The following is a 57,671-nucleotide window of genomic DNA, read 5'->3' as shown; positions in this document are numbered from 1 at the left end:
TGCTGGAAAAGCATGCAGCCAAATGAGATTCTTCAGAAGGGCATTGTGGCCGTTTTCGGCAGGCAAAAGCCGCGAACTGGGCGGGTTCGATTAAAAGTTTACATAATATAACTTATCAGACGTTGAGAAAATAAGCTAAGTGAACCTCATATAGCGACATGAGCACGCAGATATAACAAAGATGGCACCCCAGACAGAAAATGAAAAAAACCAAGCGTTTGAGGATTTCAATGGCGTTGATGGTATCCGTAAGATTTATAAGGTTTCCGAACTAACGGCAGAAATTAAAGCACTGCTGGAAGAAACGTATCCTTTTATTTGGATTATTGGTGAAATTTCAAATTTCCGGCTACCATTATCCGGCCATTATTATTTTACGCTCAAAGATTCGGATGCGCAGATCAATGCTGTCATGTTTCGCGGCCAGCAAAAACAGCTTAAATTTGAGCCTGAAGACGGCATGCGAATTACCGGCATGGGACGTCTGAGTCTGTATGAACCTCGCGGCTCTTATCAGATTATCTTGGAATACATGGAGCCGTCGGGTGTTGGTGCCCTGCAAATCGCCTATGAAAAGCTAAAACGCCAACTGGCTCAAGAAGGCTTGTTTGATGATCAATTTAAGCAGCCCATACCGCTATTACCGCAAAAAATCGGGCTGATCACTTCACCAACGGGCGCGGCGGTTCACGATATATTGCATGTTATTGATCGACGTTTTCCGAATGTGGCCATTCAGATCCTACCGGTCAAGGTTCAAGGTGACGGTGCTGTGGATGAAATTGTGGCCGCCCTGGATCTGCTGGACGATCAAGCCGGATTTGATGTGGCCATTTTGGCGCGTGGCGGTGGATCTTTGGAGGATTTACAGGCATTTAACAGCGAGCCGGTCGCCAGAGCGGTCTTTGGCTGCCGCGTGCCGATTATATCTGCAGTCGGCCATGAAACTGACTACACCATTGCCGATTTTGTGGCTGATTTAAGAGCGCCAACGCCTTCTGCGGCAGCTGAGCTGGTTGTTCCGGTAAAAAATGAGTTGCACCAACTCGTCAAGGGCGTCTCTCTTGATTTGCAGTATCGCATACGCAATATTATCGAACGTCTGAAACTATCCCTGGTTGATGTGTCAAAGCACTTGACCGATCCCCGCAAAAGATCCCAGGATTGGCGTTTGCGCTTAGATGATCTCACATCGCGCCTAAACCGATGTATGCAATTTTTATTGGATCGCCATACAGAACAACTTCAATGGCGCCATGAGCGTCTGTTGTTTTACAGTCCTGATACCCTTCTTAAAAACTTTAAAGTTATTATTGATCAATATTATTCTAAAATATTGGAATTATATAATAAAAAAATACAAAAAAGGATGGCCCAACTGCGAGAATCAAGCGCCCGGTTGAATGCATTAAGCCCCATCGCGATTCTAGCGCGCGGCTACAGCATTACGCGCACGGTTCCTGACTCTAAGATTGTACTTGACACGGAAACCGTAACACTCAATCAGGATCTCGAGGTGATCGTCTCAAAAGGCGCCCTCATTTGTAAGGTAAAGGAAAAATTAAAAAATGGCCCCCAAAACTTTTGAACAATCAATGAAACAGCTTGAGAAAATAGTCCAGGAGCTTGAAGACGGCGATCTGCCCCTGGAAAAAGCCATTAAGAAATTTGAAGAGGGCATTAAGCTGACCCGTTTTTGTTCCACCAAATTAGATGAAACCGAAAAGAAAGTTTCTGTTCTGTTGAAAAACGCTGAAGGTCAATTGGTGGCAAAACCATTTCAATCAGAGGACGAATCGCCCGATGAATAGCGATTATTGAAGATGTTTGACCTGCAAGCATACCTGAAGCACAAAAGCCAGTTGATTAATCAGGCGCTGGAAGCTGTCTTAAAATCGACAGACACCCCGGATCGCCTCCTGGAGGCCATGACGTATGCACTGATGGCCGAGGGAAAACGCATTCGACCGATATTGTGCCTGGCAGCAGCCGAAACGGTTGATGGGGATCCGCAAGATGTCATGCCGGCAGCCTGTGCGCTTGAGATGATCCACACCTATTCACTGATTCATGATGATTTGCCTGCAATGGACGATGACGATATGCGTCGGGGACAACCCACTTGTCACAAGGCTTTTGACGAAGCCACTGCTATCCTGGCTGGAGACGCCCTGCTGACCTTGGCTTTTCAAATGCTGTCATCCATTGCGATCAGCGACCCGCAGCAGGCCAACAAATGGTTGCGTGTGATTCGCTTTATTTCACACGCGGCGGGTTATTGCGGTATGATTCAAGGACAGATGCTGGACATGGCATCAGAAAAAAAACGCTTCAGCCTGGATGAACTGAAATCCATGCACCGCCTAAAGACCGGTGCCCTTATTGAAGCATCTGTCTGTTGCGGATCAGAGCTGGTTGGTGTAAATGATATTCAGATTAATTTGCTTAAGAAATATGCGCAAAATATTGGCCTTGCCTTTCAGGTAACAGATGATATTTTAAATGTCGAGGGCGATCCTGAGATTATGGGTAAGGCTGTTGGCACCGATGAGCAGCGACGTAAGACCACCTACCCTGCCCTCTTGGGTCTTGCGGAATCCAAAGACTTTGCTGCTCGATTGATCGACGATGCATTGGGCGCGTTGGAAAGCTTTGATCAAAAAGCCGATCCACTGCGCGCCATTGCGCGTTATATTCACGAAAGAAATCGTTAACTGCACAAAAATTGGAGAAAAATCTATTGAGTTTCTTAGAACAGATCAATACACCGGCAGACTTAAAAAAGCTGTCCCGCGATGAGTTGCCGGTATTGGCAGAAGAAATTCGCATGGCCATTGTTGAAGTGGTATCCAAAACCGGTGGTCACCTGGCACCCTCTCTGGGAGCGGTTGAATTGGCCATTGCGATTCATTATGTTTTTGATACTCCCCGGGAAAAAGTTATCTGGGACGTGGGCCACCAAGCCTATGCCCACAAACTGCTCACCGGCCGCAGGGAGCAATTTAATACCCTGCGGCAGTTCAATGGCATATCCGGTTTTACCCGCAGCAGTGAAAGTCCTTACGATGCCTTTAGCACAGGTCACAGTAGCACCTCGATATCTGCCAGTCTTGGCATTGCCTGCGCCAAAGATCTTAAGGAGGAAGATGCCAAAATCATTGCTGTCATCGGCGACGGTTCGATGACAGCTGGCATTGCTTATGAAGGACTCAATCAGGCCGGAGACACACTGAAAGATAAAAACCTGCTAGTCATTCTCAATGACAATGAAATGTCGATCTCACCCAATGTCGGCGCCTTGTCTTCTTTTTTAAGTCGCAAATTCTCCGGTAAAAAAGTACGAGAGCTGCGCAAAGAGCTAGGAGATTTTTTAAAATCATTGCCTAAATTTGGTGACGACATTTACAAGGTTGCCAAAAAAACCGAAGATAGCCTGAAAGCCTTCGTGACACCGGGGATGTTGTTTGAAGCTTTTAATTTCGAATATTTCGGCCCGATCAACGGACACAAATTAAATCATTTAATCGATATTTTGCAAAATGTTAAAGCCCTCAAAGAACCGGTGCTTTTGCATGTTTCCACCCAAAAAGGCAAAGGATATCCACCTGCTGAAAAAAATCCGGTTTACTTTCACGGATGCACCCGCTTTGATGTTGATACCGGCAACTGTTTGGATGCCGCCAGCCCACATCCGTCCTATACAAAGATATTTGGCGATACCATGCTTCAACTGGCTGAATCCGATTCAACGATCAATGCCGTTACAGCTGCGATGCCCGAGGGTACCGGTCTGGCTGAGTTTTCAAAACAATTCCCGGAACGCTTTTTTGATGTTGGTATCGCCGAACAGCACGGTGTCACCTTTGCTGCCGGCTTGGCCACAGAGGGATTAAAACCGGTAGTGGCCATTTACTCAACTTTTTTACAGCGGGCCTATGATCAAATTGTGCACGATGTCTGTCTGGAATCGTTGCCGGTTGTTTTTGCCATTGATCGCGGTGGTATCGTGGGGGAAGATGGCCCCACACATCATGGTCTGTTTGATTTTTGTTATCTTCGAAATTTGCCCAATATGTTGGTTATGGCGCCAAAAGACGAAAATGAGCTGCGGCGAATGTTGTTGACCGCGTTTGAATATAATGGACCGGCTGCGGTGCGATATCCACGAGGTAGCGGTATCGGCACCATCCTTGAAAATCCCATTCGACCGCTGGACATTGGAAAAGGTGAGGTCCTCAAACAAGGCGATGATATTTTGATCCTGGCAATTGGCCGCTCCGTTTGCGAGGCATTGGATGCTGAGGCTGAATTAGCCCAGCAGGGGATATCAGCAACAATCGTCAATTGTCGATTTGTTAAACCTTTGGACATCGATCTGATCAGTGCCTGGGCAAAAAAGATTCCGCGCATTATTACCGTTGAGGAAAATATTCGCCAGGGCGGATTCGGCAGTGCGGTATTGGAGGCGTTGAATGATACCGGGGTCAGCGGCTTTCGGCTTGAGCGCATCGGTATAGAGGATACCTTTGTCGAACACGGCCCCCAATCGGTGCTGCGATCAAAATACGGTGTTGATGCCAAGGCCATTGTCAAGAGTGCCAAAAACTTACTGCCCGCTAATGCCGATCAGGACGCAAAATGGCCGAATCGCCAGGCCGTTTAACTTTTGGTCTGAAAATTCAGTGATTGGATATTGCACTTCAAAAGTCGTATATCTGTAACGATCTACTGCAAATTCCCATCAGGATCTCGTGTCTGCAAAAAAACACCGACTGGATGTCATCCTTGTTGAAAAAGGCCATTTGAGAAGTCGTCAACGTGCCCGGGCCATGATCATGGCGGGCAAGGTTTTTGTCAATGGTCAACGCGTGGACAAACCCGGTTTTCAAGTGTCAGTCAATGATGCAATTGAATGTAAAGCGGATGATTCGCCGTATGTCAGTCGGGGGGGACTTAAACTTGAAGCTGCATTGCAACACTTTGCGCTGGATGTGACAGATACGATCTGCATAGATGTGGGCGCATCCACCGGTGGTTTTACCGATTGTCTTTTGCAACATGGCGCCAAACGCGTGTACGCAGTCGATGTGGGTTATGGGCAGCTGGCCTGGAAAATTCGCAACGATCCGCGTGTGATTGCCATCGAACGAACCAATGTGCGTCATCTGACTGAGGATGCCATTCCAGAGCAGGCCGGTTTGATTACCATCGATGTTTCTTTTATATCGCTCAAAATTGTGGTACCGGCCGTCAGCCCTTTTATGCGATCAAATGCAATGATTCTGGCCTTGATCAAACCACAGTTTGAAGTTGGCAAAGGCCAAGTCGGCAAGGGCGGTGTGGTGCGGGATCCACAACAACATCTCCAGGTCATCGAGGCGTTGACTGATTTTTTCAAATCCCAACAATTGCGGCCGCGGGCGGCGTATCCTTCCCCCCTACTCGGACCTAAAGGCAATCGTGAATTTTTCATGTTGCTAAAACCGGATATTAATGAATAAAAATATGATAAGGTCGAACCATGAGTCTGAACTTGACCGTTGCCAAGTTATACCCCAAATGCGATCGGATGTCTGATTTGACCTTTCAAATTATTTTGAGCTTGATTTTTTCGAATATAAAAGATACTGAATCACGTTTAAAAATTTATTTGTCATAAACCAACCGAAAGAGGTATCGTAATGAGCGAAAAGGTGGAGCGTATTAGGAACATCGCACTGATAGGTCATGGGGGTGCCGGTAAAACATCGCTTGCAGAGGCATTGCTGTTTGATGCCGGTGTGACAAAACGATTGGGTAGCGTTGATGATGGAAATAGCGCCATGGATTTTGAGCCTGAAGAGCTCAAGCGCAGATCAAGTATCAGCAGCGGCTTTCATCAATTTAGTTGGAAAAATCATACCGTAAATCTAATTGATACCCCTGGCGACCAGAATTTTTTCTCCGACACCAAAAGCTGCATGCAGGCGGCGGATGGTGTGATCGTCGTCATTGATGCGGTTGACGGGGTCAAGGTTCAAACCGAACTGGCCTGGGAATTTGCCAATGAATTTAATTTGCCGTGTGTTATTTTCATCAATCGATTGGACCGCGAGCGGGCTGATTTTAACCGAACTTTTGAAGATGCCAAAGAATGCTTCCAACCCAAACCGATTATTCTTCAACTGCCCATTGGTGCGGAAGCGGAATTTAAAGGTGTGGTTGACCTGATTCGCAACCAAGCTTTTGTTTATGGCGGCGACGGTAAGGGTAAAAAAGAAGATATACCGGCGGATATGCAAGACTTGGTCGAAAGTGAGAGAGAGGCGCTAATCGAAAATATTGCCGAAGCCGATGATGCCTTGATCGAAAAATATCTTGAGGGCGAAGATCTATCCGATGATGAACTCAATACGGCTCTGCGATATGGTACGCTGTCGCAGACATTCGTGCCGGTGATCTGCGGGTCTGCAACCAAAAATATCGGTATCGATCTCTTAATGGATTTCATGGTGACGAGCATGCCATCACCGGTGGACCGTGGTGCGTTAAAGGGAGTTGACCCGGACAGTGGCGGTGAAATTGAAAGAGCACCTGATGAAAATGCGCCATTTTCAGCCTATGTCGTTAAGACGCTTGCAGATCCCTACGCCGGTCGATTGACCATTTTCCGAGTGATTTCCGGCACGCTGGGCGGAGATGGCACTTTTTACAATCCAAATAAAGACAGCAAGGAACGGTTCACACAGCTCCTTTCCATTACCGGCAAAGAGCAAAAGCCGGCTAGCGAAGCGTGTCCCGGCGCCATAGCGGCAGTAGCCAAATTAAAAGAGACCGCCACCGGCGATACGCTTTGTGATGCCAGTGATAAGATTCAGTATGCCTGTTCAGAGCCGCTTCCCAGCCTGATCTCTTTTGCCATGACGGCAAAATCTAAAGGCGAGGAAGATAAAATTTTCATTTCATTGACCAAACTTTTAGAAGAAGATCCCTCTCTCAAACTGGAACGGGTGGCGGAAACCAAAGAGATATTGCTTTCCGGTTTGGGGCAAATCCATATCGAAACCGTGCTCGAAAAACTAAAGCGGAAATTTAGCGTTGAAGCGCTACTGAATACGCCCAAGGTGCCCTACCGGGAAACCATAAAAGGCAAAGCCCGTGTGCAAGGCAAACATAAAAAACAGACCGGCGGGCATGGTCAGTATGGTGACTGTTGGATTCAAATTGAAGCCTTACCCCGTGGTGAAGGTTTTGAATTTGTCGATGCGATTGTAGGAGGCGTAATACCGAAAACGTATATTCCGGCTGTGGAAAAGGGCGTTGTCGAGGCCAGTCAGAAAGGGGTCCTGGCAGGTTTTCCAACGGTGGATTTTAAGATCACCCTGGACGACGGATCTTACCACCAAGTGGATTCTTCCGAGATGGCATTTAAGATTGCCGGTTCATTGGCCTTTAAAAAAGCGGTGGAGAGCGCCAATCCAACACTACTCGAACCCATCATGAAAGTGCAGGTGATCACCCCTGAAGATTTTATGGGCGATATCATGGGCGATCTCAACGGACGCCGCGGCAAAGTCCTGGGTATGGACAACGCCGGGAAAAATCAGGTGATCAATGCACAGGTACCCATGGCGGAATTCTTAAGCTATGCTTCAGACTTACGCTCGATGACCGGTGGACGGGGCATGTTTACAATGGAATTTTCGCACTATGATGAAGTTCCCGCTCAGATTGCTGAAAAAATAATTGAAGAGGCCAAACGGGCTAAAGAGTAGGATCATCCTGTTTGTGTTCAGGTGTTCCGCCGCAGGCGGAACACCTGAAACCTACTTTGGTATTGTGAACACCGGCATACACCGCCCGGCCGGCGCATACCCCTCCCAATAGGCATCCCATTTTTTTTCAAAGATAATTCGATTTTTTGATTTGATACGCTGACCTGACGAGCAGGTAGGTAGGTGAAAGCGACGGGATCGTTTGTTGCCAAAATAAGTGGCTTTTTGCTCTCGCCAGTTTTGCCAGACACCTCTTTTGGCCGACATCGCTGATCGCTGCGCAGCGAGCAAAGTGTCTTGATACTTTACATTCGGCCGGATATACAGCAGATAAGCGTATCCCTGTGAAAGCATTTCGGCGTTGACAAAAGTGCCGTCCTTCAGAAAAACATAAGCGAGCTGTCTTTTAAAACGATCGTTGGGTTCGACGCCGCGTTCGAGACGCACTTTTTTTTGCTTTACCAACCGCGAATTGAAGCGTTTGGCTTCTTCACCGTAAGGCTCAGCGAGATGATCGGCACGCGCCAATTCAGGCGCATTAATACCGATGTAGCGCACCTTCGTTCCGTCAGCCAAAACAATCGTATCACCGTCAACAACCCATTTTACCCGCAGGTCACCGTCGGCGGTACACGCCGTTTCCATCAACAATACAAGCAGGCATATCAATGTCAGCCGCATACAGGGTCTCATCATTTTGATCGCTGGCCTCTGGCTTACATAAAAGGTTTCAGGTGTCGGGTTTCAGGTGTCAGTAATCAGATGACAGTCAACAAGGGTGTTTTAAGGCCCTTGGGTTTAAATCAAACCCCGCAAGATGTCGTATTCCGATGTGACATCAATGCCCTGGCACCTGACACCTGAAACCCTGTTATGCTATAACACGGATAACTGGCCCAACACTTACCCACCGGCTTTGAGATTGCACAGGCGCACGGCACTGTTGTCCAGCATATTCGGCAGACCGCCGACATCACCGGGTATAAAACCCAATGCCTTTTGCCAGACCTCATCATCCTCCATGCACAGATAGACGGCAACATCCGGCGCGTAGTCGCGAATGCATGTGATTATTTCGCGATACAGATCAATTCGCAAGGGTTTGAAGTAGCGCATTTTTCCATCAGTACCTTTGACGAACTCGGCATACACGATTTTTGAATCCGGAAAGCGTTGTTGAATGACCGGCTTTACCGACGGGACAAATCTGAGGCTTCCTAGGCTGATCCACACAATGTTTTCAGCAGATATCTGAGAAAAGATCCGTTCGATGACCTGGGTATACGCTGTTTCACAGCCGTCGTATAGAATCAGGGGGTCAAAATGAAATGCCAAAGGATATCCCCATTTTTCACATCTGGCAGCTGCTTTCAGTCTGGCGGCAAGCGATGTGGTGCCGCGCTCTTCGGAACGAATAATTTTAGGGGTATTTAAAGACCAGGCGGCAATGGTTTTACGCTGATGGTCAAGATCCTGTAATTGTTCGATCGCAGTGGTTTTGGTTTTAAGTTCAAGAACTGCATGCTCTTGTTTGGCAAAACGTTCAATCAGCAATTTTGTGACGTCGGTCCACAGTGACCAGATTAAACTATCGGTAAATTCACCGGTACCGATGCGCAGCAGCCTTTTTTGAGCCAAAATTTTATCCAATTCGGCCAGCAGATCTTCATGATTAACAAAATACTCCAAGATCGGCGGGTGAAAATACGTCTGCAAAATACAATAAGAACAATCCATATGACAGAAAGTGCCAATATGCAAAATTTGGTAATCACAGCAGATGTAATCACGCGTTCCGGGACACGGTTTAAAAAAGGCGCCTTGATTGCGGCTCAAATAGAGGATTTCTTTTCCGCTTTGTATTGGGTCCGGCGCAGATGCAACCGCCGCATGCACCTGTCGTGCGTTTTGAACGATTTCAACAGGCGCCTTCAAGCGGGCTTGGATAGAGCGTGTCAGAGGATGGTCGCTCACTTGCTGGTCAATAAATAGTTTTGATATTCGCATGCGGTTTAGCGCTTTAGAATTTTACCCAGCGCGGGTTGCTCGAGTATTTTATCAATTCTTCTTTGAAGATCGCTGAGATCTTGTTGATTTTTAAAACGCAGGGTCATGGTATATTCGGTGCCTTCAAAATCTCTTGGCGGCAACAACTGGATGTGCTTGCCAAGTTTAAGTTGACTCATCTGTTTTTGAAAATTTGCCTGGGCTTCAGTGATGGTCGGATATCTTCTCTTTCGCAAATAAGATCGGATGCCCTGACGTTGAACGGCGGGGTCCAAGTCCGTGTTTTGAAGTAAATCCTGTAATGGCTTCTCAGCGATCAGCTGCTGAATGGGAATATCTTCAAGGCTGGCAATTTCGCTCATTAGCAACAGCAATTCTCTTTGTCTGTTCAATCCGATTTTGAGCTGTTGAAAAAGTTCGACCAGGTCGCCTGAAACCGCCGAATCCAATTTGCCCAGTTCCAGAGCCATCGACAGGTTGATGGTATCGTTCAGGATACCGCTCTGGATCGGGAGCGGCAGGCGGCAAACTTGCTGAATTTTTGATGACGCAACAGAACTGGTAGGCAAGCCCAGAGATGATAAGGCTTTTTTTAATTGCTGTTGATTCGGGCATACATCAATCAGCAGATTTATTGCCCTGGACGTTTCGACCAGATTTAAAGGGCGCTGGAGGGCATTGTCGGCAATGGCCAGTTGGGCGACGATAAACCGATCGGCGCTGGCGTTGAGAATACTGGCGGTCATCGATTGCCATCCGAGTTGCCGGCATGCTGCGATTCGGCGGAAACCGCAAACAATGGCGTAACCGGACGGTGTTTCAATTAACCAAGGCGGATGCAGTAACCCAAGCTTCCCAATCGTGGCCAGCAGGTCGTTGAAACCTATGCGAGTTGTGATGCGATAGGTTTCATCCTCTGTATTAATCTTGCTGAGTGAAATCGAAGCGATTTGCTTCACCAGATCCGGCAAAATAGCTTCAGGTCTGTGTGGATCCTCAGAGGCTTTAGAGCCCATGACTGCTGCCGGTCAACTGCTGTAAGGCATCTAAATATTTTTGCCGCGTTTGCGCCACAACCGTTTCGGGCAGAGAGGGACCGGGCGCTTTTTTATCCCAGTCTAATGTATTCAGATAGTCCCGCACATATTGTTTATCATAGCTTTTTTGAGCTCCTCCCGGGCTGTAGCTCTCTTTTGGCCAGAATCGCGATGAATCCGGTGTTAATATTTCATCGATCAGAATGATCTCATCATCGATCTGTCCAAATTCAAATTTTGTGTCCGCAATAATGATACCGCGCTCATCGGCCAAGTCAGCGCCTTTTTGATAAATAGCCAGACTCAGGTCCCTGATTTTTTCAGCCTGGGTTTGACCGATAATACGGGCGGCTTCGTTAAAATCGATATTGATGTCATGTTCGCCAAGCTCGGCTTTGGTCGATGGCGTAAAAATGGGCTCTGGCAATTGTTGGGATTCCTTCAATCCCTCCGGCAATTGAATGCCGCAAACAGCGCCGGTGTTACCGTACTCTTTCCAGCCGGATCCTGAAATATAACCGCGCACGATACATTCAATGGGCAGTGGCTGAGCCTTTTTGACCAGCATGCTGCGACCCTTTAAAACATCTGCATACGGCTGGCAGACCGACGGATACTGATCGACGTCTTTGGCAATTACATGGTTTTCAACTAGCGGTTGCATAATATCAAACCAGAAAAATGAAATCTGTGTCAAAATAGTGCCCTTGTCGGGAACCGGATCTGGCATGACCACATCAAATGCCGATATGCGGTCTGTGGCCACCATTAGCAGATACTCATCCAAATCGTAAACGTCCCGGACCTTGCCGCGTTTGAGTAAATTTAATTCTGGAAATTCGGTTTGACTGACAGGTTTCATCATAGTTTTCACTCCTCTGTCCCAAAATGTTTAATAAGGTATGTTGCGCCCAGAACCTAAATTTTTTAGCACGTTGCTATAAACCCATTCTGTCTGGGGCATCCAAGCGGCTTCAGGAGCGCCGCCAGAAAGCATCATTCTTTAAAATAGAATCAAGTCGAGACGCATCAGAATCATCGCCTCTGATAAGGTTTTAGCGATCGATGGAACAAACACGCCGCTTGTCTGATTTTTGCGTAAAAGGGTACACACAACCGCAGCGTTGAAGTATTTATATGGGGTATTCTGGGATGAAGGTCAAGGGGCTGGGAGCAATTTCGTTAATTTTTTTAAGGTCCCCCTATGACTTTTTGACTTTAAAAGCGGTAATAAATTGTTTGAGGACGGCACGCGTCTTGTCATTAATCTGCAGAAATTCTATCCCGACTTCATATTTATTGTCATCATTGGTACGGCTATGCACCGGGCGACCGGAGATCTCAATCAGTTCCTCCTCCAATCCAAGCGTCAGCTTGATGGTATGCTTTTCATCTATCGGGTAGTGGGTTTCCAGCAACATACCGGATTCCGACACATTAAGTGTCCGTCCCATTCCCTGCTTGACAATTTGATTGTTTTCATCCAGGCAGAAATAAGAAAGATTCAAGGAGTCGATTCGAGCGTGTTTTCTTTTTTCTTGTGTGGCCATAATTCTCACTTGTGGGTTATATGTTTTCAGTTAATGGATATTGTATGTTACGAATTCTCCTTTTGAAAGTCGCAGGTGACCAGTGTGCTAACCGATACAGAAGTTGCGAGATGTTCAATAATATTTTTCAGTGTTGACGATAATCCTTGATGTTCAGATTCCAGTTTCTTTGAATCAACGGCCCCTAATTTCAGGTTGTCCGATGAAAATACAGCTGCAGAATAGGGCTCATGGCCCATGTCCAAAAACGGTATGCGTCCGAAAAAATCTCCCTTCTTCAGCTTTGCAAGCGGCACATATCCATTATCAATTTGGCGCGCAATAACCACTTCCCCGTCTTTAATGCTAAATAAACGGTCTTCATCCTGGCCCTGTTTAATCAGCTGTTTTTTGCCCTTGATATAGCTTTCAGGGTTGTGCTCATTATTTTTTATATTGACAGCCATTTCAACCACCTGTTTCAGACGGGAATCTACGCTGTTTAGTATGTTCTTAAAATCAGTCGATACATTGGCCAGTTCGTTGGCCAGCAATTGTGAATCTAACATACCCAACTGCACGTTGCCCACTGCTTTGACGGTTGCCGTGCGCACCCTGCCGCCGGAAATCAGGGCAGCTACGCTCCCTAAAAAAGCACCATCTCCGATTCTCAATATGTCAATCGAACCGTTTTTCGCCGTTTTGCTGATTTCTGCCATTCCCTCTAAAATGACCCATATCCAGTCACCATGGTTTCCCTCCTGGACAATCTCATCTCCATCATAAAATCCCTCTTCATCCACGACATAGGAATAATCAACCAGGGGCCCTTTGATGAGGGGAACTTTGCCGGAAACAGTCGTTTTTGTATCCTCGGTTTGGGCAGTAGTCGTCGGGCCGATTTTTTCGATTTTGCCCTCATCCAGCAAGCGCAGCCCATCCAGGATAATTTCCATCCGGCTTTTTGTGATGGTCTTTTGACAGTTGGGTTCCTCTTGAACAAATTCAAATTCACCCTCAGTCCAGCCGAACAACGAAAAGATCGCATCCAAACCTAACAAAGACCCGTTGGCAGCATCTATCGGATTTCCCTTGTCCAGATATACCAGTCCGGCCTCCGATTTAAAACTGCTTTTAATACGCAGCACACCGGAGCTGCCGTTGCTGCCGAGCAGGTTTAGCAATTCACCTAAATTTAAAAAATCCAGGCTTCCTGATAACGACACAGAATTATTCATATTCAAGTGGTCTAGTTCGTAATGCGGGACAACAGACGCGGATCTTCTGTTATCTGTTGAATTGTATCATAAAAACGCCTTGTGTAGAAAAATAAAACATATATCTGGGGTTAAAAATATTAAAACACGAATAAATTTCGTGTTTTATTAATAGGTTACATAACAGATCAATTTTTTGCGGCCATTGAGAATGCGATGATCAATATGCGGCTAACTCAGTTCGCTTTGCACGGATTGCATGACTAGTTTCATGCAGGCATGCAATGTTTTACCGACACCATCCCCCTTTAGGGCACTGCCCGGAAAAGCGGGCACTTTCAATTGACGATTGAGATCATGCTGCATTTTCTTCAAATCCATAATCGAAATATTTTCACCAGTAAGATCTCTTTTGTTAAACTGCATAACCAGCGGCACTTTAAAAATGCTAACACCATAATCTTGGAGGTTGGCTTGCAGATCTTTCAGCGATAACATATTTTTTTCACGCCTGACTTCAAGGGAATCGGCTACAAAAATAACCCCGTCAGCGCCCCTTAGGACCAGCTTGCGTGTAGAACTGTATCGCACCTGTCCCGGAACGGTATAAAGCTGGACACGCAGGTCGCAACCTCTTACTTTTCCCAAGTTTAGTGGTAAAAAATCAAAAAACAAGGTGCGATCACCATCGGTGTTGATGGAAACCATTTCCCCCATGACTTGTTTTTTGAAGCTCTTGTGGATATATTCCAGATTGGTGGTTTTACCGCATCGTCCTGGTCCATAGTAGACGATTTTGCATTCAATTTGTCTCTTTTTTAGATTAACAACAGCCATAAACGCTTTCTTAAAAATATCGATTTTCTCTGATGCTACTATCGGAGCAGAATCGCATTTTCTTTAGAAATAAACTATTTAGCCAAATCCAAATCCCAGTTGGAATTCGGTTGGCACCGGAATCATATGCTTCTCCTATCAATGGCTATTTTGTCAACCCAAAAAAGCCCAAAACTGCTTTAAGTAGTAATAATTTATCCTATTTTTGTGCTTTCTGTCAACAATTGTGAAGTGATAAATCTATTGACAACCAACAGATTTATGTTGCAACATCTTTTTCTTTAACAAATTCGGCAAAAAGCACGTCTTAACATTTTTAGCCAATACCAACTGCAGTCGGATGGAAGGAGGTCCAAATGGATAAAAAAGTAACCGTTATCGGGGCTGGACACGTCGGTGCCACAGCCGCCCAGCGACTGGCGGAGAAAGAGCTCTGCGATGTGGTTCTAATTGATATTGTCGAAGGCGTTCCCCAGGGAAAATCACTGGATTTGACTGAAGCAGCTCCTATTGAGAAACATGATGCCCATTTGACCGGCGCCAATTCGTATGAAGATTCCGCTGATTCAGATATTGTTATCATTACAGCCGGCATTCCCCGAAAACCGGGAATGAGTCGTGATGACCTGATCAGCACCAATGCCGGGATCGTCAAAACCGTTACTGAACAGGTTACCGCCGCGTCGCCGAATACCATCCTCATTATTGTCAGCAATCCATTGGATGCCATGTGCCACGTAGCCCATCAGACGAGTGGTTTTCCCAAAGAGCGCGTTATCGGAATGGCAGGGGTTTTGGATTCTGCCCGTTTTCGTGCATTTATTGCCATGGAGCTTAATGTCTCGGTTGAGAATACCCATGCGTTTGTTTTAGGCGGTCACGGTGATACAATGGTGCCTTTACCGCGATACTCCACTGTTGCCGGAATTCCAATTACCGAGTTAATGGCGCAAGACCGCATTGATGCGCTAGTGGACCGCACGCGCAACGGAGGCGCTGAAATTGTTGGCTTGTTAAAAACCGGCAGTGCCTACTATGCACCGGCTTCTGCCGCGGTTGAAATGGCCGAATCCATTCTAAAAGACAAAAAGAAAATTTTGCCATGCGCCGTTTATCTTGAGGGCCAATATGGCATCAAAGACCTGTTTATCGGGGTCCCCGTTAAACTGGGATCCAAAGGCGCAGAAGAGGTCATTGAGATCACCTTAACCGATTCGGAAAAAGCCGCTTTGCAACATTCAGCAGATGCGGTCCAGGAGCTGAAGGATATCCTCAGCAAGCTGGATTACTAGCACGCACAAGGTTTCAGGTTTCGGGTGTCAGGTGTCAGTCCTTCTAATCTTCCCTGAAACCTGACACCTGAACCGCCAACGGCGGAACTATAGAGCCTGACACCTATCCAGATTTGAGCTTGAAGTATTGCTGGATCGCTTCAGCGGTTGAAGAAGGGATTCCGGGAAGCGCATTGAGTTGATCGATGCCGGCTTCCCGGATTTTTTTTATACTTTTGAAGTGCTTCAGCAAAATGGCTTTTCTCTTTTTGCCGACACCTGGAATGGAATCGAGTTCTGAATGTAAAGCAGCTTTAGTCCTGCTTCTGCGGTGAAAGGAAATAGCAAAGCGATGCGCCTCGTCTCTGATACGCTGTAAGAAAAGAAGTAAATCTGTATCTTTGCCAATGGCGATGGGGTTGGTGCGACCCGGTTTAAATATCTTATCCTGTGTTTGACCTTTTTTTTCATCTTTTTTAGCGATCGCAATTACCTCGAACTGGTCTTCGAGATTCAGCTCCTTAATAACTGCCAGTGCAACGCTCAACTGCCCCCTGCCCCCGTCCACCATCAGCAGATCCGGACGCATCTCAGATGGGCGCTGTGAATTCAATTTTCCTAGTCGCCGCCCTAAAACTTCAACCATGTAGGCATAGTCATCCTGCATGGGAACCGCTTTAATCTTAAATTTGCGGTAGGCGGATTTTTGAGGTTTGCCTTTTTCAAAAACCACCATGCTGGCAACCGGCTGGCGTCCGGAAATATTGGAATTGTCAAAACACTCGATACGTAAGGGCAGACGGGACAACTTAAGCTTTGTTTGCAGGCGCTGCAGCAGTTCCATTTCACTTCTGCGGGCAGCTAACAAGCCTTTGAGCTCATTTTCGGCATTGCGCATGGCCATCGCCAGCAGTTTGGCTTTCTCCCCTCTTTTGGGATTTAGGATTTTTACTTTCTTGTTCTTTTCGGATTTAAACCATGCTTCAATTAGCCGGGCATCCTGCATTTCCAGTGAGACCAGGATTTCTGCCGGCAGCAAACGGGTTTTATCATAATATTGCCGGATAAACATGCCCATGGCTTCGGCATCAGTTGAGATGGTTTCTTCAAAGCTGAAATGGCGTGTCCCTTTTAGAAATCCGCCGACAACATTGAACACCATCACCAGTGTATGACCGTCTGATCGCACAATCGCAAAAACATCTCTATCTTCAAAATCGGTGGTGACCGCAATTTGCTTTTCAATCGTGCGCTGCAGTGAAAATATTTTGTCCCTGAGGCGTGCCGCTTTTTCAAACTCCTGGACGCGGGCAGCGGTGTCCATTTGCTTTTTGATTCTGGCGATCAAATCTTTGGTGCGACCATTAAGAAACATAATGGCCTCATTGACCTGTTCCCGGTAGACGCGGGGGTCGACATCCAGACAGCATGGCGCCAGACAACCTTCCATTTGACAATGCAGGCAGGGTCGTGTCCGGGTTTTAAAATCCTTGGCACGGCATTTTCGCAGCTTAAAGGTTTTGTTGATGGTTTTAAGGGTCTCGCGAACAGCATGGGCGGAAGCAAACGGTCCAAAATAGCTGGCATCATCCTGCCCGATTTTACGCACAATGGTGAAACTGGGATAGTCTTCCTTTAAATCCAGTCGCAAAGAGGGATAGCGTTTGTCGTCCTTGAGCACCACGTTGTATCGAGGCCGGTGGCGCTTGATCAAATTGGATTCCAAAATTAAGGCCTCTTTCTCATTGCCGGTAAGGATGGTCTCAATATCAGCAACTTTTTTGACCAGCACCCCGGTTTTCATATCAATAGGGCCTTTGTTCTTAAAATAGGCTGCCAGGCGCTTTCTCAGGTCACGTGCTTTGCCGATGTAGATAATGGCTCCTTGGTTATCTTTCAGCAAATACACACCGGGTTCATGAGCGGTGCGGGCAAGTTTGTCCATCAGCTCAGGTGGTGATTCATATGGTGATGTTTGATTTTTCATTTTCCAAAACTGAAGCTAAAGTGTCTTAAATGCCTTTGATTTTAAAACGGAATGAATCCAATTTGCTGTTACACATCGCCCAAACACGCCCAGCGGGAAAATAGGAGGCATACATCATGGGTTCTGGCGGCTTTGTAGTGTTTGAGATGGCATCAACCTTAAATTCATTTTAGGCAGTTTAGAGTGCATTTTTTTAGCCGGGTGCTCTCAAATCTCAAGGATCACCAATTTTTTCAATCTTTGGATCTGGTCGCGCAATGCCGCGGCCCTTTCAAATTCCAGTTCCTGAGCCGCTGCGCGCATTTTACTTTCTAGAGATTCAATGACGGCATCAATATCATCCAAAGACTTATACTCCGTGACCTCGTCTGCTACCTCATATTTGGGGATTGTCTCAGCTTCTTTGGCGAAATCGAAAATCTGAGTCACCTCCTTGCGAATGGTTTGCGGCGTGATGTGATGTCGTTTGTTGTAAGCATGCTGTATTTTCCTTCGGCGCTGGGTTTCGTCCATGGCCTGGCGCATGGAGTTTGTGACCGTATCCGCATATAAAATCACCGCTCCTTCAGCATTTCGGGCAGCTCGGCCGAAAGTTTGAATCAATGATCGATTTGATCGCAAAAATCCTTCCTTGTCGGCATCTAAGATAGCCACCAGCGACACCTCAGGTATGTCTAAACCTTCGCGCAACAGATTAATACCCACCAAAACATCAAATTTGCCCAGTCGCAGTTCTTGAATAATATCCATGCGTTCAAGCGTGTTGATGTCTGAATGCAAATAACGAACACGAACGCCCAGGTCAGAATAATATTCGGTTAGGTCTTCCGCCATTCGTTTGGTCAAGGTCGTGACCAGAACCCTTTCATCATGTTTTTGACGGATTAAGATTTCTTCATAAAGATCATCTACCTGGTTTTGAGCGCTGCGAACCATCACTTCCGGATCGATCAGTCCGGTCGGGCGAACGATCAATTCAATCACTGCATCTTTGGCGTGCGTGAGCTCATATTCCGCCGGCGTAGCTGAAACGTATACCACCTGCGACATCCGTTGTCGCGATTCTTCAAATTTGAGCGGTCGGTTGTCCAGCGCTGACGGCAGTCGAAAACCATATTCAACCAGGGTTTCTTTTCGCGAACGGTCGCCGCGGTACATTCCGCGCAACTGGGGAATCGCAATGTGACTTTCATCGATGATCAGTAAATAATCCTTTGGAAAATAACTGAGCAATGTCGGCGGCGGTGCGCCGGGTTTTCTTCCGGTCAGGTGACGGGAATAGTTTTCAATACCATGGCAGTAACCGAGCTCCTGCATCATTTCCAAATCAAAATGAGTCCGCTCTTCAATGCGCTGGGCTTCGATCAGCTTTTTTTCATTTCTAAAATATTGGATTCGCTGCTTGAGTTCCGCTAAAATCGTGTCAATTGCTTTTTTACGGGTGACTTTGGAGGTAACATAATGGCTGGCCGGAAAAATGGTCATCCGCTTCAAATGCTTGATTACCTTTCCTCTGAGCGCATCGATTAGAGCAATGTTTTCAACTTGATCACCAAAAAAATCGATTCGAATCGCTTGGTCTTCTTCATAGGCTGGAAATATCTCAACGCGGTCACCGCGCACCCGGAAAACACCTCGGTAAAAATCAACATCGTTGCGTTCATAATGCATTGAGATCAGGTCATATAGAAGGGTGTCCCGCGAAAATTCCATATCGGTTTCAATATCCACCCGCATGGCCAAATAGTCTTCCGGTGCGCCCAGACCAAAAATGCAAGAGACACTGGCAACCACCACAATGTCTCTGCGTGACAGCACTGAGCGGGTAGCGGAATGGCGCAGCTTATCGATCATGTCATTGATAGATGAATCTTTCTGAATATAGGTGTCTGTGGAAGGAATATAGGCTTCGGGCTGATAATAATCATAATAGCTGACAAAATATTCAACCGCGTTTTCCGGAAACAACTGCTTAAACTCGTTATACAGCTGAGCTGCCAGGGTTTTATTTGGCGCTAGCACGAGGGTTGGCTTGTTGATTCTATCAATCACATTGGCCACTGTAAATGTTTTGCCCGAGCCGGTTACGCCCAAAAGCACATTGTGCCGCTTGCCGTTCTTTAAATTGTGACTGAGCGCATCAATGGCCTGGGGTTGATCCCCGGTCGGTTTAAAATTGGAAACGAGTTTGAAAGCGGTCATAGCCAAAAATGGATTTTAAAAATAGCCTTAAAATAAGAGTTTATCGACGAAATTGGTTTTAGACAATTTGCATGGAATAATGGAATATTGGTCTGCTGGAACAATGGTCAAAAAGCCTAACAGTTGCTGAGTGCTGCTTTCTTCTGTTTTAATGGAAGGTGGCTCAATATACTGACGGGTGCATCGGTGTTAACCACGTGATTTTTTTAGCCGTTTATATTTTAAATTAAAAGATTAACATTTTATAAAAAACTATTTATAATTAATATACTTACTATTATTGATCGCCAAATTTAATGGGCAAATCGCCATCATTCCATTAGGCCATGCTACGCTAAAAGGTCATAACAACAACTGCTATTGTAATCAGTCAATTTAATCAATCAAGGCAATGCACATCGCGCCGATGCCCTCCCCTTTGCCGATCACCCCTAAACCTTCTGTGGTCGTTGCTTTGATATTAACCTCATTTGGTTTGATGTTCATTGTTTGGGACAATATGGCTTGCATTTTCTGACGGTGGGGGGCGAGCTTTGGCGCTTCGGCAAATAAGGTGGCATCAAGATTGAGAATCCGAAACCCCTCAGCTGTTAACAGTTGGCAGGTCGCGGATAGCAGTTTCAGACTGGAGATGTCTTTGTACTGGGGATCGCTGTCTGGAAAATGAATTCCGATGTCTCCCAAGCCAGCGGCACCCAGCAAGGCATCACAGACAGCATGCACCAGCACATCGGCATCTGAATGGCCCAGCAAGCCCTTTTCATACGCAATCGAAACGCCGCCCAATATCAGCGGACGCCCTTCCACCAGACGGTGAATATCATATCCGATTCCCACCCGCATCCTTGACTCCTTTACATGCGTATGGTTGGTTTTGCAGACACTTTAAAGCTGCTCAACGCTACGATCATGTGGGTTTAAGGTTCACAAATTGAATATTGTATGTATATTAGTTGGTTATCTAAATAACACATTCGCATTGGTCGGTAAAGCAGATGGGAAAAACTATTTAAGAATCGTGCGAGCATGCCGATATGGTAAGCATCGATCCACCTTTTGATCTGAGTCTGTTTGCCAAAAGGACTTAACGCCAAGGTTGAGGACAACGCTATGTCAGCAAAAATCACGATTCTGGTTATGACCCTATTTATTTATGTATTGATTATAGCGGCCTTTAACAAGGCCAGAGTCAAATATTCAGGCGGCAAGGTCGAAGATGTGATCAATTTGATTTTAATCACTGTTGTGCTCATGTTTTTGGGCGATTATGTGCTTTTATTGGATCCCTATCTTGAAGAAAACATCCTTTTCACCCTCCAAGCCTTATTTCGAACAACTGCCCTGTCGTTTTTAGCTTATGGCGGCGCCAGAATTGCCGGCCGTTAGCTGTGCCGACAGACCTCGATCAGGGCAAATCTTCATCCATGGTTTTTGTTTAGAGCTGATATGTTTTTGTGCCCTGGACAGGGCCAGTTTTATCTCACTGATGGCGTGCTCACCATCGCCGATGCGGGCTTGATCGGTTTTGCCGCCCGGCAGTGCTGTGTCAATATCCTGTATGATAAGTTGTACCATCTTGGGGCCTAACAGATCTTGGACTTTTGACAGGATATTCAACAAAAATTCATTGAAACTCTTAATGAGTACCTGGCAGGCATCTTGATAGTTCGGTATGACGTTTAGTTCTTGCGAAATTTTACGGACATTAATGTCAACGCTGTGATTCGGTTGTAAGTTACGGAATATGTAATAGGGCTGGCAGGCGCTGACCTGTTTGGATTGGTCAAAAATTACCAACGCCTCGTTTCCGAGTTCACCTTCAATGTTGCGAAATAATATTTGGAGGATTCCGTGGTAAACTGTGATGATGGCTGCGTAATCCCTAGATTTTTGTTTTTGTTCTTTTTCATGTTGCTTTGCCGATGCCATTGCTGGTTCGTCGGTTTTTTGCTCAATAAGACCGGATGAAAGCAATGAATAGACGGTTTTGTAGCCGGAATATTCATCAAAGCCACCGTCCCGGATCACTTGCCGAAGAGAACGATGCCCGTCAACCAGACCCATGATCCTCAGTTCGGCAGCAGTCAAAGTCACTTGATCATTATCTTTGCCACTGATTTTACCGGTCAAACGATAAACGAGCATATCGCTGGGGATTTGTTTCTTCAGTACCGCTATTTCGTCTATTTTGCGGGAGGCCTCAAGCAGCAGGCTGACCACATTAATTCTAGCGACAATCATCCCTTTGGTGTTGAGCGCTGCATCTTCATATTCAAATTCGCCTTGGTTCCATAAAAACAAGTTGAATATGAGAAATTCAATCTGCTGCTGGATTGTATCTTTAAGTCTTTGCGGGCTGATGATATCCTGCTCGATGAGAACTTTGCCCAGGCGATCTTTTTTGTGGGATCCGGTTGCGTAAATGATTTCCCCGTCTTTCATATAAATTCGGATCTCTTTATCTTCATTGCGAACCTTCAGCACACCGGTCTTCTGATCATCGCTCAATAGCTGAAAAATACTGTTTAAATCAAATGTTTCGAAATTACCGGATAACGCCATAGGCAAACGGTCCTTTAATCATGTCGGAGAGCAGCGCATTGCAATAATGGGTGATTGCAGGTGGTCTCGGACAGCCGCCGCAACCGATTCTGTATTTCAAGGCATAATTTTATCCATATGGGCCAATCTTGTCAACGTTCCATAATACTTGACCCGCGACTGTTAAGCCGTATAAAGTAAGTCATTTAGCTTCATTTTCAGTACCTTTGCGTTAAAAGGAAGCGGTATCAGATCAGGAGAAAATTCCTATGGATATTTCGGTTTTGCGGTCCGCTATCAAAAATAAAGCCAAAAATGAGATGAATGAAGTTGAGGCCAAGTGTCTTCTGAATGAATTCAATGTGCCGGTGGTACCGGAAACGATGGCACTGGATGATAAGGAAGCCCTTAAAGCAGCTGACGCATTTGGCTTCCCGGTAGTGGTCAAAGGGCTGGGTTCTGCGTTGGCGCATAAAACCGAGCGGGGGCTGGTGCATTTAAACCTGAGCCATCAGAAGGCGGTTCAAAAAGCGCTGGCGGCCATCCGAGCAGCGGCAGGAGATGATTTGGAGGGGTTTGTCGTCCAGCCGCAAATCCAAGGCCAGCGAGAGCTGGTGGCCGGTTTGTTTCGTGACCCGCAATTTGGGCCGGTTATCATGTTTGGTATTGGCGGGGTGTTTACGGAAGCATTGGCGGATGTCAGTTTTCGCCTGGCCCCGATCAACGAAACCGACGCAAGCGAAATGCTGGGTGAAATTCGTGCCAGCGCATTTCTGGGCCCTTTTCGCGGAGAGCAGGCAATTAATCGTCAGCAGATTATACAAACCCTTATTGGGCTGTCCCGCATCGCAATTGAGTTTCCTCACATTGCAGAGATCGATATCAATCCACTGCTGGCGTCTTCCGACGGCCGACTCTGGGCGGTTGATGCTTTGGTGGTGCTCGGAAGCAAGACCGAAAAGGAACAGCTGTTACCGCCGCCTGTTTCCCCGGATGCCATTGGAGCTATTTTTTATCCCAAATCAATTGCTTTTGTAGGCGCTTCGGCCCAAATGGGCAAATGGGGCCACATGTTGATGGCAAACACCATCAGCGGCGGATATGAAGGCCAGGTGTTTCTCGTTAATCCCAACACAGAAACCATTGCCGGTCGCAAAACGTATCCCAGCGTCAGCGATATACCGGACCCGGTTGATCTGGCAGTAGTGACCATTCCGTCCTTCTTGGTGCTGGACCTCATTCCCCAACTGAAGCAAAAAGGCATCAAAAACATGTTGTTGATCACCTCGGGCTTTGGCGAAACCGGAGAAACCGGAAAACAATTGGAAGCTAAATTGGTGGCGGCCGCCCGCAAAGCTGACATTCTCATCCTAGGCCCCAACACCATGGGAATTTGCAATCCGCACATTCATTTTTACTGCACCGGTTTTCCCGCCAAGCCCAGAGCAGGATCAACTACCATGGTTTCACAATCCGGTAATATGGGCGTGCAGCTACTGGCCTTTGCCGAGCAACAGGGTATCGGGATTCGTGGCTTCTGCGGATCCGGCAATGAAGCCATGATGTGCATCGAAGATTATCTGGATGGACTGGAGGTTGACACCCTGACGCGCACCGCCGTGCTCTATATAGAAAGCGTTAAAAACGGACGTCGATTTTTTGAAGGCGCACGCCGGGTGGGGCGGAAAAAGCCCATCGTGCTTCTTAAAGGCGGTGAGAGTCAAGCGGGCAAAAGAGCCGCTGCCAGTCACACCGGCGCCCTGACCACCGATAAACGGGTATTTGATGCGGTATGTCGCCAGGCCGGTATTGTAAAGGTCGATGTGCCCATGGAGTTACTCGATTTGGGGGCCGCATTTTCATCGTTGCCCCTGCCCAAAGGCAGTCGCGTCGCCATCATGACACTAGGCGGCGGCTGGGGGGTCGTCACTGCTGACCTGTGCGCGCATTATGGCCTCGATGTAATTGCGCTTTCCCCGGACATCATCAAGGCCATTGACCAAATCCTGCCGCCGTATTGGAGCCGCTCTAATCCCATTGATTTGGTTGGTGAGCGCGATCCAACAATCCCCATGGCCGTTCTGGATTTGTTGCTCAAATGGGACGGCTGTGATGCAGTGATTAACCTGGGCATTGTTGGCCGTCGACAGGTAATGAAAAGTCACGGGGCAGCAGTGTTAAAGGCCGATCCGACGTATTCTGCTGATGTTATCGAAAAAATACACGCCGAATTTAAAAAATTTGAAAAGGATTACATCGTCCAGATCATCGATCTGATGGAAACCTATCAAAAGCCTGTTATAGGGGTCAGCATGCTGCCGGATGAGAAACACCAGACCGTTTATCCGCATCAAGACCGCCCTTACAAGGGTGTATTTTTCTCCACACCCGAGCGTGCGGTAGGCGCATTTGCCAAGATGGTGCAGTATCAAAGGTTTTTGAGTCGAGATGTGTGAAGATAAGTGAAAGTCTCACGTAAGATACAAAGATAATTTTAATGATTAAAATTAGTTATAATTTATATATAAATTAATACTTGAGATAAAATTTTGACTTGTACAGCCATTTTGCTTGTGATATGGTGCCGCTTCTTTATGTTTTGATCACCCTTGTAGCATTTGAATATCAATATCGCAAAAGTTCATCAAATGAATCCAGTTGCCCGAAAACCGAACTATCAGTATGATTTTGAAATCGGCACCCTCGTCAAAAGCCCCTGCCTGGAGTGCCCTTACAGGCCTTTATTTCCGCAATGCATGCACACTTGCAGTTATCTGGAAGAAATCCACACCGTCTTGAAAGAAGTCATATCCTGCACCCGCCGATCTTAAGATAGCAGATCCGTCTACGCTCAAACGAGCTTGGGGCTTCGCGCTCCGCGCTATGACCCCACAAGTCGCCGCGGCGTAGTTTGAAAAAGTGAAGACGGAAGCTCATTAGCGCGAAGAAGGGTCTTCTGACATCTGTTCTCTAACGTCTGACCTCTGTCATCCCTATTCTGACTTCTGTTTCCTGAAATCCCACAAAGCATCCCGCAAACCTGAAGTTCGCTGGATTCTGCGATTCAATGCACTCCGAAGGATCTCCGATTTTCCCCAGATGGTGATTTTTTTGCGCGCGCGGGTCAGGGCGGTGTAAATCAGTTCTCGCGTTAAGATCGGAACGTCTTTGTTCGGCAAAATCAGCAGCACATCATCAAATTCAGATCCCTGACTTTTGTGGACGGTCATGGCATACACCGTCTGGTGTGCTGGGAGTTGATGCGGCAAAAACCAACGGATGCCGCCATCACGAGCGCGAAAATAAACGACCAATTCGCCGCTGGTGTCACTATCCAATGGCAGGGTAATTCCGATGTCACCATTGAACAAGCCCAGTGGATAACGGTTGCGGGTAATTAATACGGGACGTCCCGCATACCATGGATTTTCCGCATGCGGATGAGGTTGAATTAAATAGTGGCGGCTTAAAATCTGCTCCGCCAGCAAATTGATGGTTTCAACGCCCAGCGGCCCGATATTAAGAGCGCACAGTATTTTAAAATGTTCCAAACATCTTAAAGCCTCTGCCGGATCTCGGGTCGTCAGACAGGGTCGATAAGCGCTGACAATCTGCTCGGGCAATGCAGCCATCAAATCGGCATCCAAGCTCAGCTTCTGCCATGCCAGAGATTTTTCAGCGCTGTCCTTTAGGATGTCTAAGGCGCGATCCACTTGTCCTGTGTTTATCGTCCGGCTCAAGGCGCCAATGCCGCTGCCGGTCGCAAAACGATAGCTTTTTTGCAGCACCACGATGGAATCCTGCAAACCGAATGCCGTATCAGCGGTTGGCACCATCAGATCCAGTTTTTCACCGGTACATTTCTGCAACTGGGTTTTAAACGCGGCTGAAAAACCGTGCATGACGTTGCGATCACAGATATCCCCCAGCACCGAACCGGCTTCAACTGAAGCCAATTGATCCTTATCGCCGATGATTATTAAGCGCGCTCTGTCAGGTATGGCTTGCAGCAATTTGGCCATCAGGGCCAGATCCACCATGGAAGCTTCATCCACAATCACCGCATCCGCCAGCAAAGGATTTTCTGCATTGTGGCGAAAATACGGTGACCCTTCAATGGGTTTGAGCAGGCGGTGAATCGTGAACACCTCAGAGGGAAATGCGCTTTTGATTTGCTCATTGCAGTCCATGTGTTGTCGGGCCTGCTCCAAAGCATCTGTGAGGCGAGCAGCGGCTTTGCCGGTTGGGGCTGCCAGATATATGTTAGGCCGCTGATCAGCGAGCAGTTCAAGCAGCAATGCCAATACTTTGGTGACCGTAAAGGTTTTGCCGGTTCCGGGACCGCCAGTGATGACGCAAAAATGCTTTAAACAGGCAACGGCTGCGGCTATTTTTTGCCAATCCACTTTCTGGTGGTCGGTTTCGGGAAATAAACGCTGCAGGATTTCCTTGAGACGATCAAGTTCCAAATCCTGCGGCGGAATCTGTGTTTTGCGTTTAATCGAATGGATAATCGCTTGTTCGTATTCCCAGTATCGGTAAAGATAGAGCCGATGATGGGGATCCAAAATTAACGGGCGAATGTCACCGGGGATGCCGATTGCCGGGCTGGCTTTCAACTTTTCTAACCAAACATCCAGCGGCGGACAAATCACTGACAGGGTTGTGTCCGCCTTGTCATTCGCTAGTCTCTGACCGGCAACCGTTTCAAGATCCAGACAAATATCGCCCCTGCCGGTGGCATGGCTCACCAAACCGGCGGCTAAAAATAGGTCGGCATCATGATCCGGTGAACAGTTACTGATAAATGCCGCAAAATGAACATCGATGGCTGACAGCATTCCGATCGTTTGCAGTTCTCTGATTGTGTCTTTATTCATATCATCTGTGTTTGCTGCCCGGGCTGAAGTGGATCTGGATTAACTACCACCAAAGCACGAAACGAAGAAAACACGAAAAAGAGGTATTAATTTCTTTCTTTTAGTATTCCGTGTCCTCGTGGTTTTGCATTTTTGTAAAAATTTCGTGCCTTCCCTCTTTTGTGCTTTCATAGTTGTTAACATTTTGTTTTAAAAATCATGCGAATTTTTCAAAATCCGGGATAAGCGCTTTTCCCAGATCGTTGATGAACGACGCTGGCGGTCTATCAAAGTAAATGCCAAATTCCGGATTCCGCTGCTGATCAATTCCCCGGATAAACAGATACAGCGCACCGCCAAAATCGGTTTCATATCGGAAAGCAGTATTTTTAAGACGCAGATACTGGCAAAGTGCCAGCACATAGAGATGATACTGCAGGACATAATAATTAGTTTGCATCACATCAGCCAGCGCATCGCGCCGGTAATCGTCAATTGCAGGACCCAGATAATTGGATTTCCAGTCCACCAGAAAAAACCGATTCTGGTGCATAAAAATCAGATCGATATATCCTTTCATAAAGCCGCTGACCGGACTGAATGTCAATTTTCCCATCCGCACTGGAAAATGGTTCTCAGTTTTGCCTGCGCCCGGGCGGTTGAAAAGGCGCTGCAGGTTTGACGGCCGAACCATTTTTAGCGGAAAATAAAATTCCATCTCATTGATGCGATGCTCGAAATCAATTGCGGACAGTGTCAACTCTGGCTGACTTTTCATCAGTGGAACATGAAGCACATTGGTGATGGTGTCGGCGACGACATTTAGCCAGGCATCACCGAAACCATACACCTGCAGGGCACGTTGAATGATTTGGAGTAAATCATCTGAATAGGCGCTGGTATAATCCAGATGCTCAAAGATATCGTGAAAAAAATTTCCGGCACGGGATCCTCTGGGAAATGCGAAAATCGAGTCACGTGCTGCTGATTTCCGCAAATTTTTATCATTGACGTCCATGACCGCAAGGTGCCTGGTGATGGCGCCCAGGGCATCTCGATCCGGCTGATCGATGTCGGCGATCTGTCTTGATATCAGGGCCGAATAACTGGACACCTTCCAGCTGGTGTTAATTTTGCCCTTATAGGTGCGGCAACTTAGTGTATCGGGGGTTTCAGTTTGGTTCCGAAAGCGGCGATCCGAGGATTGAGGCAAAGGAACCACCTCAATGGTGTTGCGCGATGATGTGGCCAAGTCTGCCAGATCTGCCAGACGCTGCGCATCAGACAGGGGCTTGACCTGCTGTTTCAGATTGCCCACCCTATCAGCGGATGGCTGATGGATCAGGGCATCTGTTTTTGCGTGCAGCAAATAAGCCAGCGCCGATGAGTCTGCGGTATTGATACGCCCCCAAACCAGGTAGCATTTGTGTTTAGCGCGGGTTAGAGCCACATACAACAGACGGATATTTTCGGCCAGCAGCTCGTTTTGGGTGAAAACCAGGTTGGTGTCATAGGCGTCTGAACCTAAATCCATCGTCAAAAACGAATCTTTGCCCGACGCTGCAGGGTGGTGAAAAATGATTTCAGAATCTCTTACATATGAGCCTTCCCAGTTGTAAGGACAGAATACGACCGGATATTCCAGTCCTTTGCTTTTATGAATCGTCACAATTTGGACGGCCCGGGCGTCACTTTCCAATCGGAGTTGATGCTCTTCCAAACGCGGTGATTTGGTATCGCGCTGCTCCGCGAGCCATTTGATCGTGGCACGCATACCAAAGTTTCGCTGAGTGCACTCCTGATGAATGATCTCTGCAAGGTGTAGCAGATTGGTCAAGCGGCGCTCCCCATCTGCAAAAGGCAACAGGAGTTGCCGGACATTTTCTTGCTTTAGCAATTTGCGGAACATTTGCATAAAACCAGAGTGCCGCCACAACTGATGGTATTGACGAATTCTGATTAGTAGATCCTGCCACAAATGGACATCGGTGTCAGCGGAAAGCAAGTCTTCGCCCCGGGCACCCATCATATCCATTGCCAGGGCTGCTCTGAGAAGCGCGGGGTTATCCGGTTCACAGATACTCATCAGGACTTTTTCAATCTCCATCGCTTCATGGGAGTCAAAAATGTTGCCCGTGCTGTAGAGAACCGAGGGAATGCCTTTGGCAGACAAACACTTTTTGATTTGTTGCGCCTGACGGTTGGTTCGAACCAGAACAGCAATGTCGCCCGTTTGCCATTGGCCGGTCTCCGGGTGGGCAATCTGACAGATTTCTTCGGCAACGGCATCAGCGATCAATCGCGTTGCTGTGGTTTTGGTTACGGGCTTATCCTGATCTGTGTGCAGTCTTGAATCCAGGTACCATAGCGATAGCGGCGGTGTTCCGTTTTTCAGCTCAGGGTTTTGTTTTTGCCCTGCTCTGGCCGGTTGAAAGGAAATGTCCTCAAAAAGAAACGGCGTTTTCACGTTTGAAAAAAGCGTATTAACGGCGTTGATCAGTTTTGCCTGCGTGCGCCAGTTCTCCGTCAAAGTAAATTTTGACTTGGCATCCCTAACGGCTTTTAAGTACGAAAATACATCTGCGCCGCGAAAGCTGTAAATCGCTTGCTTGGGATCCCCGATCATAAACAATAAACTTTTCGAATCTGAAAACAGACGGGAGAAAATATCATATTGGACGCTGTCGGTATCCTGGAATTCATCGACAAGTGCAGCTTGGTATTTTCGGCGGACGGCATCTGCAAGCGGATTACCGCTTTTGGAGGTCAGCGCCTGCTTTACCAGGATCAGCAAATCATCGAAAAACTGAATATTCTGATCGGCTTTTAGGACCTTCAATTCAGTGGGTGCGATGTCCAAAAGCTGCTTTTTAAGATAAACCGTGTATTGTTGCAGCTCGATTTCCAGCTCTGCGGCCCTGTGGTAAAGGGCATCGCAGGCAATAAAAAAATCGTGATTGGGTGCCGTTTGGCCCTTGCGGACCGAATCATTTAATTTGCGCGCGGTAAATTTTTCAAAGTTCTTGAACAGGGGAAACCCTGTGTTGTTGGGCTGCACATAGAGATCCATCTTTTCAATCAACGACAGTATCATCAGATCGCGCCGACTCCTACCGCCGAAATTTTGTGCCGGTTTCAAACTGCCGTAATGGGTGCCGCTCAATGCGGGATCAGCCAACGCTTTTTGGACTGCCCGGCGTGAAGCGGGCCATTGACTTATGATATCTTGAAAGGCTGTGCGAAAAGCAGGTAATGCGTTTAAATCCGGTTTGCGCATCTGCGGTATGATGTCTATTTCAGCGGCCCCTATTTTGCCGAGCAATTTCTGAAATGAAGCAGGTCCTTTGAGCTTTTGGGTTAAATAAGCGATACATTCCAGCGGCGCATCATACAAATGACGCCGCCAAAAGTCTTCGGCTACATCGCGCTGCCATTCAGACGGATCAGAGACCAGCTCGGTGTCAAACAGATTTGATGTCTCAAAAGCGTGCTCAAACAGGATACGGGCGCAAAATCCGTGGATGGTGAAAATGGGCGCCCGGTCAAACTCAACCAGGGCATCATGAATCATGGCAATGGCTGCTGAATGATCCGCATGCCGCTCAAGCAATGCCATCAGCAAGGGGTCTTTATCAGATCCCTTTGCAAAGGCTTTTTCAGCCTGTAGCAATTTGTGACGAATGCGATCTTCCAGTTCCGCGGTGGCGGCTTTGGTGAAGGTAACCACCAAAATCTGATCGACCAGGAGCTGTTTTTCCAGTATCAATCTCAGAAACAGGCCCTCGATAGTGTAGGTTTTGCCGGTGCCGGCACTGGCTTCAATCAGATTGATGCCTTCGAGAGGAGTGTTTATGAGATCGAGGGGTTTCAATTTAGAGTACCTTTTAAATAATTTCTATAAATCAAATGGGCACGTTTTAAAAAAGCTCAGGTGTTCCGCCGCAGGCGGATTAAGGTTTCAGGGAATGTATGACAGAATGCGCAACCTAATTCATATCTACGTCTTCTATTTCGTAATACTGACACCTGAATCCGCCTGCGGCGGAACACCTGAAACCTGCTCTTTTGATGATTACATTTTTGCATTGAGTCGATAGACAAAAGCGAGCACCTCCGCTACGGCCTGATACAGTTGCGGTGGAATTTGTGTTTCCAGATCGAGAGCCTCCAACACTTGAACCAGATTTTCATCTTTTACGAGCGGCACCTGATGGGCTTTGGCAGTTTCAACGATTTTTTCAGCCACCAGCCCTCTACCCTTGGCGACCACTCTGGGAGCAGCATCCTTATCTTTATCGTAGGTGAGCGCAGCTGCCTTTGATTTTTTTTCCATTGTCAAATCCTTAAGTCAATCTGCCGATCACTGATGAGTTCCAAATCAATATGATGAAATTCATTGATTTTTTTCTGAGATACCACGGTTTTCAAAACCAGGTAGTCAAAAAGAGGCTTTAAAGGATCACGGATTTCTGAATAGTAGTTTTCCAACTGCGTTCGTGTATCATCATCTTTGACAAAAAACGTAATGGTTAAATCCTTATCAAGCATGAAAAAATCTGTCCGAATTTCGCCGATACGGTCCATCTCCAGCAGGAGCGAGATTTTGAATCCGTTCTGAGCGCCGTCCTGGTTCTTTTTGGGGCAATATAATTTTAAGCGCGCTTTTTCCCGATTTTCCTTTAAAGGCAGCGTGAAGCTAAAAACTTGGTAGGGCTCGGCCAAATCATGTTTGCGAACGGCGCGGGACTGCTGGTCCTGGATATCGGTCAACAAAATGTCGAGAGTCCCTTTAAAGTTCGCCAGACTTTTGTCGTCGGGAAACTTAGCATTGGCCTCCGGCGTCTCCAGGTAGGCTTTGAGCATGAGAAGGATGGGCTTTAGGTCCCGTCCGATGATGTGTTGGATCCGCGGGTCATGAACAAGTTCTTTGATATTTTGAGCATCCGGGCGCTGGCTAACTGTATGGATCAATTCAGCGATGTTTTTCTCAAAAAATAAGCCGCTATTCTCAACATAGGTTTTAATCAAAGGAAGCCATTTGCGGATATCCTGGCTTAAATCAAGCTGTGCAAAATGCGCCTCTAAGGCAGTCAAGGCCTGGTTGACGTGAACCGGTGGTGATTCGCTGCCGGGCGATGCTTGCAGCATATGCTGGGCCGCCTGTTTGATCTCGGACTGAATTTTATTGAAAAGGTCGAAAGATAGGATTTCCAGGCGATTGGATACCGTTTTGTCTGTGCTGATCGTGCCGGTGTTTGGATCGATGACTTGCAGGCGAAGCTGCCCAGCGGTGTCGGTCACTTTGGCAACGAAGTCGGCTCCGGCTTTAACCGGAAACTGGATTTTTGCCAGGGCACGAAATTTGCCAAAATCAACCAGGGCGCGCTGATCGTCTTTGACCTCAATGATCTTTATATCAAAGATGTCACCCGGTTTGATGATTTTTTGAGCCCAGGCAGATCGATTGATATGTGGATCAAATATCGTTTTAATGAGTAAAGATAGATCCATATGTCATACCATTTAGCTGCGAAGCGACGGATGTTAAAAACCTCGAGGACGAATAGGATCCATGATTGATTATCGCCCTCATGCTCTTAATTTTAAGGTTAATGATTAAAAGCCATTATTCTTCTTTTTCGGTGTAATATACACCCGGTATCCAGCTCTTTTTTATTTTAGCGGTTTGGTTTGGATCCCCCTCGTCTTCGTGCACAAACTTAAAATTATTCCAACCGATCCGTATCATATCATTGTGGGCCAGCTTTTGACGCCTGATTTCTTTGCCGTTAACAAAGGTACAATTGGTGCTTTTCAAATCTTCGATATAATACTGAGGCTCTTCAGCGGATTTATCAGGTGCTTCAACAGTAATAACCGCATGTTGCGAGCTGACCACCGTGTCGTCGATAAAAATATCGCTCTGTGGATCACGCCCCATGGTAAGCGCCGGTTTATCTATTTTGAACTTTTTAATGGCCACACCTTCGTGCAGCTGAACGATCATTGCCATTGGTTTCTCCCTTATGATGGTGATGTTGTCATGGGTTCTTTATCGGTTGGCCGCTTGCCAGCAACGGCCCGAAGACGGCCCTGGAAACCTGTGTAAAAGATGCATCCAGCGGATCCGTGCCTTTAAAGCAAATATCAATATAGGGGTCATCTGATTCGCCTCTGGTGTAATCACTGCCAGACCATTTTTGCCGGGCGAAAGTCATTGCTGCTTTTTCTGACTTGCCGTTGAGCTGCTGCTGCACATATTCCAAAGACGTGCTCGGAAACAGATGCAGCGGTTCTTGCAAGCCTTTTTTTAAGATAGCGATCAAATCAGTCAGACATTGGTGCGATTTTTGAACGGGCTGAAATTGCCAAAATGAATCTTTAAAAACCATTATGCTGGTGCACTGCCAATCAAACTGGGCGACTGCATTATATGCAAGATGGTAAATCCACAGACGCAGGAGATCCTGCGCCCGCTGGTTGGCATAACGGTAATGCACCAGTCCGTTCTTATATATTTGAGGACACCTGTACAACAGATTAACGCCACCGATATCGATTTGTTCTTCCAATGGGCCCGCAATGGGTTTTGCCAGCAGATCCTCTACTCTACTGGCAAATTGCTCTACGGACCTGCTCATTTCATTGTATACCAAAGTGCCGACATTGCCATGCGGAAAATGACCCATGGCCATTTGGGCCGGTCGAGCTGATTCCAGGTCATTGCCGGCCATGCGGGTATCCATCATGCTCTGGCCGGCGTAAAATTGATCTAAAGGACTTAAGACAAAATCTTCACGTTTATCTGCCAAGGCGTCAGGATGACCCAGATAAATGCCCAGTCGTTGCTGAAGTATAAAACGGGTCGGATGACTGAAAAAACGACACAGCGTTTCAATATCCAGGTTGCGCCATTCGTCACGCTCTGAGGCCTTTAAGGGGATCGGTCGGCTGACCAGCGGTGTTGTTTCTTTGGTTTGTTTTATAAAAGCTGCCGCTTCGCAGTTTTCTTTAGAATAGCTGAAAAGAGAAGCGTTTTTTTCAAAATATTGGGGTGCAAAAGCTTGCAGACGATGAAAAGAGAGTACATGATCATGAATTTTTTTTCCTGGCACATCGAATCCCTTCTCGATCGTATCGAGCAGTTCACTGACCAAAACCGATGGAGGTATGCGGCTGTTGTCCTGGGGGCTTTGTCCCACATAACTGATATAAAGTTTGTTGCGGGCTGAAATGATGGATTCCAGAAATAAATATTTGTCGTCATTTCTGCGAGATCGGTCACTGGGTCTCGGGACCTGGGCGATCAGGTCAAACGATAGAGGTTGAGAATCCCGCGGAAAGGTGTCCGAATTCAACCCCACCAGACAGATCACTTTGAATGGAATGCTGCGCATCGGAAGCATGGCGCAGAAGGTCACGCCGCCGGTCATGAATCCGGATCCAAATCGCAAGTGGTCCAAATGCCGCTCCAAGTAAAATTGAATGGGTTCCAGTTGAAGTTTTTCATGGAAGGCTACATCAAACTGGCGCCGGCTCAGTTCATCTATGCTCTTTCGTAAATTTCTTATTTCGGACTGCGCATCTTCATCTGGCAGAAAGAAATCTTCCAGTAGCCGTCTAAAAAACAGGCTCCATGCCTGCAGCGCTTTCGATTCATTCAAGCTCTGAGTGTTTTGAAAAACGGCATCACTAAAATCCAAAAATTTTCCGAAGCTATGAATTTCATTTCCCTCAATTTCATCGTAAGGCAAGATATCGCCAAACATCCGCTGGTTACCTCCCGGCATGGCATAGCCCAGCAACAGCTTCCGAATACCGGCATGCCAGGTATTTTCAGAAACTGGCGGCAGACCGAGCCGGTGCCGATGGTTGGCGTCGATTCCCCAACGAATCCGCGTTTCACTAATCCAGCGCTCGACAATTTCAATATCAGAGCGCTGAAGTCCGAACTTTGCACGAATAGCCGGAATTTCCAGCAGGCGCATGACGCGTGCTACGCTGAAGCGAGAGCCCTTGAGGTCCAAAATTGTAAAAAAGCCGTCAGTCAGCCCTCCCTGTTGCCGGGCGCCCCGATCGGCAATGCTAAACGGAATAGAAAAATGTTCATCGGTCTGGGCATCAAACACCGCCTGAATGTAAGGTGCGTATGTTTCAATGTCAGGTGTCATGACTACGATATCTTTGGGCAGCAATTGGGGGTCGGATTCAAACATCGCCAACAGATGATCATGCAGTACTTCAATTTCACGCATCGGACTGTGACAACACTGAATTTGTATCGATGTATCCGATGGATCAATTGCAAACACCGGCATGCGGGATGCTGTCGTCACATTTTGGACGGGACTGTCTGTGCTGGCATTAGCCGGTTGCCGCGCTCTTAAATTTAAAATGTCAGACTGAATGCAGCTGAGCAGATCATTGCACTGTGGGTCCTGATAGGTTTCGTGCATGTGTAAATCAAAATTGGTGATCATCGTATGAAAATCTTTACCGTGCGCTCCCATCGAGGCCAACAATCGGTTGCCCTCTTCCAGGTGCAGATCATCAACCCCATCGGCTGAATGCGAGTAAGTGCGCCGGATGCGTCGCATTTGCTTTTCAGAAACAATGTCGCCCCAGTATTCCTGACAGGGATTGAGCACAAAAAGGTTTATGTCAATCACCCGAGACAGGGCCATAAATGTCTGCAGGTGGAAAAGCGGCAGATAGGATATGCCGAACATAAATATGCGCTGCGGAAGATCGGTGAAGGCTGCTGGATCGTTTTTAATTTTTTTAATCAAATCAAGCTGCTGACGGGCGCGGTGGCGTGCAGGCTGTTTTGCCTGCAATTGCCGCCAGAGCTCGGCCTGCCAATGATCCTTGGCATGTTCGGGATTTTCGCCCTGCTCCCAGCCAAAGATCATTTCAGGTCGAAACACCAGATACTGATCATAAAGATCGGCCAGTTTGCTGGCAAGCTGCATTGCCTTGAGGCGGGTGGCATCATCCGCTAGATAGTTTTTTAAACGCGTAAAGGCCGGGCTAAGAATGCAGTCTGGAAGCACTTTCAAAATTTCAAATGGCAAAACATCCGGATCAAAGGGTGATGGCAGCTCGTCGTCCGGCATGAGCTGTTGGGCGATTTGATCCAGGAACGAATTGGGAAAAGGAAACTGGATGTTGGCGCAAATACCATTTTGCTGTGCAAGTTGTTGCGATATCCAGCGTTCCATGCCGGTGCTCTGAATGACGATAATTTCAGGTCGCAGTGCATCAGACATGGGTGCTTTCAACTGTTGGGCCAATTGCGCCGCCAGAACCTCAAGTTTGTTGCTCGTAAAAATGTTGGCACCGGGCATCTGCTGCTGTCTTTCTTTAGGTATACGACTCGGAAACTGGCTATTCGCAATTGAACGCTCAAGCAATGAATGATACAAAAATGAAAAAACGCATCTGCGCAAAGGCTTTCAAAACCGCAAATACCAATCGCAGCGCAACATCAGGGCTTTGCGCTTTTTGGCCAACGTGTAATCCTTCACTGCTCCGGCAGGTGGTATTCGGAAAACGGAAAGCGCGTGATAGGTTGTGAGACGTCCAATTCGTATCATAAGCGCGGATGACCTTATTTGTCAAACAGTCCGATCAGCGCAACCACTAACGACAATACCGCCTACGGAACGTTTTTTTTGCCAAAATGTCCTTTTCCTTCTTGCTTTTTATCCTAGGTCTTTGGTGTCGATCAATTTACGACTGATCCAACCCTAACAAAGGAGGTGCCATGGTCCAGGCGGATCGCTCTGCAGGTAAGAAACCTTTCTGGAAAAAAGCCGTCAAACCCGCCATTTTCCTCGCCCTTGGCATCCTCATCGCGTTCCCCCTATTCAGCATGTCTTACTACACCATGGTTCGCGCCTCCACGCCCGATTTTTGCGCATTATGTCACGAGATAAAACCTGCGGTGGTGGCCTGGCGCTCCTCCACGCATGCCAACAACGCTACCGGCGTTGTTGTCGATTGCATGGACTGTCACCTGCCCGTTCCCCAGGATACCTTCAAATTTTTCTTTACGTTGCGTCCGCAGGATTTTAAGGCGTTTCCCTCCGGGACCAACTGGCAGGATGAGCGCCAGAAAATGAAAAACATCTGCAGCGCCTGCCATGGAAATTCCTGGAACAATGACTTTTATGATGGTTTTGACAAGGCGGTGCAGGAGTATAGTGAGGTATACTTCAAGCCGGCCAAGGCCAAACTTGATGAGCTATACGAAAAGGGCCTGCTGGACAAAACCAAGTTTTTCGACGAGCACTTAGAAGTCGAATACTATGAACTGTGGCGCCACGAAGGCCGGCGGGCCCGAATGGGGGCGATGATGATGGCGCCAGATTACGCCTGGTGGCACGGCATCTACGAGTGCAAACTGCGTTTTGCCAATTATATGGAAGAGGCTAACCACCTGATTGAAACCGGTAAAAAAGCTTACATTTCCAAGGATTTTCCCAACGCGACCGGCAGCACCGAGCGACCCAAAGCGATATTCAAAGAATAGCATCGCTCATCTTAACCTAAAAACCCTGCGGCCGATCCAGCTGTAGGGTTTTCTTTGTCTCTCAATGGTAAAGGTATTATTGATATTAGCTACCGCTGCCAACCAAATAATTGAATAAGTAAAAAGCCATTTTACGTTTTATATAATTGAAAACCATCTCAAAAATAGTAGATCACGCCCAAGGGCAAGGCGCAAGCCGATTCGAAAGTGGAGTATACACGATAGTATTCGAGCATTTCGAATCGGTTTGTAACACAGCCATTGGGCGTTAGGTGCATTTTTGAGATGCTTTTGTTATTCCCAGCGGTTATCCCCCTTATGCTCCAAATCAATAGTGTCGTCCTGCTCCCCTTTTGGTGTGAAACGATCATGCTGGACGTGAATGGAGGAGACGGTGCCCTGCTCGCCGATGAAAGAATTTAAAAGCCAGCTAATAAAGCTGATCAGCAAGGAGCCGAATATGGCCGTCCAAAAACCATAAACACCAAAACCCGGAATGAGGCCGGATGCCATTTTGAGCATGAGCGCGTTGATAATAAATGTGAACAGACCGAGGCTTAATATGTTTATGGGAAGGGTCAGCAGCAGGGCAATCGGTCTTAATACCGCATTCAAAATTCCCAATACAGCGCCTGCAAAAACAGCGGAAAAGAAACCGCTCACTTGGATACCATCCAGCAAATAAGCTGTGGCCACTATAGCGGCCGTGGTCGTCAGCCATCGTATTAGAATACCGGCCATCGTTTTATCCATTAAAAAAGCATCTCATTCATAGGGATGAGATGCTCGAGTCAAGAAAGGGCCACCCTTTTTATCGAAAAGGTCATGTCCGCGCGCAACCTTCTTCAATCCGCCGATATTTGTGGTAGTTGTAACCGTGGCAACGCTAAACACGCTATGGGAGCCGAATGATGTTTAGTAATGGCTGTTGATTTTTTCCCTTAACAGATGCGAGCATCTGAAGGTTACCACTCGGCGTTGGTCGAGAAGCATGTCCGCTCCGGTAGCAGGGTTACGTCCACGACGTTGATTCTTTGCCTTGACACAAAATTTGCCGAAACCGCTGATTAAAACATCTTCGCCTTTTTCTAAATTGCTTTTCATCAGCTCCAGCAGCGTCTCAAGCAATTCGGCGGATTTGTTTTTAGGGTAACCAAGTTGCTCATGAATGGCATCAACTATCATTGCTTTTGTGAGTGTCATAGATCAACTGCTCCTCCGAAGCGTTAATGACTTATATAATTTTGCACGCAAGTGCTAACTTATCCAGATGGTGTTTGTCAAGAAATATCTTAAATTTAAGCAAATATTTAATGGTATTCTGCGAAAAGCATGCCAGAAAAAAGTAAAAATTCGAAAAATTTTGTATAAATTAACTCTATTTTTTAAATAATAGAAGATCGGATCATCTTGCAATGACCGCAGTGAAGTAGAGACGATGCTGTATAGGTGGATCAGATGTGCTGATCAAGCAAGACATGTTTTACAAAGCCGGTTTGATGCCATCGAAGTCCCATGCGCAGTTGTCAATAGCTACTCATGCTCTGTGGCAATGCGTTCTTTGTTGGCTTCAAAAGTTTTGGGGCCGATACCGGGAACCTGGACAATATCTATAGGTTCTTGGAATGGACCATGCGACTCCCTGTACTCGATGATCACAGCCGCTTTTTTGGGCCCGATACCTTTTAGCTGCGCCAATTCCTCTGCCGATGCTGTGTTGATATCAATTTTGGATAGGTCTTGGGCCTGCAAACTGGAGAGCGCTAAACAGATGATTGCAATGACAACCATGAATTGAAAACGGGATCTTTGTTGCCGCATGTCACACCTCCGTTGAAATAGGGTTTTCAGATTTATTAAAAAAAGTTGCGGTCTTCACCACTTTTTAGGCTCACTGCAGTGTTGCAAATTTGCAATTGGTTCACATTCAATTGCATGCATCACCGATTTCATCGAACCAAAATGAATCAGCCACCCGTTTGTCACAGGTGGCTGATTTTCGAAGCGCTCACATGATGGAGTATGCGCTTACTGCGCAATGATCTGATCTTTGATTCTGTCAAACGTCCGCAGCCCTATTCCCGGAACATCCATAAGTTCTTCGGTAAGTTTAAAAGGACCATATTTTTGGCGATGTTCAATAATCCGCACTGCGTATTTGGGACCGACATTTTGAAGCCCTGCCAATTCTTTGGCCGATGCCGTATTGATATTTAGCCGTTCACTTTCCTGTCCCCATACCGGATTTATACCCATCAACGTGATCAACAGGATTGTTAAACCAACCCACAATACCGTGTCCCGTTTCATCATTCAATCACCTCCAGACGTTTACAGCAATAGCGATTAAGTAAGCTTATTTTATCTGAAGGGCATGCGTGTCGCAATAGGTCAACTGTCGTATTTTTTTTAATACTTTATACGTAACTGAACGACAGAAGTACTAGGAAAGGCGGTGGACTCAGGGCATTTTATAAGGTAAAAGTATTATGCCATTGGCTGTTATTTGTTATTCGTTATTGGTTATTAGACTTGACGAATCAGATATCTGCAGCAACGTATAATTTGTTTAAGACCGCACAATTAAATCGTATTTTTACCAATAACCAATAACAGATAACCATTAACCTGCCGTAGAGCGATCGCGCTCAACGGATAGCGGCACACCGGCCTTATAGCAGATCCCATTTCCTTTTAGACGGTAATGGGTCACGGCTGCAGATACAATCACCGAAGCGCCCTGCGGCATGTGGGTTTCTGTTTGAAGATCACTGTCAACAATGGTCAGATGCCCTTGAGTGCAGATGATAATTTCAACGTTACGTTGCTGCGGACTCTGATATTCGCTGTTGCCTTGCAATGAAATAACCGACAAAACAAATTCTGCAGCTGGGCTGCGATAAATCAGTTCATTTGCAGCCGTTGACTCGGGTTTTAACAGCGTGATGTCCTGACCCTTAAATTTCAAGACGCGCAGCAATTCGGGCACATCCACGTGTTTGGGTGTCAGACCGCCGCGCAGGACATTGTCAGAATTTGCCATCAACTCAATTCCCAATCCCTCCAGATACGCATGCAGTTCGCCTGCATCTAAATAGATGGCTTGACCTGGCTGCAGGCAGATCAGATTCAGAAGAATCGGCGAAAGCGCACCGATATCTTCCGGATAGGTTTCAGCAAGTTTTAGCATCCATTCAAATTCCGGTTGTGAGGTGGCCAAATCGCCTGCATTGAGTACAGCTTCCGCAACCACCCTCTTCTTTCGCGCTGAATCTAAAGACATCAATGAGGTGTAAAATTGCTGCAAGCCCTGGGTTGTTGGTTTGCGCTTGAATTCTGAAATCAGTTCGTTGAGCTGTTTTAGATTCAGTTGCTGCAGGAAGGTCAGGATATTTGGAATTCTTCTGAAACGACTTAAAGCCCAAAATGGGGTTAAGGCACAAATACATTCGGGTTTATGATAGTTGTCACGATAGTTGCGGTTGGGGGCATCCAGGGGAATTTTTTGGGCGTTTTCCTGCTGAAAGCCAATCTGTGCTTGGTTCAAGTCTGGATGGACCTGGATGGAGAGTGGCTTTGCGGCCGCCAATACCTTGAACAGAAACGGCAGATGATTATGAAATTGTTGGGCTACATCGGGGCCTAGAATATTTTCTGGATCCTGATCAATAAGCTGTTGCAGTGAGACCCATTGATCATTGTGATATGCCCTTGACGGTGCTTTGGGATGAGCGCCCATCCAGAGCTCTGCCTGAGGTCGGTTTTCGGTGTTTGGCTGCCCTAATAAGTCCGGAATCGCTCGGGTCGAACCCCAAGCGTATTCCTGAATCGTATTGTTTAAAAGACTGATGCGGATCATCATCTACCCCTTGGAATGGATACGTTGTTTTTACGATAGTACCGCTGATACCGGCTTGGTTCTTTTATTATGCCCATCTGCGGCGGCCATGTCAAAAAGGCGCTAGCGGTTATCTGTCGAATTTTTGAAATCAGGGCATCTATGGACCCTTCTCCAACCTATTGATAATAATAGGTAAAATTTCAAAGACTTGACCAAGAGCCCTTTTTATAATATAAATAATGATAATAGCTAGTTAGTTGATGCTTATCGGAAAAATGGCTGCTCTGCTTCAATGGCAGACATGTATTGGCTGCCATGCGGTAATCAACCGTTTTGGCGATGTGTCTTTCGAAATGGCGTGATCTTCCGCCAACCATTAAGAATAGCAAGGTGTTTGCCAGGCCGTATTCAGGTTTTCGCTGACGGCGACATCCAGAGGGCTACTCTGTTAAACGGGAACCTGCTGACGAAAAACCTGCATAGAGCGCACGGTCGCTCAGCCAGATAAAGCGAAAAAGGCCTCTTTCGAATGAAAGTCAGTTTGATGCCAAACAGCGTCTTGTAATAGTAGCATCAAAATTCATTTCATTCGCCAAAAGTCAACCAAATTCTGAAAAATTAATATATGATTGAAATCGAATCTTCGGGTATCACTGACATCGGCAGAAAAAGAGAACAGAATGAAGATTCCTTATTCTACGATGACAGTTTAGGGCTTTACGTAGTTGCTGACGGCATGGGCGGGCACAATGCCGGTGAAGTCGCCAGCAAGCTGGTTGTCGAGACCATCCGCGATTACCTGAACCAGAATTCAGCTGCCGACGCACAGCAGCAGTTGGTAAACGCAGATCGAAAACTTTCCAAAGATGCCCGCAGATTACTTGCCGGTATTTACCTGTCTAACCGTATTGTTCATCAAACTGCGTTGAAAAATGAGAATTACAGGGGCATGGGGTCCACGGTATCTGCTGTGTATTTTACGGACCGGACTTTTATTGTCGCCAATGTGGGAGACAGCTTGGTTTACTTGATCCGCGACGGTAAAATCAACCTGTTGTCTGTGCCCCACACCCTGGTTGCCGAACAGGCCGAATTGGATCCGGAAAACGCTGAACTGCTCTGGAACGATTTTAAGCATGTGCTGACGCGAGCAATGGGCGTTGACGAATCCGTGAAGGCTGACATAAACGAAATGCCGTTTTATAGACACGATGTTTTGGTGCTCAGTTCTGATGGATTAACCGATAAAGCAACACCCGAAGAGATTCTGGAATTGGTTGAAAACCAACGGTCGGACAGCGCCTGTCGAAAACTCGTGGATCTGGCAAATGCTCGAGGCGGTGAAGACAATATCACCGCAATTGTACTGCGAATCAAATCGGATGCTACGAATAACCGTGGTATTTTAGGTTGGTTTAAAACCATATGTAAAAAATTTATGAACAGCGATTTGGCTCAAAAAGCTTAAAAACGTAATAGCGCCATGCCGAAAATTTCACTCAAATTTCAAAACAACACGCTTGCCGATTATCACCTGCCGCCCGGGTGTTCCTTGAAAATCGGACGCCGCAAAGACAACGATATCGTCATTGATAATCTGGCGGTTTCCAGTCACCATGGGAAGATCGATTCAGCCGGTGATGGGTTCGTTTACATCGATCTGAAAAGCAAAAATGGATCCTTTATCAATCAACAACTGGTGACCTCGCATTGGCTGCAAGACGGTGATGTCATCTATATTGGCAAGCATTCCCTGACCTTTGCTTATTTTGAAAGTGAAGTCCACCCGGATGATAAAGATCAGAGTGAAATGGAAAAAACCATGGTAATGGACACCAATGAATACCGATCTATGGCCCACCAAAACGATGCTGAAACTGCTAATGCAAAGCCATCCAAATCGGCTGTACCCAAGAAAAACAAAAAAAAGTCGGTCCGAGGATTTATTACCTTTCTGTCCGGTGGTGAAGGCACTTTGGCGCTAAAACAAAAGGTGACCAAAATCGGCAAAGACGATTCTAGTGATATCGTCCTCAAAAGATGGTCGGTCGGCAAGACTGCCGCCACCATCAGCCGCACCCGTGATGGCTATTATTTTAGTTATGTGAGCGGTTTTGCAAAACCCAAAGTGAATGGTAAAAAGGCTTTTAAAAAACCGGTAAAATTAAACGAAATGGATATTATTAAGATTGGACCCATCAAACTACAATTCATCGGCAAAAAATCAAAAAAACAAAACGCCTGATCAGCCCTTTGACGTGGAATTTTAATCGATCGAAAAACCGCTAAGACTATTTTCTTATCACAGATCACTTCTTTCCATCCCATCATACAAGCTGTATTTCTTATATACGAACAGCACATAAATTGCGGATGCCAACCCTGCATTTGGTCATTGAAAAAAAGTCCTTTGCGATTTATGTGTATGTTGGTGCTTGAAAATTAATGTGTAAACGGTTTATTGATGGATATCCAATGAAAATTGCCTTTATTCACTATCATCTCAAGACCGGTGGGGTGACCACTTGTTTAAAGCAGCAACTCGAAGCACTAAAGGATGACTGCCAAATGTGTGTCATCACCGGTGAACTGCCATCTGCTGATTTTCCGGTAAAAACCATTCATCTTCCGCAACTAGCGTACACCAGTGTTTATCGACGGCCCTTTGAACCCAAGGATGTTGCCGCAGTGTTGATCGATAAAATTTGGGCTCATTTTGACGGCCCCTGTGACCTGGTCCATATCCATAATCCACTATTGGCTAAAAATTCAAAATTCTTGACAATATTAAAGCTGCTGCAAAAAAAAGGCCTCAGCCTGTTGTTACAGGTCCATGATTTTGCCGAAGACGGTCGCTCTCAGCTGTATTTTAACGAAGACTATCCCGCTGACTGCCATTACTGTGTCGTCAATTCTCGCGATTACCAGATACTGCTGAATAGTGGTCTGAAAAAGACGGGACTGCATCAGCTTTTCAACTGCGTGAGTGTACCGCAACTTCCGCAGCAACCCGTTGAACAACAGCCCTATGTTGTCTATCCGATCCGTGCCATCCGTCGCAAAAATATTGGTGAAGCCTTGTTATTGTTACTTTTGTTCGCAGACGACACCACTCTGTCGATTACGTTGCCACCGAACAGCAAGGAAGATATCGCCAGTTATAAGGGATGGAAAGCATTTGCTGCTAAACAGCAGCTGCAAGTTAAATTTGACAGCGGCTTAAATACGCCTTTTGAAACCATCGTTTCCTCGGCACGCTATTTGTTGACAACCAGCATTACAGAAGGCTTCGGGTTTTCTTTTCTGGAACCCTGGCTTTTCGATAAATTCGTATGGGGGCGCAAACTTCCTGAAATCTGCACTGATTTTGAAAGCCGCGGAATTGATCTGAGCCATATGTACACGCACTTGATGGTGCCGATCGAGGAATTTGATGTCGACGCATTCTACAACCAGTTTTGTGTTACGATTAAGGATACCGCCCGAATTTTTGGGATTACAATGGACCCGCCGAAAATACAGAATGCCTTCAACGCCATCACCAAGGGCGGAATGATAGATTTCGGCTTGCTTTCCGAAACGTTTCAAAAACAGATTCTGCAGCACCTTTTGTCTAAACAGGCGTACATTGAAGAATTGCTTACGCTCAATCCGCAGCTTTTAAATATCAGCAGCGCGACTGCTCAAAAGGAAATCATTGAATCCAATCGCAATGCAGTTGTGGGCAACTACCACCCATCCCAATATCGACAACATTTATTAAATCTGTATGCGCAGGTGGCGTCAACCGATGTGCGGCAACGTATCGATAAGCAGAAACTGCTGGCTGAATTTTTTGACCTCAATCGTTTTAGCCTGCTGAAATGGGGTGTTGATGACCCGCAATGATCTGATACAGACCCATTTGACGCCTATGTCGCCGCAGCCAACGCGGTTAACGCCCGGTGGCCGGCTTGCACGCAACATTGAATGTATTTTATTTGATATCTACGGCACGTTATTTATCAGCGGCGCCGGCGATATCAGTTTGGCTCGCCAAGCATCGCCTCAAATGTCAAAACTTGAACATCTGTTAGCCAAATTTAAGGTGTCAATTTCACCACAACTGCTTCTGGAAAATTTACACCGCAGCATCGCTGAACAGCACCGCCAGCTAAGGATGAGCGGCGTCGATCATCCAGAGATTGAAATTGATCAAATCTGGCAGCCGATTCTCGCATGCGATGATATCGAGCAAGTTCGTGCCTTTGCGATTGAATATGAGCTAATCACCAATCCGGTCTTTCCGATGCCCCATCTGGCAGAACTATTGGCAACCTGCAACCAGCAAAACTGCCTTATGGGTCTGGTTTCCAATGCCCAGTTTTTTACACCGCTTTTGTTTGAATGGTTTTTAGGTGCTGATATGGTCCATCTTGGGTTTGATTCGGCGCTTGTGTTTCTGTCATATCAGTTGGGATATGCCAAACCTTCAATGCTCTTTTTCGAAACAGCAGCTGCTGCGATAGATTTGAAAGGCATCCGCCCAGACGCCACCCTAGTGGTGGGCAACGACATGCTCAATGATATTTACCCGGCCCAGCAAATGGGATTCCAAACAGCCCTTTTTGCCGGTGATGCACGCTCGCTTCGCTTAAGGTCGGGTGACCCGCGTTGCCGCGATCTACGTGCGGATCTGATTCTGACGGACCTTGAGCAGTTAATCGGGTATATCGGGTAGGTTCCGGGTTGGGTCGTTCAGCGTTTTTGAACGTAGGATGTTCTAAATTTTACTCTTCATTGTCCTCGTACTCGACCTCGTCCTTATTATCTGATCATCTGAAGGAGAACTGTATTTTTGCTGTTAAAATCCGAGGACGACGACGAGCACGAGGACGATATTGAAGATGTGTCGTTTTTCGGCCTGAATAGTCTCTCTGGGTCCATGACGTGTCGTTTACCGGCTTAATGTGTCAAAATTAAAAGTTCTGGATTCATGGGTTCAGTGCTTGGCTGATGGCCTCTCGCTTCTTGTTGCTGGCCAGAAGCCAGAAGCCCGTTGAATTGAATTATATGGGATTTGAACGTATTTTATTTTATGAAGCGGTCTGTTTGCCAATTCACCGGTATGCGGATTCTTTGCTGATGCCGACTCCTAAAAATAAGGTACCCCTTGTCACGACCATAACGGAATAAATCCCGTGTCAGTCTCACATCCATTGTGCAGTATTCGATAATTTCGCGAATACGCCCCTGCTTCCACCACTTGAGAGCTTGTAAACCATCGGCAGTTTTATTCGCCTTTAATGTTTCCTGGACCAAATGGGCCAGGGACAGTCGGAATCCTAAATGCTGGTGAATGTCTTCGAGGATATCCAGGGTTGTGAGTGAGGCAAAATCAAAACGTGAATAGCCTTGCAGCACGTGATAATCAAAGCGTTTAACATTAAAACCGACAATCACATCAAACTGATTCAGGTGATCAATCAAGCGTTCAATTTGATCTTCCAGGTAAGAGACAAAGACCTTTTGGCGAGAATCATAAATCACCCCGCCGCTCATGCCCATTCGGGGCGCGTTGTGCCAGCCACCGACCTCGGCCGCGGAGCGCTGGGTTTCAAGATCAAATACCCCATAATACAGCTTGTCGGAAGTGTGGGTTGTTTTTTCATGTGGTTTCTTTTTTGCGATGGGACTGGTCGGTGGGTCGACCGTCGCAAGATCACTTATTAAGGGAGTGCGGCCTTTAGGCGTTTTAGAGGCCACCAGATGCTTCAGGATAAAAATGGCTCCCTGCTTATCTATGGGACGATTACCGGAACCGCATTGCGGTGAGTGAACACAGGACGGGCAACCGGATTCACAATTACACTCCTGGATGACCTTGAGGGTGCAAACCAATAAGGGCTGCACTTGAGCATAAGCTGCGCGGGTCAGGCCGGCGCCGCCGGGGATACCATCATAGATAAAAATCCCCGCTCCGCCGATTTGGGGATGATAATTAGTGGACAACCCACCGATGTCATTGTGGTCCACCATGACCAGCAGCGGAAAGATACCAATGGCCGCATGCTCGATGGCATGTAAGGCCCCCATCAGGTCCAGGTCCTGGGATTCACACGCATCCAAAACCGAGGCCGGGATCTGAAACCAAAGCCCCTCGGTTTCAAAAATTTGAGGCGGAAGATTCAAAGCAATACGGTCTAGTGGCCTTTGTGTCCGGACGCACCATTTTTCATATTCGGTAATTTGATCTGTTACTTTAATTTTTCCATAGTAAGTACCTGTTCCATATATATTTTTTTTATCACTTATTTTTAATATTTCTGTCAATTTGTGGCCCCGAACGCGGGTATAATAATCCACCGCTTCCTGAAGGGCACTGATCTTACGTTCCTTGATGTCCAGATGGGTGACCACATAGGTGTCCCCTCTATGGAGATAAACGGCTCCGGGATGGGTTTCCCGAAAAGCCCGGTGCGCATCGATTTCACCAATAGGCTTGCCGGTTTTAACGGTGATAATCTGATAGGGAATGCCTGCGCCCCGCAAATGGATGAGTCGGTGAGGTGCTTTAGAACCAGCATAAATGGTTTGTCCATCGTCACTTCTTAACAGCTGACCGTCGTTTTCAAGTTCGGCTAAAATGTCTGTCGCCAAATCACTTTCGAGCATGGAATCGGCTGCATCCAATGGCAATTCAGTTGCTGCGCAGATCAGATGCGGGGCCATGATTTGGGCATTCAACGGATTGACAACAGCCAATTCCGGATCACGCTGAATGAAGTCCTGAGGGTTGCGCATAAAATACTGGTCAAGCGCATCTTGGCCCGCAATCAGGATCAAAGCGGAATCTTGACCGCTACGCCCCACACGTCCAGCGCGCTGCCAAGTGGATATAATAGAGCCGGGATACCCCACCAGTAGACAAAGATCCAGGTCTCCGATGTCAATGCCCAGTTCCAGAGCACTGGTGGATATCACCGCCATGAGCTCGCCGTTGGTCAGCCGCCTTTCAATATCGCGTCGTTCCTGTGGCAGAAGACCGGCGCGATAGGCACTTATACGATCGGCGAAGGGGCCGGCGTCGTTGTTGGCCCACATGGCAATCAGTTCAGTCAATTTGCGTGATTGCGTGTAAGCAATCGTTCTGAGGTTATGCTTCAAGGCGGTCTGCAGCAACAGAATGGCCGTGCGCGCCGGTCCCAGAGTGGGATTTAGAAATATCAGATGTCGACGCCCTCGGGGGGCACTGTTTTGGCTGATGACTTCGACGCTAAGACCGGAAAGTTGATGCGCGAGCTGTGCGGGATTGGCTACCGTGGCTGAGCTGAAAACAAAAGTCGGCGCGCTGCCGTAGTGCTCGGCAATACGGTGAAATCTTCTAAAAATTTGTGACAGATGGGATCCCGTCACTCCGCGATAAGAATGAACTTCATCCACTACCACCGTGCGCAGACGCGACCAAAAAGCAGCCCATTTGTGATGAAAGGCCATTAACGACAGATGCAACATCTCCGGTGTGCTAATGACCAGATTGGGCGGTGCCTGACGGATTTGTTTGCGGCGATAGGCTGTCGTGTCACCATCGTAAATCGCTGCGGACGGAGAATGCGGCTGCAAGTGGGCGGCCAGCAGCTCAAATGTTTGCAGTTGATCCTGTGCCAGGGCTTTTAGCGGAAAGATATATAACGCGGTAGAATCCGGATCCGCCAAAAATTGTTCAAGTACCGGCAGATCGTAAACCAATGTTTTACCGCTGGCTGTCGGTGTTGCCACGATCACATGCCGTCTGCTGCGGATAAGATCAATGGCCTGTGCCTGATGCCGGTAAAGCGCTCTGATACCGGCAGAATCCAGCAGGGTCTTAATTGCATGCGGCCAGGGATCTGTCGGTTCGGCCCAGCTGGCGGACGTGGCTGGTTGGGTGTGCTGATAGACGATCTGAGAACCCAGTCGTTTTGAAAGTGAAAGCGACCCTAAAAAATCGTCTATTTTGGATTCTGTCACCATGTGATCTGTAGATAATTGTTATCAGAATCCATACGGCAATAGCCTGTTTATGCTTTTACCCGCTCGACATATTGGCCGGTTCGGGTATCAATACGGATATGCTCACCTTCCTGGATAAACGGCGGCACGTTTAAGATATGCCCGGTTTCCAAGGTTGCCGGTTTGGAATCGCCGGAGGCGGTATCCCCTTTTACCCAGGGATCTGTTTTAATCACTTTTAAATCAATGAAATACGGCAGGGTCACTTCGATGGGTTGGCCTTTAAACAACAAAACATTACATACCGTGTTTTCTTTTAGGAAATTTTGAGCGTCACCGATTTGCTCAGCGGTTACAAACTCCTGTTCATAGTTGGAGGTGTTCATGAAACAGTATCGATCCCCGTCAGCATACAAATATTCCATTTGAACCTCTTCCAGATCTGCGGAATTAAATTTTTCACCGGATCGAAAGGTTTTATCAAATTGAACACCTGTTAGCATATTCTTCAATTTACACTTGTAAAGCGCCTGCCCTTTGCCAGGCTTGACAAATTCAAACTGGACAATCACGTAAGGCTCTCCGTCCAGTTCGAGTTTCAGTCCTTTTCTCAAATCACCGCTTTCGAGCATTTTTTTTATACTCCCTTCATTGCGTTACACGATCAGTATTTGAGGTCGATAGCCATTTTTCAGTCTGCCGAACCTGTCCGACCAGTTGTTTGACTTTAGATAGATCTTTTTTAAAACGCATTGGCTGCCCGTGGGCATCATATGCATTGGTCAAAGTGCAGCTGTCGACACCAGCCGGTTGGACTTGCTGGATGCCCTCCGCTGCATTTTGTGGGGAAATCCCTCCCGCTAAGATAACCGGAACATCAGACAGCTGAACCAGTTTGCGGGCTGTTTCCCAATTACAGGTTTTTCCGGTAATACCGACAAAGCCCTGCACCGGCTGATGACTTTGATCATTGCCGGAGGCTTCAACCAAAAACGTATCGGTCAGGAAAAAATCACTGGTAGGTTCAAATCGTTTTGCAAATTCCAATGTTGGCACCGCAAAGCCGCTACCGGCTTGCACAATCGGAATCGATCGCATCACTTTTATTTCCGGAAATCGACTTTTGACATCTGTCTGCAGCTGAGTCAATTGATCGCAAAAATCCCATGAGTGCTCATCCCCTACCAGTGCCTCACAAAAGTGGATGATATCCGGTTGATAATAATCCAGGGTTCGCATTATCGTTTCTGGATGGTGATATAGCGGAATTAAACTGCTTTTGGCGGCCGATGACCGAACGGTTCGGATAGTCTCTTTTAAAGCTGGCAGCTGCCAGTTCTCTTGTGAAAGGATGACACTGCCAATATGATCCACATCCAAATCAATGAGATGCTCAGCTTCAGCCGGTGTCTGAACTTCATATATCTGTACGATTAATCGCTGCACGGAGGCAATTTATTTGAAATGTGATGTTTAATTTTTGACAATAGAAGGATAGAATTCATTTGAAATGCAATATTTAACCCTCTTTTAAAATTTGAAACGCTCAGCAAATGACCTAAGCTGAGCGCTTGTCGAGGTTGTCGCAGCTACGCGGCAGATGTCGTTTCGCTATAGTGACCTATGCGGAACGGCATCTAACACAGTAGATGCGGTAAGATCGGCAAGCCCATGGGGTTTCAAATTTTAAACTATAAAAAGGATAGAATTCATTTGAAATGCAATATTTAACCCTCTTTTAAAATTTGAAACGCTCAGTTTAGGTCATAAATTGTTGACTTTTAATGCCGTCTCTAACATATTCACCCTGAATTCGCAAACCAATGGCCGCAAAATCGTTCATTTCCAATTGTTATTAAAAATCTATCCTTGATATGCAAAAATCGCAAAACGCGTGTTATGAGGCACTCTGAGGGCCTCTTTCAGCCGCATCGATGATATAAGGTGCTGTGCTGAGGCGTCAACGCTTTAAAAACCTAAGCGCTAAAGGAATTTAATCGAACAGATGATACTTATTATTGACTTTGGTTCCCAATACAATCAATTGATTGCCCGCCGCGTGCGGGAAAATCAAGTGTATTGTGTGATCGAACCACCGACCATCAAAGTGGATGCCATTCGGCGCCTGAATCCCGAGGGAATCATTTTATCGGGAGGTCCTTCCAGCATTTACGAAAAAAACAGCCCTAAAATACACCCGGCTGTCTTCAAGATGGGCATACCTGTACTGGGCATCTGCTACGGTATGCAGTTTATGATGTCGTCTCTGGGAGGAACCGTTAAACGGGCCGGGCGGCGTGAATACGGTTTTGCCGAGCTTCGCATCAAGCGCCAAAGCGGTGTCTTTAAAAGCCTTCCTCAAAAAACGCAATGCTGGATGAGCCATGGTGACTCCATTGAGCGTCTGCCAAAAGGCTTTACGATATTGGGATCCACCGATAATACGGCTGTTGCCGCTGCGGCGCATCGCAGCAAGCATTTGGTCGGCGTTCAGTTTCATCCCGAAGTGGCCCATACACCGCAGGGTAAAAAAATTCTGCAAAATTTCTTGTTCGGTGTTTGCGGTTGCAAGCGATCCTGGTCCATGAAATCCTTTGCCAAAGACGCCATTCAGGAAATCCGCCAAACGGTTGCGGACAAAAAAGTTATTTTGGGTTTAAGCGGTGGTGTGGATTCGTCTGTAACAGCAATGCTGCTGCATCAAAGCATTGACAAACAGCTGACGTGCATTTTTGTTGATAATGGTTTACTGCGGAAAAACGAAGCCGCTAAGCTAAAAACAACCCTTAAACAACACTTGAATATCAATATCCGGTTTGTAAATGCCACCAACCGTTTTTTAAAAGCGCTGAAAAACATCACCGATCCGGAAAAAAAGCGCAAAATTATTGGTCGAATTTTTATGGAAGTTTTTGAGGCGGAAGCCAAAAAGATTAAAGGCGCAGAATATTTGGCCCAGGGCACCCTGTATCCGGATGTGATTGAGTCGGTATCGGCATTTGGTGGTCCGACCTCAGTGATTAAATCCCACCATAATGTTGGGGGACTGCCTAAAAAAATGAAATTAAAACTGATCGAACCCCTGCGGTATTTATTTAAGGATGAAGTTCGTCTACTGGGCAAAGAATTGGGGCTGCCGGATGATCTGATCTGGCGGCAACCATTTCCGGGTCCGGGCTTGGCCGTCAGAGTACTGGGTGAAATTACCCGCAAGCGATTGCGGATACTGCGGGATGTGGACGATGTTTTACTTGAAGAGATTAAAGATGCCGGATATTATAAAAAATTATGGCAATCTTTTGCAGTATTGCTACCTCTGAAAAGTGTTGGGGTTATGGGCGACGAAAGAACCTATGAAAATATCATCGCTGTCAGGGCTGTAACAAGCAAAGACGCCATGACTGCAGATTGGGCAAAACTGCCACATAAACTGCTTGGCAAAATATCCAATCGTATCATTAATGAAGTTGATGGCGTTAATCGGGTGGTTTATGATATCAGCTCCAAACCACCCAGTACCATCGAATGGGAATAGACGATAAGGACAAAGACAATGATTGACGACGAGCAATATCCCTCATTTAAGTTTGAAGGTGACGACGAACCGGAGCCGGATCAAAAAGTATATGAGGATGACATCAAGGATCGAAAGGTTGAAAAATTAAGCCATCGCGTCACGATCATCACTATTTTGCTTCCGGTTTTGATTGGCGTTATTTTCTACATTGCCTATCGTGATGTTACCAGCCGCGTAAGCCAGAGCCAAGATGTCGGCGCCATGGAAATTCAAAATTTGACCAGTCAATTGGAAGAAAACTTTTCCGCCCTTTCTGCCAAATACGGCGAACTCGAAACCGCGTTGACTGAAAAGCTGGCGAGTCTTGAAAAGGTCGACAAGGCTATGAAAGAGAATCTAAAACAAGCCGAAGCTACCGTAGCGAAAATAAATGCGACCAAGGCAGACAAAAAAGACCAGCAGCAAGTCGTCGCTAAAATTGAATCGGCCTTAGGTCCCATCCGCAATGAAATAAAAGGCCTGTCCGCAATGCGTAATGATCTCAAATCCATTTCTGCTGAAGTGGCGTCATTGGATAAGGACATGCAGCAGCGACTCTCCGCGATCTCGACCAATGTAGACAAAGCCTTAAGCGACTTAACGCGCATTCAGTCCGAACTGTCGACGGTGTCCAATAAAAAATTAGATAAAGATGCTTTACAACTGGAGTTGTTGAAGGCACGCAAAAGCTTCCAGCGCGACCTTGATGTAACCAAATCGGCTATGGACAAACGCATTGATTCAATGCTCAGAAAAATAAAGGATCTGGAAAAATTAGCGCAGGCACCCACCTTTTCTCCAAGATCCAGTGGGGGCGCGACTTCACAGGGGACCGGCAGCATCACAGAGCAGGAAATCAAGGAATAGCATGGACCATCAATTGCTGACAACTATTTTAAAATCAGTGGCCGGCGGCCAATTATCCGTTAAAGATGCGCTTGAAAAACTGCGCCATCTGAATTTTGAGGATATTGAATTTGCGCATGTGGATCATCACCGCTCTTTGCGCAAAGGGTTTCCAGAAGTGATCTTTGGTGAGGGAAAAACTGCAGACCAGGTGATCGGCATAATGGATAAAATGATGCGTCAGGAAAATATTTTGCTGGTGACGCGTATTGGACCGCAAAAAGCAGATGCCGTAATTGCCCGCTTTCCGGATGCGATTTATCATCCCGATGCCCGCATGATCGTGTGGATGCTCAAAAAGCCGCAGATTATCGGTCGCGGCACCATTCTTATTATATCAGCCGGCACATCTGACATTCCTGTGGCCAAAGAAGCCTATTTGACCGCCGCTGCTATGGGCAACAAGGTGGAAACCATATATGATGTGGGCGTATCGGGCATTCATCGTTTGTTGGGTCACCGTGAAGCAATTGAATCGGCATCTGTGCTGGTGGTTGTTGCTGGAATGGAGGGCGCTTTGCCCAGTGTTGTTGCTGGTATGGTCAGCCGGCCCGTGATTGCCGTACCCACCAGTGTCGGCTACGGCGTCAGCCTCGGTGGTCTAACCGCGCTGTTTGCGATGCTCAACAGTTGCAGCTCCAATGTTGCGGTCGTCAATATCGATAACGGTTTTGGTGCGGGGTATGTGGCGGCGATGATCAATCGGCGGTAAAATCTATTTCAAAAGTGCATCTAATCCAGCAATGGCGGACTCAAAAGGACAACTTTTTTTAGATAAGTTTTAGAAAGGTAGCGCGTTTATGAAAACCCCAGATGCCATTACCACTTTTTCGCAGAGTGAAAAAATCAAGGGTGGTCTGATTTGGATCACGCAAGCCGTGGAACTTTACAAAGCGCTACCTGAAGCCGATAAACCCGGGGCTGAAAAAATCATTAAAGCGGTGGTCGACATGGTGGGCAGCGAGATACTGATCTGCAAAAAAGCAGCGCCCCATGAACTCTGGCCGGAAATTGAAAAAAGCATTGATACAGCGTTGGTGATGATCAATTCCGGTGTCGCGCATGAAGCGGGTTACCACCTTACTCAGGCACTGACCCAGGTCACCACCATCGGTCAAAGATCGATGTCCATCTTGAAAGACAAAGGGCTTCTTTAAGATCAACCTCTTTAGGTCTGCTGATTCACACCCGATATTTAATGCCTGCCGAATGCACTTCCAAGATGCCGCTGGGTCTCATCTCGGCGCGCCGACCCGGATCGTGAATGCAAATGAAAACAAAGCAGAGATAAGGAAGTTATGAGCACCAAGCAACGCATTCTGATTTGTGCACTTATACTGGTATTGGATCTGGTTGTTTTTTTTCTTCCCCTTACGGCTATCTTTCTGGTGTACATCATTCTGCAAAACCCGCCATGGTTCAGAGAATTTTTACAGCAGCTAGATGATCCGAAACCGTCGCTCTAAGCCGTGACGCACTATTTTTTATGTGCAGACAGATAAACTTTGAGCGGGTAGATGGGGTTCAACACGGACATCGGTCGAGGTTGTGATTTGGGCTCAGGGAGGGGTTTAATTATTGTAGCAATTGCCTGCCAGTTGGATGTTAAGCGCCGCTCGGGATTGCAGGACAGACAGGGTTAGGTCCATGTCGTTTTTGCGAGCCTCGTCGGTTGTGTTCATTTTTTGCCGCCAGGCCTTCCCACCGGTATTATAAAAAGAATAGCAATTTCTAACAGCGCCCATAAAACAAGCATTGTTTTCTGCACTGGTTTTGAGTCGATCGATCTCAAGCTTCGCTTGATCCAGCAATTGCATAAATTCTTCGTAACTGACATTGTTTTCCAAACCTTGCTGGATATTGGATAGGGCAGCCAGCACATTTTCTTCTTCTATGGTTATATTAGGGCCTGAACAGGCCATGCTGTTCAACATCAGTATCAGAACACTGCTTAGCACTGCGCATATTTTCATCAAACTCGCCTCGTTCACCTTGTTTTAAACGCAAGCCTTTCCTGCTAGGGGGGCAACACTATTATCATAGCTTAAATCAAGGCGCATGACAAGTTTGATTAAATATTATTATTTAATTTCAATAGTTTATATTAATTAGTGGTTTTGTATCTCAACTTGAGCCGGGCTAAGTCGTCAGCGATTTCCTGGGGCTCGGCAAAATTTAACGCCAGGGTAACATGCCGGTAAGCCTCAATAATTGGAATGGACAAATTGTCAGCATCACGATAGAAACCATTGATGCGCTTTGAGATACCGCTGATACCTTGCATACTGAACAGCAATCTGCGCCGCTCAAACACACCGGATTCGTGCATCGAGTGCATGAGGGCCGGCGGAACCAGAAGATCGGCTTTTATCTGAGACAAACACAACTGAATACCTTCCTGTATACCCGTCAAATGCGTTGTTTTCTGGGAGTCGCTCAACAGCGCCCACATGTGGCCGTTGAAAAATTGCTCGGTTATGGTTGAGCCCTTTCCGGCAGCCGGGACAGTTCCTAAAATGCAGAACACCAGGATGAACAAGCAACCAAATGTCTGGATCAATCGAGTTTTCATTACCATCACCTCCTAAATACGGTGCACCATACTGACCATAAAAAAGATAGGCACCCTCCCCCAGCTTTCAATGCCATTCTTCATTTCGATAAATTTAGATTTGCTGTTGTGGGTTTACCTGGATGTTGCACGAGCGGGAGACTTTCATATGCAAGGCACTTTAGGGCGAGGCTATAGTATAACTATGCCTCGCTCTAAATAATCCGCCTGAGGCGGACCGATGAATGTCTCCCGCTCGCCCATCGGGTGAAAATTAATGCGATAAAATCGTTCCCATCCTTTAGAGTCTGTAAGTATCAGTTGTTGGGAGAGCCTGTTGTTAGCGAACAAAGTTTAGCTGTTATCCTACTTCGCCTTAATTTTCATGCAAAGTTAAGGTGAGTTGGGTTTGAGGGAAACAATCTCCCAAACATATTCAGAGGGCTGGAGGCTGATTTGGGTTGCGTTGATGATCTGTTTCTGAGTTTCGGGAACAAACTCATTCAACACCATATCGATGCGATCGATGAGATTTTGGATTTCCATATCCTTTAAGATGTCAATGATGGCCAGATCATCATGGATTTGATCGATCAAAAATTTTAAGCGCTCATTGCCGGTTTGGAAATAATCAATGCGTTCGTTTAGCAGCGTTATATAAGCCTGCAGGGTTTGCACTAAGCTAAGATTGTATCGGATGCGCAAATTTTGCAAAGCCGCCTCATGTGAAATGATTTCGGTGCGGATCTGTTCAGAGCGGATTTCCACTTGCAATTCAGCCAGATGCTTTTCCAGGTCATGCCGCATTTCAATTGCTTGGTCGATTTTATCAATTATTATCACCCGCAACATTGATATTTCGTTTATTTTTACTTTCAGGGTATTTTTTTTGAGACCGCTGGATGCCACCGATATGGTTGTTATCGACAACAAGATGATCACCAGGTACCATTTAGCAAATACAAACGGTTTCATTTGAGCTCCTGTGCGCTGTAAAAACATCAGCCATAACGTCGGTGCAAAGCGTCTATTTTTTCTCTAAGCTGTTTGGGAACAAATAATTTGCCGCCC

At 46.7% G+C, this 57,671-nt stretch carries 49 protein-coding genes and 2 pseudogenes (2 of these 51 cut by a window edge); 22 read left to right on the top strand and 29 right to left on the bottom strand.

Translation table 11 applies throughout. From position 1 onward, the window contains the following. From QNJ26_12775 to fusA, 7 genes are all read left to right on the top strand, one after another. Nucleotides 1-26 carry the end of a hypothetical protein gene (locus QNJ26_12775; GenBank protein ID MDJ0986408.1) on the top strand. 244 nt of this gene lie to the left of the window's left edge, so the window shows 26 of its 270 coding nt (coding positions 245-270); its start codon lies beyond the left edge, outside the window; it ends in the stop codon at nucleotides 24-26. 155 nt (nucleotides 27-181) lie between these two features. Further along, complete coding sequence (xseA, locus tag QNJ26_12770; protein ID MDJ0986407.1) at nucleotides 182-1,588, top strand: exodeoxyribonuclease VII large subunit; 1,407 nt, start codon at nucleotides 182-184, stop codon at nucleotides 1,586-1,588. Further along, nucleotides 1,569-1,811, top strand: coding sequence for an exodeoxyribonuclease VII small subunit (gene xseB, locus QNJ26_12765; GenBank protein ID MDJ0986406.1), 243 nt, complete (start codon nucleotides 1,569-1,571; stop codon nucleotides 1,809-1,811). The genes xseA and xseB overlap by 20 nt, the downstream gene beginning before the upstream one ends. A gap of 12 nt (nucleotides 1,812-1,823) precedes the next feature. Beyond that, nucleotides 1,824-2,714 (top strand): polyprenyl synthetase family protein, encoded by an 891-nt coding sequence (locus tag QNJ26_12760; GenBank protein ID MDJ0986405.1) that lies wholly within the window; start codon nucleotides 1,824-1,826, stop codon nucleotides 2,712-2,714. Nucleotides 2,715-2,740: 26 nt separating this feature from the next. Further along, nucleotides 2,741-4,663, top strand: coding sequence for a 1-deoxy-D-xylulose-5-phosphate synthase (gene dxs / locus QNJ26_12755; protein MDJ0986404.1), 1,923 nt, complete (start codon nucleotides 2,741-2,743; stop codon nucleotides 4,661-4,663). Between the two features lie 88 nt (nucleotides 4,664-4,751). Continuing rightward, nucleotides 4,752-5,501, top strand: coding sequence for a TlyA family RNA methyltransferase (locus QNJ26_12750; GenBank protein ID MDJ0986403.1), 750 nt, complete (start codon nucleotides 4,752-4,754; stop codon nucleotides 5,499-5,501). Between the two features lie 180 nt (nucleotides 5,502-5,681). Then, nucleotides 5,682-7,754, top strand: coding sequence for an elongation factor G (gene fusA, locus QNJ26_12745; GenBank protein MDJ0986402.1), 2,073 nt, complete (start codon nucleotides 5,682-5,684; stop codon nucleotides 7,752-7,754). Nucleotides 7,755-7,805: 51 nt separating this feature from the next. Here the strand turns inward: fusA and QNJ26_12740 are convergent, their stop codons facing one another. The 7 genes from QNJ26_12740 to QNJ26_12710 all read right to left on the bottom strand — a co-directional run bounded on the left by QNJ26_12740 (nucleotide 7,806) and on the right by QNJ26_12710 (nucleotide 14,381). Next, nucleotides 7,806-8,450, bottom strand: a complete 645-nt coding sequence (locus QNJ26_12740) for a thermonuclease family protein (protein ID MDJ0986401.1) — start codon at nucleotides 8,448-8,450, stop codon at nucleotides 7,806-7,808. 207 nt (nucleotides 8,451-8,657) lie between these two features. Continuing rightward, nucleotides 8,658-9,761, bottom strand: coding sequence for a DNA photolyase (locus QNJ26_12735; protein MDJ0986400.1), 1,104 nt, complete (start codon nucleotides 9,759-9,761; stop codon nucleotides 8,658-8,660). Nucleotides 9,762-9,766: 5 nt separating this feature from the next. After that, a complete protein-coding gene (locus QNJ26_12730) occupies nucleotides 9,767-10,777 on the bottom strand; it encodes a ParB N-terminal domain-containing protein (GenBank protein MDJ0986399.1) in 1,011 nt (336 codons plus the stop codon). Continuing rightward, entirely contained in the window at nucleotides 10,767-11,663 is an 897-nt protein-coding gene (locus QNJ26_12725; protein ID MDJ0986398.1) for a phosphoribosylaminoimidazolesuccinocarboxamide synthase, read from the bottom strand. The genes QNJ26_12730 and QNJ26_12725 overlap by 11 nt, the downstream gene beginning before the upstream one ends. A gap of 337 nt (nucleotides 11,664-12,000) precedes the next feature. Beyond that, the gene (locus tag QNJ26_12720; GenBank protein ID MDJ0986397.1) at nucleotides 12,001-12,348 is read right to left on the bottom strand and encodes a PilZ domain-containing protein; all 348 of its coding nucleotides are present in this window, start codon (nucleotides 12,346-12,348) and stop codon (nucleotides 12,001-12,003) included. Between the two features lie 47 nt (nucleotides 12,349-12,395). Next, a complete protein-coding gene (locus tag QNJ26_12715; GenBank protein ID MDJ0986396.1) occupies nucleotides 12,396-13,553 on the bottom strand; it encodes a cyclic nucleotide-binding domain-containing protein in 1,158 nt (385 codons plus the stop codon). A 222-nt stretch (nucleotides 13,554-13,775) separates the two neighbouring features. Beyond that, on the bottom strand, nucleotides 13,776-14,381 hold the full coding sequence (locus QNJ26_12710; protein MDJ0986395.1) for an ADP-ribosylation factor-like protein: 606 nt from the start codon (nucleotides 14,379-14,381) through the stop codon (nucleotides 13,776-13,778). Between the two features lie 356 nt (nucleotides 14,382-14,737). Here QNJ26_12710 and mdh point away from each other — a divergent pair, with 356 nt between their 5' ends. Further along, entirely contained in the window at nucleotides 14,738-15,673 is a 936-nt protein-coding gene (mdh, locus tag QNJ26_12705; protein ID MDJ0986394.1) for a malate dehydrogenase, read from the top strand. A gap of 103 nt (nucleotides 15,674-15,776) precedes the next feature. Here the strand turns inward: mdh and uvrC are convergent, their stop codons facing one another. The 3 genes from uvrC to ispF form a co-directional block, all read right to left on the bottom strand. After that, nucleotides 15,777-17,639 (bottom strand): excinuclease ABC subunit UvrC, encoded by a 1,863-nt coding sequence (gene uvrC, locus QNJ26_12700; protein ID MDJ0986393.1) that lies wholly within the window; start codon nucleotides 17,637-17,639, stop codon nucleotides 15,777-15,779. A 207-nt stretch (nucleotides 17,640-17,846) separates the two neighbouring features. Continuing rightward, on the bottom strand, nucleotides 17,847-19,841 hold the full coding sequence (uvrB, locus tag QNJ26_12695) for an excinuclease ABC subunit UvrB (GenBank protein MDJ0986392.1): 1,995 nt from the start codon (nucleotides 19,839-19,841) through the stop codon (nucleotides 17,847-17,849). 375 nt (nucleotides 19,842-20,216) lie between these two features. After that, nucleotides 20,217-20,684, bottom strand: a complete 468-nt coding sequence (gene ispF / locus QNJ26_12690; protein MDJ0986391.1) for a 2-C-methyl-D-erythritol 2,4-cyclodiphosphate synthase — start codon at nucleotides 20,682-20,684, stop codon at nucleotides 20,217-20,219. A 267-nt stretch (nucleotides 20,685-20,951) separates the two neighbouring features. Between ispF and QNJ26_12685 the strand changes: the two genes are divergently transcribed. Further along, nucleotides 20,952-21,227, top strand: a complete 276-nt coding sequence (locus tag QNJ26_12685) for a hypothetical protein (protein MDJ0986390.1) — start codon at nucleotides 20,952-20,954, stop codon at nucleotides 21,225-21,227. Here QNJ26_12685 and QNJ26_12680 read toward each other — a convergent pair. Next, nucleotides 21,192-22,403: a DUF4388 domain-containing protein gene (locus QNJ26_12680; protein ID MDJ0986389.1), complete on the bottom strand. Its 1,212-nt coding sequence runs from the start codon at nucleotides 22,401-22,403 to the stop codon at nucleotides 21,192-21,194. The genes QNJ26_12685 and QNJ26_12680 overlap by 36 nt on opposite strands. A gap of 248 nt (nucleotides 22,404-22,651) precedes the next feature. Between QNJ26_12680 and QNJ26_12675 the strand changes: the two genes are divergently transcribed. Together QNJ26_12675 and QNJ26_12670 are read left to right on the top strand one after the other, a co-directional pair. Further along, nucleotides 22,652-24,838: an acetate--CoA ligase family protein gene (locus QNJ26_12675; protein ID MDJ0986388.1), complete on the top strand. Its 2,187-nt coding sequence runs from the start codon at nucleotides 22,652-22,654 to the stop codon at nucleotides 24,836-24,838. A gap of 192 nt (nucleotides 24,839-25,030) precedes the next feature. Beyond that, a complete protein-coding gene (locus tag QNJ26_12670; GenBank protein MDJ0986387.1) occupies nucleotides 25,031-25,213 on the top strand; it encodes a hypothetical protein in 183 nt (60 codons plus the stop codon). 162 nt (nucleotides 25,214-25,375) lie between these two features. On the opposite strand, the gene recD is transcribed toward QNJ26_12670, so the two are convergent. From recD to recC, 6 genes are all read right to left on the bottom strand, one after another. Beyond that, a complete protein-coding gene (recD, locus tag QNJ26_12665) occupies nucleotides 25,376-27,262 on the bottom strand; it encodes an exodeoxyribonuclease V subunit alpha (GenBank protein MDJ0986386.1) in 1,887 nt (628 codons plus the stop codon). Nucleotides 27,263-27,458: 196 nt separating this feature from the next. Beyond that, on the bottom strand, nucleotides 27,459-31,112 hold the full coding sequence (recB, locus tag QNJ26_12660) for an exodeoxyribonuclease V subunit beta (protein MDJ0986385.1): 3,654 nt from the start codon (nucleotides 31,110-31,112) through the stop codon (nucleotides 27,459-27,461). Nucleotides 31,113-31,313: 201 nt separating this feature from the next. Beyond that, nucleotides 31,314-31,574 (bottom strand): EscU/YscU/HrcU family type III secretion system export apparatus switch protein, encoded by a 261-nt coding sequence (locus QNJ26_12655; protein MDJ0986384.1) that lies wholly within the window; start codon nucleotides 31,572-31,574, stop codon nucleotides 31,314-31,316. A gap of 2 nt (nucleotides 31,575-31,576) precedes the next feature. Further along, on the bottom strand, nucleotides 31,577-32,752 hold the full coding sequence (locus QNJ26_12650) for a hypothetical protein (protein MDJ0986383.1): 1,176 nt from the start codon (nucleotides 32,750-32,752) through the stop codon (nucleotides 31,577-31,579). A gap of 115 nt (nucleotides 32,753-32,867) precedes the next feature. Beyond that, nucleotides 32,868-33,254 carry an FHA domain-containing protein gene (locus QNJ26_12645; protein ID MDJ0986382.1) on the bottom strand — a complete coding sequence of 129 codons (387 nt, stop codon included), beginning with the start codon at nucleotides 33,252-33,254 and terminating at the stop codon, nucleotides 32,868-32,870. Between the two features lie 28 nt (nucleotides 33,255-33,282). Continuing rightward, nucleotides 33,283-36,588 carry an exodeoxyribonuclease V subunit gamma gene (recC, locus tag QNJ26_12640; protein MDJ0986381.1) on the bottom strand — a complete coding sequence of 1,102 codons (3,306 nt, stop codon included), beginning with the start codon at nucleotides 36,586-36,588 and terminating at the stop codon, nucleotides 33,283-33,285. A gap of 419 nt (nucleotides 36,589-37,007) precedes the next feature. On the opposite strand from recC, the pseudogene QNJ26_12635 reads away from it, so the two are divergent. Both QNJ26_12635 and QNJ26_12630 read left to right on the top strand, forming a co-directional pair. Next, nucleotides 37,008-37,280: pseudogene (locus QNJ26_12635) on the top strand (NapC/NirT family cytochrome c). A 15-nt stretch (nucleotides 37,281-37,295) separates the two neighbouring features. After that, nucleotides 37,296-37,775 (top strand): annotated as a pseudogene (locus QNJ26_12630) (hydroxylamine oxidoreductase). A gap of 294 nt (nucleotides 37,776-38,069) precedes the next feature. Here QNJ26_12630 and QNJ26_12625 read toward each other — a convergent pair. The 5 genes from QNJ26_12625 to manA form a co-directional block, all read right to left on the bottom strand. After that, entirely contained in the window at nucleotides 38,070-38,528 is a 459-nt protein-coding gene (locus QNJ26_12625) for a phage holin family protein (GenBank protein ID MDJ0986380.1), read from the bottom strand. A gap of 162 nt (nucleotides 38,529-38,690) precedes the next feature. Continuing rightward, a complete protein-coding gene (locus QNJ26_12620; protein MDJ0986379.1) occupies nucleotides 38,691-38,978 on the bottom strand; it encodes an integration host factor subunit alpha in 288 nt (95 codons plus the stop codon). A 330-nt stretch (nucleotides 38,979-39,308) separates the two neighbouring features. Continuing rightward, on the bottom strand, nucleotides 39,309-39,596 hold the full coding sequence (locus QNJ26_12615; GenBank protein ID MDJ0986378.1) for a helix-hairpin-helix domain-containing protein: 288 nt from the start codon (nucleotides 39,594-39,596) through the stop codon (nucleotides 39,309-39,311). Between the two features lie 207 nt (nucleotides 39,597-39,803). Then, nucleotides 39,804-40,088, bottom strand: coding sequence for a ComEA family DNA-binding protein (locus QNJ26_12610; GenBank protein MDJ0986377.1), 285 nt, complete (start codon nucleotides 40,086-40,088; stop codon nucleotides 39,804-39,806). Nucleotides 40,089-40,398: 310 nt separating this feature from the next. Then, on the bottom strand, nucleotides 40,399-41,637 hold the full coding sequence (gene manA, locus QNJ26_12605; GenBank protein ID MDJ0986376.1) for a mannose-6-phosphate isomerase, class I: 1,239 nt from the start codon (nucleotides 41,635-41,637) through the stop codon (nucleotides 40,399-40,401). Nucleotides 41,638-42,241: 604 nt separating this feature from the next. On the opposite strand from manA, the gene QNJ26_12600 reads away from it, so the two are divergent. From QNJ26_12600 to QNJ26_12585, 4 genes are all read left to right on the top strand, one after another. Further along, nucleotides 42,242-43,084 carry a protein phosphatase 2C domain-containing protein gene (locus tag QNJ26_12600; protein MDJ0986375.1) on the top strand — a complete coding sequence of 281 codons (843 nt, stop codon included), beginning with the start codon at nucleotides 42,242-42,244 and terminating at the stop codon, nucleotides 43,082-43,084. Between the two features lie 15 nt (nucleotides 43,085-43,099). After that, nucleotides 43,100-43,861 carry an FHA domain-containing protein gene (locus tag QNJ26_12595; GenBank protein MDJ0986374.1) on the top strand — a complete coding sequence of 254 codons (762 nt, stop codon included), beginning with the start codon at nucleotides 43,100-43,102 and terminating at the stop codon, nucleotides 43,859-43,861. A gap of 230 nt (nucleotides 43,862-44,091) precedes the next feature. Further along, entirely contained in the window at nucleotides 44,092-45,504 is a 1,413-nt protein-coding gene (locus tag QNJ26_12590; GenBank protein ID MDJ0986373.1) for a hypothetical protein, read from the top strand. Next, on the top strand, nucleotides 45,491-46,336 hold the full coding sequence (locus QNJ26_12585) for an HAD family hydrolase (GenBank protein ID MDJ0986372.1): 846 nt from the start codon (nucleotides 45,491-45,493) through the stop codon (nucleotides 46,334-46,336). Before QNJ26_12590 ends, QNJ26_12585 begins: the two co-directional genes overlap by 14 nt. 350 nt (nucleotides 46,337-46,686) lie before the next feature. On the opposite strand, the gene QNJ26_12580 is transcribed toward QNJ26_12585, so the two are convergent. The 3 genes from QNJ26_12580 to QNJ26_12570 are packed head-to-tail and all read right to left on the bottom strand — an operon-like array spanning nucleotide 46,687 to nucleotide 51,033. Continuing rightward, a complete protein-coding gene (locus QNJ26_12580) occupies nucleotides 46,687-49,608 on the bottom strand; it encodes a DEAD/DEAH box helicase (protein MDJ0986371.1) in 2,922 nt (973 codons plus the stop codon). A gap of 47 nt (nucleotides 49,609-49,655) precedes the next feature. After that, a complete protein-coding gene (gene efp / locus QNJ26_12575) occupies nucleotides 49,656-50,219 on the bottom strand; it encodes an elongation factor P (protein MDJ0986370.1) in 564 nt (187 codons plus the stop codon). Between the two features lie 16 nt (nucleotides 50,220-50,235). Beyond that, nucleotides 50,236-51,033 (bottom strand): hypothetical protein, encoded by a 798-nt coding sequence (locus tag QNJ26_12570; protein ID MDJ0986369.1) that lies wholly within the window; start codon nucleotides 51,031-51,033, stop codon nucleotides 50,236-50,238. A gap of 559 nt (nucleotides 51,034-51,592) precedes the next feature. Here QNJ26_12570 and guaA point away from each other — a divergent pair. The 5 genes from guaA to QNJ26_12545 all read left to right on the top strand — a co-directional run bounded on the left by guaA (nucleotide 51,593) and on the right by QNJ26_12545 (nucleotide 55,515). After that, a complete protein-coding gene (gene guaA / locus QNJ26_12565) occupies nucleotides 51,593-53,122 on the top strand; it encodes a glutamine-hydrolyzing GMP synthase (protein ID MDJ0986368.1) in 1,530 nt (509 codons plus the stop codon). Between the two features lie 18 nt (nucleotides 53,123-53,140). Continuing rightward, nucleotides 53,141-54,010, top strand: a complete 870-nt coding sequence (locus QNJ26_12560; GenBank protein MDJ0986367.1) for a hypothetical protein — start codon at nucleotides 53,141-53,143, stop codon at nucleotides 54,008-54,010. A 1-nt stretch (nucleotide 54,011) separates the two neighbouring features. After that, nucleotides 54,012-54,761 (top strand): nickel pincer cofactor biosynthesis protein LarB, encoded by a 750-nt coding sequence (larB, locus tag QNJ26_12555; protein ID MDJ0986366.1) that lies wholly within the window; start codon nucleotides 54,012-54,014, stop codon nucleotides 54,759-54,761. Between the two features lie 88 nt (nucleotides 54,762-54,849). Then, nucleotides 54,850-55,206, top strand: coding sequence for a hypothetical protein (locus QNJ26_12550; protein MDJ0986365.1), 357 nt, complete (start codon nucleotides 54,850-54,852; stop codon nucleotides 55,204-55,206). 141 nt (nucleotides 55,207-55,347) lie between these two features. Continuing rightward, nucleotides 55,348-55,515 (top strand): hypothetical protein, encoded by a 168-nt coding sequence (locus tag QNJ26_12545; protein MDJ0986364.1) that lies wholly within the window; start codon nucleotides 55,348-55,350, stop codon nucleotides 55,513-55,515. Nucleotides 55,516-55,620: 105 nt separating this feature from the next. Here QNJ26_12545 and QNJ26_12540 read toward each other — a convergent pair whose 3' ends face one another. The 4 genes from QNJ26_12540 to QNJ26_12525 form a co-directional block, all read right to left on the bottom strand. Then, nucleotides 55,621-56,022, bottom strand: a complete 402-nt coding sequence (locus QNJ26_12540; protein ID MDJ0986363.1) for a hypothetical protein — start codon at nucleotides 56,020-56,022, stop codon at nucleotides 55,621-55,623. Between the two features lie 131 nt (nucleotides 56,023-56,153). Next, nucleotides 56,154-56,621, bottom strand: coding sequence for a hypothetical protein (locus tag QNJ26_12535; GenBank protein ID MDJ0986362.1), 468 nt, complete (start codon nucleotides 56,619-56,621; stop codon nucleotides 56,154-56,156). A 372-nt stretch (nucleotides 56,622-56,993) separates the two neighbouring features. Beyond that, on the bottom strand, nucleotides 56,994-57,575 hold the full coding sequence (locus QNJ26_12530) for a hypothetical protein (GenBank protein MDJ0986361.1): 582 nt from the start codon (nucleotides 57,573-57,575) through the stop codon (nucleotides 56,994-56,996). 26 nt (nucleotides 57,576-57,601) lie between these two features. Next, nucleotides 57,602-57,671, bottom strand: the 3' portion of a protein-coding gene (locus tag QNJ26_12525; GenBank protein ID MDJ0986360.1) for a hypothetical protein. Its footprint extends 2,219 nt past the window's final position; only the last 70 of its 2,289 coding nucleotides appear in the window; the start codon falls outside the window, past its right edge; the stop codon is at nucleotides 57,602-57,604.

It is taken from the genome of Desulfobacterales bacterium, from assembly GCA_030066985.1.
GTDB lineage: Bacteria > Desulfobacterota > Desulfobacteria > Desulfobacterales > JAHEIW01 > JAHEIW01.
The sequence above is the reverse complement of the archived record's forward strand: the minus strand, read 5'-3'. Positions and strand labels throughout refer to the sequence as shown.

Bases quoted from the DNA above. Each gene is read 5' to 3' on its own strand.
- xseA (MDJ0986407.1), top strand. From the start codon at position 182: ATGGCACCCCAGACAGAAAATGAAAAAAACCAAGCGTTTGAGGATTTC.
- xseB (MDJ0986406.1), top strand. From the start codon at position 1,569: ATGGCCCCCAAAACTTTTGAACAATCAATGAAACAGCTTGAGAAAATA.
- QNJ26_12760 (MDJ0986405.1), top strand. From the start codon at position 1,824: ATGTTTGACCTGCAAGCATACCTGAAGCACAAAAGCCAGTTGATTAAT.
- fusA (MDJ0986402.1), top strand. From the start codon at position 5,682: ATGAGCGAAAAGGTGGAGCGTATTAGGAACATCGCACTGATAGGTCAT.
- QNJ26_12740 (MDJ0986401.1), bottom strand. From the start codon at position 8,450: ATGATGAGACCCTGTATGCGGCTGACATTGATATGCCTGCTTGTATTG.
- QNJ26_12735 (MDJ0986400.1), bottom strand. From the start codon at position 9,761: ATGCGAATATCAAAACTATTTATTGACCAGCAAGTGAGCGACCATCCT.
- QNJ26_12730 (MDJ0986399.1), bottom strand. From the start codon at position 10,777: ATGGGCTCTAAAGCCTCTGAGGATCCACACAGACCTGAAGCTATTTTG.
- QNJ26_12725 (MDJ0986398.1), bottom strand. From the start codon at position 11,663: ATGATGAAACCTGTCAGTCAAACCGAATTTCCAGAATTAAATTTACTC.
- QNJ26_12720 (MDJ0986397.1), bottom strand. From the start codon at position 12,348: ATGGCCACACAAGAAAAAAGAAAACACGCTCGAATCGACTCCTTGAAT.
- QNJ26_12710 (MDJ0986395.1), bottom strand. From the start codon at position 14,381: ATGGCTGTTGTTAATCTAAAAAAGAGACAAATTGAATGCAAAATCGTC.
- mdh (MDJ0986394.1), top strand. From the start codon at position 14,738: ATGGATAAAAAAGTAACCGTTATCGGGGCTGGACACGTCGGTGCCACA.
- uvrC (MDJ0986393.1), bottom strand. From the start codon at position 17,639: ATGAAAAATCAAACATCACCATATGAATCACCACCTGAGCTGATGGAC.
- uvrB (MDJ0986392.1), bottom strand. From the start codon at position 19,841: ATGACCGCTTTCAAACTCGTTTCCAATTTTAAACCGACCGGGGATCAA.
- ispF (MDJ0986391.1), bottom strand. From the start codon at position 20,684: ATGCGGGTGGGAATCGGATATGATATTCACCGTCTGGTGGAAGGGCGT.
- QNJ26_12685 (MDJ0986390.1), top strand. From the start codon at position 20,952: ATGTCAGCAAAAATCACGATTCTGGTTATGACCCTATTTATTTATGTA.
- QNJ26_12680 (MDJ0986389.1), bottom strand. From the start codon at position 22,403: ATGGCGTTATCCGGTAATTTCGAAACATTTGATTTAAACAGTATTTTT.
- QNJ26_12675 (MDJ0986388.1), top strand. From the start codon at position 22,652: ATGGATATTTCGGTTTTGCGGTCCGCTATCAAAAATAAAGCCAAAAAT.
- QNJ26_12670 (MDJ0986387.1), top strand. From the start codon at position 25,031: ATGAATCCAGTTGCCCGAAAACCGAACTATCAGTATGATTTTGAAATC.
- recD (MDJ0986386.1), bottom strand. From the start codon at position 27,262: ATGAATAAAGACACAATCAGAGAACTGCAAACGATCGGAATGCTGTCA.
- QNJ26_12655 (MDJ0986384.1), bottom strand. From the start codon at position 31,574: ATGGAAAAAAAATCAAAGGCAGCTGCGCTCACCTACGATAAAGATAAG.
- QNJ26_12650 (MDJ0986383.1), bottom strand. From the start codon at position 32,752: ATGGATCTATCTTTACTCATTAAAACGATATTTGATCCACATATCAAT.
- QNJ26_12645 (MDJ0986382.1), bottom strand. From the start codon at position 33,254: ATGGCAATGATCGTTCAGCTGCACGAAGGTGTGGCCATTAAAAAGTTC.
- recC (MDJ0986381.1), bottom strand. From the start codon at position 36,588: ATGCCCGGTGCCAACATTTTTACGAGCAACAAACTTGAGGTTCTGGCG.
- QNJ26_12625 (MDJ0986380.1), bottom strand. From the start codon at position 38,528: ATGGATAAAACGATGGCCGGTATTCTAATACGATGGCTGACGACCACG.
- QNJ26_12620 (MDJ0986379.1), bottom strand. From the start codon at position 38,978: ATGACACTCACAAAAGCAATGATAGTTGATGCCATTCATGAGCAACTT.
- QNJ26_12615 (MDJ0986378.1), bottom strand. From the start codon at position 39,596: ATGCGGCAACAAAGATCCCGTTTTCAATTCATGGTTGTCATTGCAATC.
- QNJ26_12610 (MDJ0986377.1), bottom strand. From the start codon at position 40,088: ATGATGAAACGGGACACGGTATTGTGGGTTGGTTTAACAATCCTGTTG.
- manA (MDJ0986376.1), bottom strand. From the start codon at position 41,637: ATGATGATCCGCATCAGTCTTTTAAACAATACGATTCAGGAATACGCT.
- QNJ26_12600 (MDJ0986375.1), top strand. From the start codon at position 42,242: ATGATTGAAATCGAATCTTCGGGTATCACTGACATCGGCAGAAAAAGA.
- QNJ26_12595 (MDJ0986374.1), top strand. From the start codon at position 43,100: ATGCCGAAAATTTCACTCAAATTTCAAAACAACACGCTTGCCGATTAT.
- QNJ26_12590 (MDJ0986373.1), top strand. From the start codon at position 44,092: ATGAAAATTGCCTTTATTCACTATCATCTCAAGACCGGTGGGGTGACC.
- QNJ26_12585 (MDJ0986372.1), top strand. From the start codon at position 45,491: ATGACCCGCAATGATCTGATACAGACCCATTTGACGCCTATGTCGCCG.
- QNJ26_12580 (MDJ0986371.1), bottom strand. From the start codon at position 49,608: ATGGTGACAGAATCCAAAATAGACGATTTTTTAGGGTCGCTTTCACTT.
- efp (MDJ0986370.1), bottom strand. From the start codon at position 50,219: ATGCTCGAAAGCGGTGATTTGAGAAAAGGACTGAAACTCGAACTGGAC.
- guaA (MDJ0986368.1), top strand. From the start codon at position 51,593: ATGATACTTATTATTGACTTTGGTTCCCAATACAATCAATTGATTGCC.
- QNJ26_12560 (MDJ0986367.1), top strand. From the start codon at position 53,141: ATGATTGACGACGAGCAATATCCCTCATTTAAGTTTGAAGGTGACGAC.
- larB (MDJ0986366.1), top strand. From the start codon at position 54,012: ATGGACCATCAATTGCTGACAACTATTTTAAAATCAGTGGCCGGCGGC.
- QNJ26_12550 (MDJ0986365.1), top strand. From the start codon at position 54,850: ATGAAAACCCCAGATGCCATTACCACTTTTTCGCAGAGTGAAAAAATC.
- QNJ26_12545 (MDJ0986364.1), top strand. From the start codon at position 55,348: ATGAGCACCAAGCAACGCATTCTGATTTGTGCACTTATACTGGTATTG.
- QNJ26_12540 (MDJ0986363.1), bottom strand. From the start codon at position 56,022: ATGAAAATATGCGCAGTGCTAAGCAGTGTTCTGATACTGATGTTGAAC.
- QNJ26_12535 (MDJ0986362.1), bottom strand. From the start codon at position 56,621: ATGAAAACTCGATTGATCCAGACATTTGGTTGCTTGTTCATCCTGGTG.
- QNJ26_12530 (MDJ0986361.1), bottom strand. From the start codon at position 57,575: ATGAAACCGTTTGTATTTGCTAAATGGTACCTGGTGATCATCTTGTTG.